Genomic DNA, 57,671 nt, shown 5'->3' on the forward strand with positions numbered 1-57,671 from the left:
TTTTGGCTATTATGTTATTTTTTTAGGGGTTAGTATCGTTGTGCTTCAGTATTTGAAGATATTTTAATACTTTATATGGATAAAAAAAGAACAGAATCTACTGCTCTTAGTGTGTAGACAAAGTACAAAAAACTTGATTTTCAGACTGATTGCAAGCGCTTGTCTTTCGAGGCGCGAAGCTTGGTGAGGAGCGGAGTTACCCTTGAAGGTAATGAGCACCGCAGACAGACGAAGCAACGAAGAAAGCGAGCGTTTGTCAACAGTCTGAGAGCAGAATCTACTGCTCTTTTATTCATTAAATAAATTTCATGATGTTTATTTAGAAGTTAAATCCTTGGTACAAACGCCAAGGACTATTGTTGTTTTATTAAAATCTGTTTAAATAAAGGATTTTTAATAATTAATAGATTTCAAGTTACCAAATTATCAACTAAAATTAAAGTATCACCTTACAGGAGAAAGACAGATGCAGATTTTTATTACTCTAAAGAGTTTATCTAGACGAAAAGGATTTATAGAAAAAAAACCATTTGAAATTGAAAAAAAACCATTAACCGTTGAAGATTTAATCCAAGAACTACTCTCAATAAACGTAAATTCATTTAATCAAAAAGAAATCGGAATTCCGTTTCTTCCTTATCTAACTCAGGACGAAATCAATATGAAATCAACGGTCGGTAAGATTGGGTTTAATGAGATCAATAATGATACGAGTGCTAATGTAAAGGAAGCAATATCTACTGCTTTACTAGCATTCCAAGACGGCTTATTTAAAGTATTTTTAAATGATAATGAAATAGAAAGTCTTCAAGAAAACATTGACTTACATGAAAATGACGAGTTTACATTTATAAAATTAACGATGCTGTCTGGCCGTATGTGGTAGAAAGGAATTCAACATGAATCAATATAAAGAATATTATCAAAGCTTAGAAGAAAAATTACATTTACTTGACGGAGATCATTTAAAAATTGCTAGATTAATGATTAATGGTGCAAAAAGTAGTTCTTATTACAATCACGATTATGTTAACCCAATCAGAAAATTGCTTTCCGCTAATCCAAACTTAACTAAAAACGAATACTTCGAACCTATTCGATTTATTATAAAATCTTTATTAGGTGAACAAGAATTAAACAAATTTGATTATATTCTAGCTCATGTAATTGATTTTCCACATTCAGAAAGTTATTATAGAAGACCTTTTCGAACGAAGGATATGGCAGTACATACAAAAAAAGTGATCGAAAAATCATTTGAATTAGTACGATGGAATCAGCACGATGTGAATTTAAAAACGCTTCTAACCACACCCTCTGAATTAAGTGAAGACTATGATTACCATTCCATATTAAGTGATTTGATTGCTTATGAACTTGACCATGAAAATGAAGAAATAAAAAATTCACTACAAGAAATTATTTACGGTGAAAATAATACGGCTTTACTAAGTAGATGGATGATTAAAGGGATGTTTAAATCTCATAAACAGGAAAGCTATGAAGATTTGGGTAAATTACTTTTAGCTGCGGGTCTACAAGAAGGCTTAAGACAAAATATAGTAGAAACAATGGATGAAGGTACTATCGATGGAATGAAGTTTCTTCTTCAAATAATTATTGAGAATAATTTAACACGTTTTAGTTCGATTGTAAGAGCACTAGCCGTTTGGACTGGTGTTGAATTTGAGTCGAATAATAAAAGAATCGTGAATCAAGTTATTACCTATATTTCTTTAGCATTAAATAACGAAGATATACGAAATGATTGGACTTCTCAAAATAATGTAGATCAGCTGTATATTTCTTTATGGGCTAAAGGTGTATATGAGGAAGCTGATTTAATCAATGAAATTAGTCTGATTTTAACAAACGGCTTACATTATCAAAAAGTAGTTGCACATTATTTAATTGGCCAATTAGAAAATAAACCACTTATTTATTCTCTATTAACGAATCATTTCGAACAAACAGATATAGAATTGCAAGCCTGGACGATTAAAAATTATCCATATCGTTGTTCAACGAGATATAACTTTTTAAGTGGAAATGAAAATAAATTTTTATATTATAAAGAACCGCTTTTACAAGATAAACATGTTCGTACTAAGCAGTTCAATTATTTTTGTAATCTCGTAGAACATGGTCCTAAAGCAAACAAAGTACTAAATTCCAGCGCATTTAAACAGATGGAAATAACCTATTCACCGGATACGATTATTCAAATTTTAATCTATTTAACAGCGTATGATTTAGATCATAATTGGATTGCTCAACTAATGGAGTACAAAAAATATATGAGCGCTGAAACTAGGTCTCAGTTCTTAGACTATTTTATCGTAAATATTGATGACCCAACTCAAAAGGAATATCTTTTTAATGCTTTATCAGATAGAAGTGTATTAATAAGAGAAGAAGCTATCGCTAAAATTAAAAAAATAACGTCTTTAAACGACTCTGATATCACACGAATTGAGGCATTACTTACGCTTAAAACACCATTAGTTAGACAAGAAGCAATCCATTTACTATTAAAGCTTAAGGACAACCAGTTAAAAGAATCGTTAAAACGTTTATTGAGTAGTAAGAAAGCTCAACAACGTCTTGGGGCATTAGATATTGTAAACCAAACGAAAGAACATAACGTACACAAATCCAACTTTGATCAATATAAGGAATTACTCCATTTAATTTCTAATCCAACGGAAAATGAGCGGTTGCAGATTGATAAATTAACAAAGCAAGAATGGAACGAAAAAAATGGATTTGGTTTATATGACCCAAGTAAAATTAGGCCAGTTCGAAAGCTTGAAATTGAAAAATCATACCAACAAAAAGAATGGTTTACACTTAATAAAGCTACAATTTTATCTTTTCTAAATGGTTTAACGGAGCTAATACATGAAAATAAAGATTATGAATTTGAAATCGAATATTGGGATGGACAGAAAGAATTCGTTTTATTAGGTAGTCATATAGAGATGATAAGACATTATAAATCAGATGACTTAAAAATGATAGATCAATTACCTTTACCTGATGTTTGGAAAAACTATTTGATTTCTAGTGGTCTTCGTACCAACCAAATAATTGAATTATGGTTTTATTTAAATGGACATGACTTAGTAAATTACTACGATCATACATTTAACCCTTGGGATTATAAGTATCGAAATTATGATTTAACTGATGAAGAAAATCTTACTCCATTAAATAGCCGTCAGAAAGACTTACTTACTTCTTTTTTTCCTATTTCGAGCTTAAAAAAAGTAGGCAAAACGATTGTTGAGCTGAATTACGAACAACAAATTAGAAGTATTATCGAAGCATATTTTAATGATCTGCCTAAAGAAGATAAATTCCATTATCTATTAAATCAACTAAAGTCGTTTTCAATACTCATTGCAAATGGATCAAATTGGCTTAAGATTTATGATTATTTGTCTGAGTCGCTAATTGAATGGTTAGAAGAATCAATTTATGACGATGAATCATTTATTGAGTACTATGAATATAAAAATTATCTTTACCATTACTGTAAAAAGCGTTTATTTAAACACTCACCAGAGGATTTAATACGTGCTTACACTTTAAATGTAATAGATGAAAATGAGCTTCTTAAAGAAATTCTGAGTGATCCAAAACGAACTAAATTCTTTAGGGAAATCTATGTTGAAAACAGTGAATTAGTAAAGAAATACCCTGAAATCACTAAAATAGCACAAAAAATACTAGACAGGGTTTTAGAGATTGAATTAAAGCGGGGAGATTTAGCAACGAGTGTATCGAATTTTGCTGGTGGGATTGATTATTTTGAAGGTACTTCTTACTTTGTTCAAATTCTTGAAAGGCTTGGCGATGAAGGATTTGTTCGAGGATATTTTTATGCAAGTGGTGAAGAAATTTCTAAGAAAGAATCGTTTAGTTCATTGTTAAAAGCATGTTATCCGAATGAACACGATCATGTTGAAATCCTATTTAAGTTATTAAATGCTAAAGAAATATCAGAAAAACGTTTACTTGAAGCTGCGATGTATGCGCCGCAATGGCTTGATCTCGTTTCTGACTATTTAAATTGCAACGGGTTAAAAAGTGCTGCATGGTATTTCCATGCACATATTAACGAAGATTTTGAGGATAAAAAGGCTGCGATCGTCGCACATTACTCTCCAATTGAGCCTATTCAATTTAATGATGGTGCATTTGACATTAATTGGTTTACTGAGGCGTATAAAGAGTTAGGATCAGAACGTTTTGAGATCCTTTACGATTGCGCCAAATATATTTCAGGTGGAGCAAATCACCGTAGATCACAATTATTTGCTGATGCTGTTCTTGGAAAATTAAATTTAGAAAATCTAAAGACTTCTGTAGTCGATAAACGAAATAAAGAGCACTTATTATGCTATAGTTTAGTTCCTTTAGATAATTCAACTACAAAAGATTTAGTTATACGCTATGAATTTATTCAACAATTTTTAAAGGAAAGCAAACAGTATGGAGCCCAAAGAAGAGCTAGTGAAACGAAAATAGTCGAAATTGCATTAGGAAATCTAGCTAGAAATGCTGGCTATTCAGATACCATTCGAATGACATGGGATTTAGAATCTAAAAAGGCGGAGGAATATATCACCTATTTTGAACCCAAAAAGATTGATGAACTAATGATTAGACTTGAATTAAATGAAAAAGGATCAGTTAATTTCATCATTGATAAAAACGACAAAGCTTTAAAATCCATTCCAGCTAAATATAAAAAGCATGAGTATATTTTGAAATTGACTGAAGTAAAGAAAGAAATTAAAGATCAATTAAGAAGAGCAAAAACTGAGTTAGAAAAATCGATGATTTCAGAAACGATATTTACAGTTAAAGAGTTAGAGAATTTGACTAAAAATATGATTGTAAAACAACTAATGAGTAAGCTTTTATTTGTGAATGAAAATAAAATTGGATTTTTTGAAGATAACAAGCTGATAAGTCCAAATGGTAACGAATATCAACTAAGCGATTCGGATTTCTTAAAAATTGCACATCCTACACATTTATATAAGAACGGTAAGTGGAGTGAATGTCAAAAATTTATTTTTGAAAATAAAATCGTTCAACCTTTTAAACAAGTTTTCCGAGAAGTATATTTACCAACTATTGATGAATTAGCAAATGGTAAAATTTCGAGAAGATATGAAGGGCATCAGGTACAACCAAGAAAAACCGTGTCGTTATTAAAAAGCCGTTTATGGACAGCAAGTTACGAAGAGGGATTACAGAAGGTTTTTTATAAGGAAAATATTATTGTTAAGATTTATGCTGCAGCGGATTGGTTTTCGCCATCAGATGTTGAAGCACCTACATTAGAGACCATAGAATTTATTAATCGTAAAACATATGAAAACATTTTAATTGAGGATATACCGACTATTATTTTCTCTGAGGTAATGAGAGATGTTGATTTGGTTGTAAGTATAGCTCATGTTGGAGGAGTAGATCCCGAGGCAAGTTTATCAACCATTGAAATGCGAAAAGCAATTATTCATGAGTCACTTAGATTAATGAAAATCTCAAATGTTGATTTCTCTCAAAATCATGCAAAAATAGATGGAAAACTTGGTGAATACAACGTACATCTTGGAAGTGGAAACACTTATAAGAATGCGAAAGGAGCTTTATATATTATCCCAGTTCATTCACAGCATAGAGGGAAAATCTTTTTACCATTTATTGATGAGGATCCAAAAACAGCCGAAATTTTATCAAAAATTGTTTTATTAGCTCAGGATCAAAAAATTAAAGATCCGAACATATTAATACAATTAAATTAAATCGTTTCTACATAAAAAAGCACAGGAAGTAATAAACCTGTGCTTTTATTGATATCCCTCAAAGTTTTTTAACCTTTTCTTCATCACCAGTCGTTGCATTTATAAAGATATCATATGTATCGTGATTATATGTACCTAAAAATTCATAAGTAAGAACTTCTTTATTAAAATCATTTAAGATAACAGCTAAACGTTCTTCTTCAACTTTAACATTTTTATTAAGCTTTGCTTTTGCTTGCTCAAGTGTAAGCTTAGGAGTAGGGATTTTACGTACATGGTTTGACGTAATATAGTTTTTAGCATTAAATCCGATGATTTGACCGTTATCTAATGCAACCTTTAATTGAATTGCTTCTGGATAGATGCGTACGTCATCAATTGATTTAACCATTTGAAGTACGCCAATCGTATCGTATTGTGAACTATCATATAATTCCATGTTCTTATAGTTTTTTGAATTTAAATAGCTTAAACCTTTTTTCACTGCATCGTCTAAACTGATTTGCTGTTTCGCTATTGGTCTATTTGTAATAAAGAAGATTGGCAAGCCAGCAGTTTCAGTTATTTCCATATACGTATCAGCTACTGGGTGATTGTGAGCCATCGAAACTGAGTAAAAAGGTTCAAATCGTTTATTATCACTTTGACTTCTAGTTACTTGGATTTTCGTTACATTTTTGAGCGGTACAGCGTCTTCAGCAATTTTTTTAGCTTCATTTTCATCAATTTTTTTACCAGTTAACTTCTTTAAGCCTTTAGATTCTTCTTGACCATTTGAAAACGTTGGACCAAAATCATTGTTTGTAGTTGCTTTTACTTGTTCAATATGTTTAAAACCATCCACGATACTATTGTCTCGAGATGCTTTTTTTTCTTCAGACATTTGATCAACATCAATCCAACTTAAGTTTTTATTCATGATGTTTGTTTGTACATTACGTAGACCATCTTGAATTTTTTCAGATGTTGAATAAATTTTTCGTAAAGAATCATATTCCTTTGCAGTTAAAGGTTCTTTATTTAAATCTCGCACCGCTGTTTTATAGCTAAAGTTTGCAACGCCAGTTAAAAAGGCCTGCGTTTTATCAAAAGGCACAAATTTTAGTGGTAATTGTGCAATGTCAGATTTAGATTGAATCGAAATACGCCATACATCTGCCAAAGCAGGGGAGAGAGACGTTCTTGAATTCATAGCTAAAGTCGTACCGATTTTATCGTGTAATAAATCCATATCAAATGTTAATTCATTAAAAGCTCTCTGATAATTATTTTCGGCTCTTAAGTTCATTTCTTTCAGTTCGCGATTTTTCGAATATCCCCAGTAACCAGATCCGATTAGAGCGACTGCTAAAGCACCGGCAACAATCCAACTACCTTTCATAATTACACCTCACTACAATTATTTGCAAAAAATATGTTGGCCAATTGTTAAAATGATAGGGCGGCCACGAATCCATTGGTTTGTTGCTGTTTTAGGATTGTAGTAATAAATACATCCTGTGGTTGGATCCCATCCATTTATTGCATCAATCACAGCTTTTTTAGCCTGAGCATTAGGTGTTAAATTAATTTGACCGTCTGCTACTGCTGTAAAAGCACCAGGTTGATAAATCACCCCAGCTATTGAATTTGGAAAAGATGCATTTGTTAAACGATTTAAAATGACTGCAGCAACAGCAACTTGCCCAATATATGGCTCACCACGTGATTCTCCATATACAGCATTCGCCATTAATTTAATGTCGTTATCTGTATAACCGTTTGGTGCATTCGCAATTGGTTTGTTATTTGGTTTTGCATTCGAATTATTAGGTTTATTTGTATTAGGTTTAGCCGGTTTATTGTTGGAAGCATTATTATTTGCTGTATTATTGGCCGAACTACCTTTATAATTTTTAGTTGCTTTTGTCAGTTTTTCTTTTAATTTTGTTCCTGCGACACCATCAACCTTCATACCAAATTCCTTTTGAAAATTACGAAGAGCCCAATATGTATTCCAGCCAAAAACTCCATCAGCTTTATCGTCCAGAAACCCTATAAATATAAGTCGCTCTTGAAGCTCCTTAACATCATCGCCAGTTGAACCACGGCTGAGTACTTGACTACTAAAAGCATTAACTTCTTTTTTAGGGGGTAAGTAAATATTTAAAGTAATCAGTGAAATACATATTATGCATAAGATAATAAATCCAGTTTTAAAGTGAAAATTCTTTTGCAAAATAAATCCTCCTTAATCAAATACATATAGGATTACTATTTGTAAAAAATTTCTTTTTATTAGTAAAATGCGTAAAAACTGATATAAATTGCACAAACAAGAAACGGATAGATAGTGCAGAGGGGTCGAATAGTAAGGATAGGAGCAAAAAGGAGGAGGTATTATGAAAAGAAAATTTAGAGCCATTTTCATTTTCTCATTCTTATTTTGTATTTTTTGCAAAGTAAACCCAGCTACTGCACAACCAGTTTATGAGCCTCCATATGCTAAATGGGGGAAAATTGCAGTTGAAACAACAATCCAAAGATATCCGCAAGCGGATGTAATAGATTATTTACACATTGGTAGAGAACAAAAAACACCAACAGTCTCAATAGAAAAATTCAAATTATGGTTAAGATTAAAAGATGGAAGCAGGGAATTCGGGGTATATGTAAATGTAGAATTTGAACCAAGAACAGAAAGATACTTAGGAATTACATATACTGAAACGGATCGTTAAGTAACTAACTTTAAAAAACATCGCTTAAACGTGATGTTTTTTATTGGAACACATATTGTGAGGGATATCACATGAAGAAATTTTAAAGGAGAGTATATATTAAAGGAAATATATTTTTAAAAATAGAGCTTATTAAGGGTTACAAATATTATTTTTAATGATGGAACGGTAATTGAAATCAAATAAAAAGTTAACATAATTAGTGCATGAAATAAACGATAAAAAGTTTGAATTGTTGTAGAAACTAAAATCAAATAAACTAATATAATTTTTATTTTTTTTGAAAAATTTTTTATAAATTAATTTTACTCATATGTTAAATGATTTAATTACAATATAGAATTTGTTATTTATAAATTAGTTAGTATTTAAACTATTGAATTGATTTTTTGATCTGATTATTCAAATTGATGATTTTTTTCGTTTTATCTCAAAACACTAAGAATACTTGTTTATTGAGATGGAAAATAGTGATTTCACTTTAACTTCCTATAATATATATTATGTAAACTAGAATAAATCAATATTAAAAGGATGGCAATTTTATACCACCCTACTATTGAACAAGTTAAAAAGTTGTTCCTCGATATACGTATACTGATTCATATCCAGGATATTTTCCAGAGTTACTTAAATGTGAATTATCTAAAACGCGTACCCCAGCATCTGTAATTGCAATAGCTCCAATCTCTCCTACATTACAGTCCAGTGTTTGAACACGATTTATTTCATTTTTGATTTCTTGAATAATCAACTTTGCAAATCGTTTTCGATCCATGTGGTTTTGGTTAACTATAATATTAGCCAAATATATATATACGGTTTCACCTTTTTTATATGGCATAATATAGTCGCACAATTTGTTTTCGTCTAACTCATGAGCTAACAGCGCTTCAAATGTTGATTTTTCTAACGGAAAAAAAGCAATAAAACCTTGAATTTCTCCATTACATTCAAGCACACGGTAAATTTCCTGATTTCGTTCCCATGCGACTGTCGCAAATTCGTTAGTTACTAACCAGTCAGTTGTATACTCACTAGCATCAAGTTCGATGAGACTGTCAAAATCACTTTTAGTTGCAAATCGCATTTGCTCCATATACTTCATCCTCTCTAGTAAGTATAGACAATGATTGCGATCCGATGAAAAATTCAGAACTTGTCATTTGGTAAATTGTTACTTTAATTACTCCTGAACACATAAAAACTCTTTCGATAGTAAATCTAAGATTTACTATATTTTTCACTTATTTATATTTCAATACAATTAAAATAGTACACCATCTAAAGAATTGTTCGTACACTATTCCCGTATTATCTAAAATCATCCATCCTTCTCAAGAATCCATATCTCTTTATGCGATAAACATCCTTCATATATCTTTCCAATATCAAAAACAGCCTAGCTAAAAATAGGCTGTTTACTGTTTATAGATTGTTAAAAGCTTAAAAATTAATATACTTTGCTGGGTTAACAGCGTTTGATTTTGCCTCATTCCATTGACCATCATGCAATTCAAAATGAAGATGCTTACCAAAAGAATGTCCTGTATTTCCCATCATTCCAATTTTTTGTCCTTTTGAAACAGTTTGCCCTGCTGAGACTTGATAATTTTGCATATGAGCATAAACTGATGTAAATACTTTTCCTTTAATATTATGTGTAATAAAGACAACATTACCATAACTAGATGAATGGTAAGCTCGTATTACAACGCCATTTGCTACTGAGACAATCGGTGTACTTCCATTTTTAGCAATATCTACGCCAAAATGCGTTTCATGATCAAATGATCGATATCCAAAACCTGAAGATAAATAGCCTTCCGCTGGTCGAGTAAATTTACCACCTGAAATACTTGAAGCGACTTTTATTGCTTTTTCCTGTTCTTTTAATAGATCTTCCTGTTCTTCTAAACTTAAAATATCCTGTTCCTTTTCAGATACATCATCCTTAAGTTTGCTTAGAATAGCATTCATTTGAATTTCTTGATTAACAAGTGAACGTTCTAAATTTTGAAGATCTTTTTTATCATTTTCCAACTTATGTTGAGTTAACATAAAGTCTTTCTTTTTTAATTCAACTTTTTCAATATCGTTTTGTTGTTCCTTAACGATGTCTTGGTCAGCATTCATAAATTTACCAATAGCGTTTATTCGTTGAACTAAATCACCAATACCTTTTGCATCAAAAATAACGTCTAAATATGAGTTATTTCCACCTGATTTTTGTATTGTAACTAAACGATTATTTATAATTACTTGACGTTGATCTAAACGTTTTTGTAATTCCTCTATTTCAGCTTGTAATTTTTCTATTTCTTTTTTGCCATTTATTAATTCTGCCTCTTTTTGACTCTTCTTTATTTTTGCATTCTCAATTGATGTGTTAATTGTATCTAAAGAGTTTAATAACAATTTTTTTTGATCATTTAGTTGATCCATCTCATTTTTTGCTTTTTGTGCTTCTTCTTGAACTTTTACTCGTTTATCTTGAATACTCTTAATCTTTGTATTATTTATATTCTCTGCAAGTACACCATTTGGAAGTATAGTAAATGATAAACTTGCAGCTACTAATATTAATTTATTAATAATTCGTTTCATCGTTATCTCCCTAAGCTTGACATATACTTATATATGTTAACTTAGAAATGTAACAATTTAATGCAAATTAGACTACACTCTTTTTACAAGTTTTTTACAAGCTCTTTGCAACAGTATAAAAAATATTCAGTTAACCAATATAAAAAAGGGACTGATTTTTCTTGCTTATTAGGGTTTCGTAAATTTGGCATCATATAAAAAAATACTATAGGTCTAAGTCCCGCTTCAATTTCTAGAAAATTATCATTAATAAGTTCTCTTTTTGATTATTTAGTAAATGCCGCTGATAAATTTTTAACTTAATTAGTTCAATTTAATTGAGTTCAATACTAACAACATTCGTTATAAATAAAAAAGTCGACTTCCGTGTTCGGAAATAGACCTTTTAATGTAAGCTTTTATTCAACTATCACATGCGATTGATGAGTAAGAAATTCAGAAATTATACCCTCTTTCTTTTGAGCCAAACTTATTACATAACCTACAGTTTTTTAGATCGCCCTTTTCATTAAATTCTTCCATAATTTTAGGCATCTCTGCCAATTATCTTCCTGGCTAACTTGTTGATACAAGTATTGCTCATAATATATGGTTAATTCGGTCATTTCGCATGAAGTAAAAAGAGAATCAATATATTTTGCGTAATTTCTAAGTGTTTCGTTTTCGTTACGCTTTAATCCATAACGAGCTAATTGACGTAATAAAGTAAGGTAAGCTGATTCTAGTCTATCGTCTTTTTTACTAAAACTGTAAAGTAACATGAAAAAGTAAGGAAGCCATTTTCTACGATTTAGATAAATGATACCTATAACAGCAAGAATCAGTCCTAGAGAAAGAAAAATCTCTTTCGAACCACTTATAATTGACTGTTTAATCTTATACCAGAGATTAGAAAAGTAATTTGTTTTTTCAGTTTTCTTTGTTTCTTTACCATTTACTTTATTTACTTCTTTAAGTTCAGGCATCGCTTTATTTTTAATTACATTTGTAGGTAAATCTTGCTGTTGAGTGGTAGATAAATTTTCATTGCTGTTATTGATATTTAGTTCATTTGAAAAGCCTTTAGTAGGTTCAAATGCCACCCAGCCTTGATTTGGTAAAAATACCTCAACCCATGAGTGAGCATCGTTAGCATTCACTTCGTAAATTTGTTTTGATGAGTCTTCTTTACTGTTTCTAACAAATTTACCGTCTGAGAATCCTTTAACCCAACGTGTTGGTATCCCTAGCGTTCTAAGCATTACTGCCATCGATGTGGAAAAATTATTACAATAACCACTTTTCGTGTCAAATAAAAATTGGTCCACATAATCAACATTTTTACCTGGAAAAGCAACATCCTTTTGAGTATAAATGTATTCATTCCTTTCAAAGTAATTCTCTATTGCTTTCGCTTTGTCATACCAATTTGTTTTTCCTATTGTTATATGCTGAGCCAACTCACCTATTCGCTTAGGTAAATTTGCTGGTAATTGAGTATATTTTTGGTAAAAGTCAGCATCGATCAAATTTGAATCAAGTTTTACTGTTTTGATTAAATCTTTTGCTTTATATCTAGGTATTTCATATTCTACTTCAAAACTGGTTGGAATTTCTGGAATGCTATCTTTATTGAAATAGCTAATTCTGTCAATAGTTGTGTCAACTTTAAAAACATTTCGATCTGGTTCAAAAGGTAGAATTTTTACTACTTTATTAATTCCTTCAGGATACATAATATAGTTATACTGATAGTTATCATAAATTGTGATCCTTGCTGTTTCAATATTGGTCTCAATCGCATCTGGATAAGTATTTAACATTACAAAATCTTCTTTTTTTATAGGACGCTGCGCCGATGCTGAAGCAACCCAACCTCGACCTGTATAGGTGTCTTTAGTCTCCATTTTCCAATATATACTTTGGTTTGATTCATATTGAAAAATCGGGTCATCATTACCTTTTACAGGCCCGCCTAGTCTTGCATCATCGGTATCGTACCCAACTGTATTTGTTCCTCCACCGGAACCAACATTGTCATCCTGGTTTGATACATGTAAAGACCAATTTGAGGAAATCCAGATTGGTGAAGGCTTAGGGGCAAAAAATCCAATTAGGACAAAAAGAGTAATCATACTAACGAGTGGAACCATCCATTTTTTTACATATTCTGAATAATAATTAACTCTTCCTTTATCCATTAGATTTTCAAAAGTTAATAAACCCATGGTTGTAAAGGCAAGTATTACTGTTCGAACAATGACAGGTTTGGCAACGTAGTCGGTAAGCGAATCTAAAAGAGTAATATATAAAACTGTCAAAAGGAATAAGAAAATGATCCAATTGCGGTTTAAAAAGAAATTGATGAAATAGACGATTATAGAAAGTGTAAGTAAGAATAATAATGTCTTGAATTCGTTAGTCAATTCATTAAAATGTCCATTTGTAAGCCAAATAATGTTCTGAACTATATATTTAATGAAAATTAATATCCATCGAAAATGAAAGAAACCTAAATCGTAATGGAACCGATTAATGAAGATTAAAACTAAGAATATGTTTATAATCCATTGAAGGATTCTTTTTAATTTAAAAAAAGATAATGTAAAAACTATAATCATGTATAACGTGAAGACTTTCATATGATACGTATTTGTTAAATGATCAATGGGCCTTATCCATTCCAATAACAATAAACAGCCATAAGAATACAACAAAAATAAGGTGAAATTACTTTTTTTCATCGTATATCTCCCCCTGTAAAGGCTGCATTAAAATTACCTTCACGTACAATGATTGTTCTCACCCCGTGTCCATTGGCGATTGAAATGAGTGATATTTCAGTTTCTGTTACGATCATAGACTCTGCCTTAATGACAAATATTGTAAATGAGCCTTTTCTATTTTTAATAAAACTAGCTTTTTCGACCAATTTTTTCGATAAATGAGTGGTTATTAAGATATAAGATACACTTTGTTGAATGAAACGAAGTTCTTTTTCTAAAACCATCTCAATTGGTGAAGTATTATTTGCCTCTATTTTCGCAAGGTGGTAAAAAAGATTTTGAAAATGTCCTTCTCCCCCTCTAATTGGAAAGCAATCTAGTTTTTTGTTATTTGTTAAAAGGCCAACCTGAATACCTTTTTTCAGGACAGTATGTAGAAAAGATGCAGTAAACGACACAATTGATTCAAAAAGTTCATTTTGAGCACAATCCATTATGACAAACAGATCATTAGATTGTAATTCTTCAAACTCTTTTGTCATCAACTCATTTCGTTTAGCGGAAGCTTTCCAATTAATCCAGGAAAACCTATCTCCAGACTGGTATTCTCTTATACCCACAGCCATTGATATATCCCGCTGAATATGATGACTATACATTGTCGAGCCTTGATTATTTTGATGCTCAAGTGGACGATAATAAAGATCCGAATACTGAGGATATACTACGAATCTATTAATAATAGTGAATTTTATTTTCGATTCGAAAATACCAAGAGGATCACCAACCTTTATTGTTAAGGAATTAAAAATGTACTCCCCTCGTGGTAATTTGTGAATCATATAATCAAAGGAACATTCTTTTTTAAAGCCAGTTAAAATCAGCTCCTTTGTAAATTTTTGTTCATCAGTAGTTTGTAAATTATTTGAGTAATTTTCTTCTATTAAAAAATAAAATACAGGAAAAAAATTTGACTTTTTCACGGTTAAAATAACTTTTATCGGATCACCGAGCTGGAAACCGTTTTTAGGAAGTTCTCTAGTCACTTTCAGATTTTCCAAAGGATAAAAAGATAATGCAACACAGTATAAGATAAATGGTATAAAACTATAGAATAAAAACCAACTTACAAATCCTCCTTGAAACAAAGCATTCAAAAACAGTACTGGTAATAGAAAATATAACAATAGATACTTCCTGACTTTTTTGAGGACACGTAATTGTATTTTCATTATAATTTCACTTTCCTTTTTACAGGTACAGAAATCTTTTTAACAATATTTTTAATAATTTTTTCTGCAGTATTTCCTTCAAATTTTGATTCTGAATTTAAAATAATTCGGTGGGACAATACAAATGGAGCTAGATATTGTATATCATCCGGTAAAACGTAATCACGCCCAGACATGAATGCATATGCTTGTCCCGCTTTCATAAGTGCGATTGAACCTCTTGGACTTGCACCCAAATAAACATTTCCGTCTAGTCTCGTACTATTAACAATACTCACAATATAATGCTTAATCGATTCATCGATAAAAACATTCTTCATTTCCTTTTGAAGCGATAGTAAACCATCAATGTCAATGACAGGTTTTAACTCTTCAATGGGAGGGATATTTTGCAACCTATTTAATATTTCTAGTTCTTCATCTATTGTCGGATATCCCATTGTCATCTTTAACAAAAATCGATCTAGCTGTGCTTCAGGAAGTGGATATGTACCTTCATATTCAATTGGATTTTGTGTCGCCATAACGAAAAAGGGCTTGGCTAGTTCATAGGTTATCCCATCAATTGTTATACTTGCTTCCTCCAAACCTTCTAATAGTGCAGACTGTGTTTTTGGAGATGTTCGGTTAATTTCATCAGCAAGGATAATATTTCCCATCAAAGGTCCTGGATGGAACTTAAACTCCATCTCTTTTGGATTATAAATTGAAACCCCTGTTACATCTGAAGGTAACAAGTCAGGGGTAAATTGAATTCTTCGGAAATTTGCATTAACGGATTTAGCAAGTGCTTTTACCATCATTGTTTTCCCAACACCCGGAACATCTTCCAATAAAACATGCCCTCCTGCAAGAAGGGCTACCAAACTAAGTTCGACTTCATTTCTTTTTCCAATCATTACATTTTCGATATTTGTAATGATATTTTTGATTTCAGGATGCACTTTTTCGATGACCACGTTTTTAATCCTCCTTAAAGTGTAGTAGTTTGTTAAAAAATAGCTTTTCATTTCATTGTTCGATTCCAATTAGGGATAATGTTCAAGGAGAATTAAAAAATAAATAGTTACTTTAAATTCTTCTTGGTTAATTGACTTATTCAATAAACCAATTGGAATAAATACAAATCGTTTGAATTGTAGGTGGTTAGAAACAAAATAATTACTAAACTTCGGTTTTACAATAAAAGGTTTTAAAAGTACAATTTTCATACTCCAATTAATGATCATGCTGACTATGGGGATCGTTATCTAAAGTATAGTATAATTTCAATAAAATTTCGATAATTTAAAATATTGACATGGGAAATAATTCCTATTTAATTGTTTTTCAAAAAGAATTTTAAAAGCAAGTATGTACTTGCTAAATATATCTTCCAACAACTTCGCACCATAATCTTATTTTGGGAAACACAATTTGCAGCGAATATATATTAGTTCCGTTCAATTTTAATAGTCCTCATTTGCAAAAAAATTTATTATCTTCAACTATCGCCACATGATATTTTAATAAGAAAAAACGTCCCTACTAATAGTAGGAACGTGTTGTTTAGAACGATCAACTAAAATTTTTTCAGAAGATGTTTTTTCCTTTTCTGCTGAGATTATTAAAAACATAGATCTTCGAGTTTTATCTTTCATTTCAGGTACACTCTAACATTTCATCAGTAGGAATAGGCACTTTGACTGCTCATACTTAAGTAACATATTTGAGTCGTTTTTGAAAAAATGGAACAGTACTTCAAGTTAACAAATTTGTGTCGCACTTTTCTTGCCCAATTCTTCCTCTTTTTTAATAAATCTTTCTGATACACTAAAATGCGTGATGAAAGTTATGAGAATTGTATCAAATTCACATTATTTCTTTTACTTTTACTTTTCTCTTAGTACCTGTGTACCTTCTATGTATAAAATTAGCAATTAATCGAGCTATTAAATTAAATAATAGGACCATAACGATCAACACTGCAGCTGACTTTGCAGCTATTTCTTTAGCATCTGGGACAATTCCTTCTGAATTCAGTTTCCAAATATGAACTGCCAATGTTTCTGCAGGACGAAAAAAATTAAATGGATTTATTTGGCTATTAATTGGAGCAGCTGAATTTAATACTGGTGTCGTTAGACCTGCTGTATAGATCAGTGCTGCTGCTTCACCAAATATTCTGCCAGCTGATAAAATAATCCCTGTTATAAGCTGTGGAATTGCTGTAGGAATACTAATTTTGACAATTGTTTGCCACTTTGTTGCCCCTAATCCAAGACTACCTTCTTTAATATTTTTAGGTACATCTAGTAGTGTTGTTTCTGATACGCGGGTAAGACTTGGTAAGTTTAAAATTGTAATTGCAAGAGCACCACCAAATAAAGAATAGCCCCAACCAGTCATCGTAACAAACACAAGTAATCCGAATAATCCAACTACAATGGAAGGCAATGAAGCTAAAGTTTCAATACAAAGTCTTACAAAATTAAGAAATTTCCCTGGCCTTGCATATTCAGCTAAATAAATTCCAGAGCCTAATCCTAGTGGTATAGAAATTGCTAATGTTAATACTAAAATATAAAATGAGTTAAATAATTGAGGACCAATTCCTCCCCCAGCTTGAGTGTTACTTGGCAATCCAAATAAAAAATTTGGATCCCAAAACCCCCAACCTTTTGAAATAATTTCCCATAATAGATAAATAAGTAATAAAACAACTAATAATGAGACGATATAGAAAATGGTTGTCCAGAGTTTATCAATACTTCGAGCATTCATAGTGCTTGTCCCCCCTTTCTTTTACCTATTAAACGAATAAGCAAAATAAATAAAAATGAAATGAATAGTAAAATCATTGCTAGCGACCATAATGCATTATTCCATGGTGTACCATTCATTGTATTTGCCATATCCATTGTTAAAATACCAGTCAATGTTACTGTCGGATCAAAAATACTTTTTGGGAATTGAAGTGTATTACCAATTACCATCTGAACTGCTAATGCTTCGCCAAAAGCTCTAGCTAAACCAAGTACTACACCGGTCAATACATTAATTGTAGCAGCAGGAACAATCGCTTTACTAATTGCCTGCCACCTCGTAGAACCTAATCCATAAGAAGCCTCTAAATAATCTTTTGGAACTGCTCTAATAGCATCAGATGCTATGCTTGCTATTGTCGGAAGAATCATGATACTTAATACAACAATTCCTGCAATTAAACTAAACCCAACTCCGCCAATATGATTACGAATTATTGGAACTAGAATTGATACACCTAGAAAACCATAAACAACTGAAGGAATGCCTACAAGTATTTCTAATACAGGTTTTAATATTTTATCTCCGAAGATCGGTGAAATATAATTCATAAATATTGCTAAGGCAATTGCGATTGGTGCAGCAATAATGACTGCCCCAATTGAAACGACGATTGACCCAGTAATAAATTTCAATGCTCCATAACTCGGGTTTTGTGCATCATTTGGTCTCCAATCAGGAGAAAATAACATTTCAAATAATGAAATATGACTTTTAGTAAATGATTGAATTCCTTTACCCACAATAAAAAAGATAATCATAATCGTAGTAAGTACCATTAAAATACCGCAGAATGTTACTAATGTTCTTCCTAAGTATTCATTTGCAAAGTAATTTTTTTTTCTTATTTTCATACATTACTCCTAATTAAAATTAAATTCCTAATAAAGGGTGTCTAATCAAACTTTAATTTGAATTAGAACACCCTTTTAGTTAGAGCATTATTTTAAATCGCCCATTTTGGACATCGGTATATAACCCATTTCTTCTACTTTCGCTGAAAATTCATTACCTTTAATAAAATCTATATAACTTTTAACTGGATCCTTTAAATCACCCTTTGTAATCATGTACTCATATGAGTAAAATGGATATTTTCCAGATGTTATATTATCAATTGAAGAATCATTTCCATCTATTTGAACTAGGGTTAGAGCATTCTTTTTATCTCCGACTAAATATGAATTTGCTAAATAAGAAATCGAACCAGGAGTACTATTAATCGCTTGCTCAACAGCTCCATTCGAATCTTGAACTGTGCCGACTGAATCGTTTATTTTAACATCACTCATCACCGTTTTTTCAAATGCTGCTCTTGTTCCAGAGGCAGCCGGACGATTTATAACGTTTATTTTCTCATCTTTGCCACCAACATCTTTCCAATTAGTAACTGTCCCTGAGAAAATATCTTGAATTTGTTTTGTCGTTAATGAAGTAACAGTAACTCCTTTATTTACGACAATCGAATAACCAATACCTGCGACTTTAGTTTCAACTAAATCCTTTGCAAGCGCAGGGTCACTAAGTTTTTCAGCAGCTGGTACATCAGAATTCCCAATTTGAACCGCTCCTGAACTTACTTGGTTTACTCCAGTTCCGCTACCTCCACCTTGAATAGTAATCGAAACACTAGGATTGTTACCCATGAACTCTGTAGCAGCTTCATCAGCTAAAGGCTGTAACGCTGTCGATCCAGCCGCTGTAATTGTACCGCTTAATTTTCCTCCGCCTTGCTTCTTTACTTCTTTATTTTTTTGAGTATTACATCCTACCAGCATGACTGCTACTATAACAAATGCAAAAATCAATTTAATATTACGTTTCATAAGATACCTCCAATGTTAAATTTGTTAACCTTCAAACTATTGCACTTTAAATTTACCTAAATAGTTTGTCTCGATAAAAATCTACTATGCAATCTAGATTCACTCTCTAAATTAATTTTGCCTATTCAAGATTTTAGAAATTAATTTAAGTAGTGCTTATGTAACTTTTCATAAATTTTAAAGTCTCATTTTTATTGGTTTAAGAAATAATGTTTACCTTTTACAAGATAATAAATATTCTCAGCTATATTTGTTGCATAATCTGCAATTCTTTCAAGATATCTGCAAATAAATGCCATTTGCATTAAATTTGTAACGTGATCAGGAGAATCTGCTATACAGTTCATTAAATATTGAACTGTTGCTCCATATAAATCATCTACTTGGTCATCGATTTCCCCTATTTCTTTAGCTGCATACAAGTCCTCGGTACGGTATGCATCTACAGCCCTAGTTAACATATCAATTCCAAGTTCATGCATTTTTTCAATATTTTCTAGTGGAAGATTTTCTTGTCGACTACGTATTCTAACTGTCGACTTTGCTATGTTTACAGCATAATCGGCAACTCTTTCAAGATCATGGGAAATTTTTATAGCTGTTAAATTCCTTCTTAAATCTACCGCTACAGGTTGCTGTCTAGTAATAATCACTACGATTAATTCATTTATTTCTTCCTCTAGTTTATTTATACGATGATCTTCATCTATAACTTCTAATGCTTTTTCAATATTTTCGGTTCTAAATGCATCCATACTTTTAATTACAGCCTTTTTCGTTTTCTCAGCTAATTCGATGATTAATTCTTGTAAGGTTCTTAAATCTTCTTCAAATTTATTTCTCATCAATGATCACCTTTTAATCCTTCCATTAACCGAAACGTCCAGTGATATAATCCTCAGTACGTTTATCTTTTGGTGTAGAAAATAATTTATTCGTATCAGAGTATTCAACTACTTCACCACTTAAGAAAAACGCAGTTCGATCTGATACACGAGCAGCCTGTTGCATATTGTGAGTAACGATAATAATACTGAATTCTTGTTTAAGCTCATGAATAAGCTCTTCTACTTTTAACGTAGAGATAGGATCTAATGCAGACGTGGGCTCATCCATTAAAATAACGTCTGGTTCAATTGCTAAACATCGTGCTATACATAAACGTTGTTGTTGACCTCCTGAAAGACCAAAAGCATTTTCATGGATACGATCCTTCACCTCTTCCCAAATCGCGGCGCCCTTTAAACTTTTTTCAACTATTTGATTTAGCTCTTTTTTATCTTTAATACCTTGGATTTTTGGGCCATAAGCTACATTTTCCCAAATCGATTTTGGAAACACATTTGGTTTTTGAAACACCATACCAACATGGGTTCGCAATTCTTCAACCGGATAATTTTTATCAAAAATATTTTGATCACGATATAATATACTTCCCTCAGTTCTAACAGTTGGTACTAATTCAACCATTCTATTTAAAGTTTTTAAATAGGTGGATTTACCACATCCACTTGGTCCGATGATTGCTGTTACTTCATTTTCATAAATACTTAAATTGATCTCTTTTAACGCCTTATCTTGACCATACCAAAGAGATAATTTCTGTGTATCATAAACAATTGATTTTTTAAATTCAGACTCATCTTGGACTTTTTCTTTTATATTTTGTTTTTCTTTCATCATTGTATTAGTCATTTATTTCGTTCTCCTTCCATTTTGAAGTTTAATCACTATTCTTAATCCAACACATAATTTTCAAATCGCCTCCAGTCCACTAAATGCGCCTTATTTTTAAAAACAACTTCCTCTTTGCTTCATGATTAACAAGCGGCAAATCTACAAACCTACAAATATAAGTTAGATTCCCCTATTAACGAAGTTTCATACTAGTTAGAATTGTAAAGAAAGACACTAATAGTTTTTACAGGAAACACAAAAAGGCAGCGTCAGATTAGAGCAAGCTGCCAATTTCAATATTAAAAAACCATCTTATATTTCCAGGAGCCCCAAATGCCTTTATTTCAATAGGCGTTTTAGATTAGTTTGGAAAGGGTAAAAAAGAGCGTCTACTCCCCCTTCACCCTATTGTAATTTCACTTTATAACTAAATATCGTGTATATTAAGCGACACGGTTCCTAGCCAATTTATTCTTTTATTAGAAAAGGGTAATGTTCCATTTCCCATTGACTCTTTTTACATTTAGAATTATTTAGTCCTAAAAAATACACCTCCAAATGTTAAACGGTGTCTAGCATTGGGGATGCACTTAAAATCCAGGGATTTTCTTTTATAAAGCTGGGTATTTTAGTTTCCTTTTTATTAGCACTATTATTATTAAACAAATTGGAATAATAATCTGAAGAGGTATTTGTAGTAAAAAGGGTACAACATCACTTGCTTGATTACGTAATGCAACATAATTCGTTGTCATCCACATTGAACAAACTAACATTATAACGGAAGTAGGATAAACTAATTGCTTACTTTCCTTAATGCCAAATAAATCTGCTGCTCCAGACACCGCACAATAGAAATAGATAGTAATCTTCACGAAATAATTACATACCGAAAACACTATAATAAAGGTATCCAATCTTTGAACAAAATCAGCAATACTAATATAACTTACAGCTGTAAGAAGTGGATAGATGGTTCTTTCTATTTCAGAAACACCCATTATGGAAGTATTTAACATTGAAAACAAAGTCAATATAAGCCCAGAAAATAGATATGATGTTATTCCTACTTTTACTACTTTCTTTTGTTTATTTAAATATGGCAAAATCATCGTAAATGTAAATATCTCACCAAAAGGAGTTGCAATTAATATCGGAGTTGCCTTTAACACTGGTTTCCATCCACTTTCTAATACAGGTCTTAAATTATTAATATTGATTAAGCCAGAAATAATTTCTAATCCAATAATGATAAAAATAAGAAACATTATAAATAAAAAAATAAATTCATTTCCACGTGCAAATACTTCAATTCCTTTATGACTTGCATATATGACTACAATCATCATTAATATTCCAATTGAAATATGTGATGAAGCATTGTAAAGAGTAATAATCATTAATTCCTCAAAATTACGCAAAACTCGTGCACCTATATAAATAAAATATATTATATAGATTAGTGCTAACAGTTTTCCAACATATTTACCTAAAATATATTGTATATATTGTGTAAATGGTACATCAGGAAAAAATGAATATAACTTTATATATACAAGAAATAATAGACACCCCACAATAAGTCCTAATAATAAACTCATCCATGAATCTTGCTTGGCTAAAGAATAGATTTCAATTGGTGGCGATGTACCATTAATAAACATAAAAATCATACATAATAACTGAAAACCATTTACTTTTAATTTACGATTCATTATAGTACCTTCATTTAATACTTCCTCTATTTTCTTTTTAAAAACATGTTTATTTTTACCATTTAGAATCTAAATTATGAAGTTTTACAAAAATAACCTGTATCGATAATGGATACAGGAACATTAATATACAAAAAAATCGACCAATTTGCCTCAAAATTCCTTTATCCAATCTTTTTTACAACTAAGAGAGACCGTTTGAACATTTACATTCGCTGAACATCAACACATAGTAGCTGAGCTTTTATCCTACCAAAAGTATCTCAAATATTAAAATTACAATTTCAAAAAGATTTTAATCCCCGTATCTCTATAAGCAACTTATTTTTTTAGTTAGATCATTTTATATAACATTTTGAAAAAAGTAATCAGTTTCAAATACCACTTACAGAAAGTTTTTTATTAAGTAATCTTTAAATTGATTATATTCATTCTGGTAAACTGGCCTTCCAATGGTTCCACTCGAAGACACCCTTGATCTGCCAACAATATTTGCCACTTCTTCAGTAGAAAACGTCCCATCCTTTAATTCTTGAAAATAACTCTAAGCCATGATTGCCCGGCATAAAAATATCAAAAAAGATAAGCTGTATATCTTCCTTTCCGTGCAAACGGATGGCCTCACCGACTGAATTGGCAATTGTAGCCAAACGGAACCCATCAATCTTAGAAAGGTATTGTTTATTTATTTCCGCCACCATAGGGTCGTTTTCAACAATCATTTCATTGCAGGAAAAAGGTATTCGTTAATACTCCTAAAAAAAGCGGAACAACCATCAGACCACCTAGAATTTTATAGAGTGTTCTATTTTATTGGTTATATTCATGCTAATGTACAGGCCGTTAATATTACTTAAAGTCACAATAAAAAAAGACAAGCATTTTCCCGTACTCATTTAATATGAAACGATTCAAAATCTTTGAAGCTAATTATATCTTCAACCACAACGATTATATGAAATGACAAATGAAAAAAACTCCTCAACAAGGCAAGGAGTTTTTTCTTCATTTATTTCGTTCCAGAAAATCTTTAACGCCTTCGAAATGATTCTTCATTTTTCCATCGATTTTATCAAGGATATAATGACCATCTTTTGCAAGAGGACTACTTGGTGTTTGATGTGCATCAATCGAGGCAATGTAGTGTGCCGAACTGATCTTCATTGATAATAAGTTGTGAATGTGATGCCCGACATCATAATTCACCCAATCGATTACATGATAGTAAACATTTTCTATGATCATGCGGACTGGGTATAGGAAAAGTTGATTCGTTGGAATCAGTAATCCTACTACACCTACTCCGAACCCAAAAAGTACCACTTTCATTCCTATTTCTTTGGTCGAAAGAGCGAACATGAATTTTGAATCAACAAACGATTGTCCATTATTCGTTTTCTCTTGAATGGGTTTGTGATGACCCTCGATCACTAATTTTTGTACATATGGATAATATGTTGCAAATCGTTTCATCATCTGGCATCCTCTCTTCCATATAACACAATTCATTCACTACGTGTCCCTCTATTAAACGATATGAAACAACTGGTAAAGTATTCTAACAAATGGATGTACAACGCAGTATCAATAAGAACGATTAGAATATTAAGGATTATTCCGCTGCAGTAGCTTCTCGACTGTTAAGTTATGATGGGAAAAATACAGAAAATCAATCTTTTCCATGATTCCTGGATAAACCTTAGTCTCCTCTCACCTACTCATTTCTTTACATGATTCTAAATAAATATATCGAAAAATTCTAATACTAATCTTAAGAGGTGATTTTAATGAGTAAATGGAATGAGCAAGCCGCAGCGAATAATAATTTGCCATCTAGCACAATACGAACTTCTGAGCTTATGTTAGGTAAGAATGCCGACCATGAATTTGCTGAAGACCTATCTGATGGCGGAGAAAGAAATAAAAATATTGAGACGCTAAATAAAAATCCTAAGCTGAAATAATTGTAAGTATGCCTCAATTAACAGAAAGAAGAGCTAATCGAATATCTGACGATTAGCTCTTTACAATTTACATTGACAAATGATCGCATTAATTAGTTCTTAACATTTTTAGGATTGAATAATGGTCTAATATTCAAATCAATTTAAAGTTTATTTTGTAATGAATTATAAGTACACTTTTAAAAGTTAATAATCTAGTTCCTCACTTTCCCTATAAGAAGACATAATAAATAATGAATTTTCTTTACAAATTAAATGCATATGATATACTCTTTTTTGGTTTAACTAGATTAGTTTTAAAAAGGAGTAACTTCATGAGTATTCAAAACGTGTATCTTTCTATTAAACAAGGAGAAACAGCCATAAATCAGAACAGAATTCCTATTTCCTTTAATGAAACATTGCTAGGGCGTACGTGGGGTGATGATTTCCCAGACGTTCCTTTTACAAGTCAATATATTTCAAGAAAACATGCTTTAATTACTTTAGATAAAGAAGAAAATTACACAATCATTGATCTCATGAGTAAACATGGAACACAAGTAAATCATATTTCTATAGAAAAAAATAAGCCATTTTTCCTTCGTGATGGCGATTGTATAAGTCTTGCAAGTGGTGCCGCTGTACTTATTTTTCATAATCTATCAGAGCAGAACCTTGGAGACACACTTGATATGCCATTAGTTTTAGATAAACACCTAAACGATTTCAATGGTTTAACTGTGAATGAAGTTAAGAGAGAGATTTTAATTGATGGCGTAAGAATCCATCTAACTAGTAAAGATACAGAATTATTTTTGTTGTTATATCAAAGAGCCAATAGCGCAGTTAGCTATAACGAAATTAAAATAAATGTTTGGCCTGAACGAATGACTAATGATATAGAACAGCCTGATGTAGGAAGAGAAGAAATTAATACCCTCTTATATAGATTACGTAAGAAATTAGGTAAATACGGTCAAAGAATTGTTTCTGTCCCTAGATATGGTTATATGTTTGAACTAGAGGATATGTAATAGGATTAAAGATATAAAAACGAATGCAAAAGCGTGTAAAATTTTAAAAATTCTACACGCTTTTTAGCAAATAATAGTATTTCCTTTATAATTAAAATAATGATATAGATTATAATAAATTAGCTCTTACTTTTTTCTCTAAAATTGTTAATTCAATATAAATTCCAATAAAAAAACACACTGATCCCACACAAAGAATTATTGCGCATACATATACAGGTAGAATTAACAGAATGTACCCTAATACAACTAATAATAAATAAAACATTACAATTCACCCTTTTTCACATTGATCAAAATTAAATCAAAATCATCTTTTAAAAAATTATGTACTCCTGTAAAGGTATTACTTCTTGCTTTCTTACTCAATATCACATTGATAACAAAACACTAACATTTTAAAATTAATAATATTTGTAGACTCACAGATCGATAGCAGGAAGATTGATGCAAATGGAAACAGTCAGAGTGAACAAAGAATTACTCCATCATCTGACTGCTAAAAACACTTGTAATGTTATTATCCATACAGCTAGACTTTACTCTAAGGAAACAAATGAAGAAATATCTGTTTGTTTAAAAAGGAAGCTGAAGTCATAAATTGGATTGACAGTTTTGAAATGGTTTGCTATTGAAGACTTACTTCATTCATATCGAATAAACCAAATGAAGTAGTATCTATAGGAGAAAGACTAAATGATATTGAAATGCTTCGTCATATTGGTATAGGTGTGGCTATGGGGAACGCTAGCGAAGAAGTTAAAGCAGCACCTGATTTTGTTTCAGGACATTCTGAAAGTGATGGATTAGCTGATTTTATAGAACGTTATCCTCTAATCAAAAGAAACATTTGCGATTTAGTGTTTTTTTAATAATATGAAAATGTAATTCTATCAATTACAGTCAATAGGAGTAAATTCTATATCAGAACAAAGGCTCAGAAAAAAATCTGTGCCTTTTTGCCTTTAATGTAGAATATCATCTAAACTTCAAACTGTCCTCAAAAGTGAAATTAATTAACCATAAAACTGTGTAATTTGTATCCCACTCTTGATTTATTACTTATTTCAAGCCTTTCCTTGTTGTTCATTCAAACGGTTTTACCTCGGTAACTTGATTTAGTCGTTATACCGAGTCTTCGTCTTGTCTAGATAAGTATATGAAGGAAACTGACTAAGTCAGCACCCAATGCGACTGTCCGTCCCACAAAAAGCTGACTTTAAGCAGCTTTAGCAGTAAATGATCTTCAACTAAAGCATTCGCTTATTGCATATGATTCATTAATTTTATGGTTATATACTTCTTTGGATAATCGTGTTGGAATACTTATAATTTTACCAGCTTCATACACCCGAAACGAAGAAAATAATTAAAGTGACGAATTACTATTAAATGTCATATTTATAAAATTCTGTTTCCATTTAAAATGTTCGGATAATTCACGTAATTGCTTTTACTTTTCTTTTAGAACCTGTGTATCTTCTATGAATAATATTAGCAATTAATCGAGCTAATAGATTAAATAATAGGACCATTACGATCAAAACTGCAGCCGACTTTGCAGCAATTTCTTTAGCGTCTGGGACAATACCTTCAGAATTCAGTTTCCAAATATGAACTGCTAATGTTTCTGCAGGCCGAAAAATATTAAATGGATTCATTTGACTATTAATTGGAGCTACCGAATTTAAAACTGGAGTTGTTAATCCTGCCGTATAGATTAACGCTGCTGCTTCTCCAAATATTCTGCCTGCTGATAGAATAATCCCAGTGATAAGTTGTGGAATTGCTGTTGGAATACTAATTTTAACAATTGTTTGCCATTTTATAGCCCCTAAACCAAAACTACCTTCTTTAATATTTTTCGGAACATCTAGAAGTGCAGTTTCTGATACACGGGTAAGACTTGGTAGATTTAATATTGTAATTGCAAGTGATCCCCCAATTAAAGAATAGCCCCAACCAGTCATTGTAACAAATACAAGTAAACCGAATAATCCAATTACAATAGAAGGTAAAGAAGCTAAAGTTTCTATACAAAGTCTTACAAAACTTAGAAATTTCCCTGGCTTTGCATATTCTGCCAAATAAATTCCTGATCCTAATCCTAGAGGTATAGAAATCACCAATGTTAATACTAAAATATAAAATGAATTAAATAATTGTGGGCCAATGCCACCCCCGGATTGCGTATTACTTGGTCTTCCAAATAAAAAATTTGGGTCCCAAAATCCCCATCCTTTTGAAATGATTTCCCATAGTAGATAAATAAGTAGTAAAACAATAATTAATGAAACAATATAGAGAATGATTGTCCATAATTTATCAATACTTCGAGCATTCATTATACTTGTTCCCCCTATCTTTTAACTGCTCCACCTTTTTTGTAATAAAAGAAATTATATGATCGAGTCAACTAAACCGGAAGTTGCTTATATCGATCGCAACGAACAGCATATCGCGAACTGGTTCCATATTGGGTCCGCGTAAATAAGCCCGGCGTTTCGTAGGATAACGAAAGCCTTCAACCTCGATGTAGTCGTCGATATATTGCGCCGCCGGAAAGCTACCTGCGACATCAACGTGATAGTCGTGTCTTCGCAGCTGTAAATCGGCGTCAAAATAGAAGTCCTGCTCCTTACTGTGACTAGCAATGTTATTGGGAAACCTTACACGCAATCCTCGCCAAGTCTCATTCCCTTCTTTCCAGGATGGGATTTCGGTGACCTCAAACCCCGGCATCATCATGAAAAAAGGTGTAGTCAGGTATGTCCACATTGCGTATCCATTGAAATAGGCTCGATGAAGTGGATTCCATGGTGTGTTCATCGTATGATTCGCAAACAAGGTTCTTGGATCGTCCTGCTCGCGAATGACTTCCCCGGACAAGGTTTCAATCGCAATACGATCGGGGCTGAAGGAAGTCCGCCAATCCGGTTGACCGAAGGGAGTGAGAGATGCGACTTCAGAGTGAAGCGCGACTGTCATCTCACGAGGATTAGAGTCTTGAACGAGCCCTTTCATTGCCCATAACCCACCACCGGTGACGATCGTGGCAGTTAATGAATTATATTTTTTCCAACGGTTTAACCCGCCATGCGCTTCTATTACTTGTACCAACAATTCGTTCATAAGCTCCTCTTTTCTTTTTTCACAATTAAATTTTACGCAATGCATATAGTCCGTCCTAAAATTAACTTCAATCAATTAAAACTGACTTTATCAATCCATATACATGTCGGTTTGTATTGAAGATACCTTATATGTTTTGATGTACATTCATTTCTTAAAAAGTACACTCTAATATTTAATTGAATTATGGTTTATATTTTCAGAAAAAATTTGAATAGCTGAGCTACTACCAATTCTTGTTGCCCCTGCTTCAACCATAGCTTTAATATCCTCAATGCTTCGAACACCGCCGGAAGCTTTTACACCAACTGATTTTCCAACTGTTTCTCTCATTAGAGCAACATCTTTAAGAGTTGCTCCATGTAAAGAGAAGCCAGTCGATGTCTTTACATAGTCAGCTCCTGCTTTTACTGATAATTCACATGCTACTTGTATTTCTTGTTCTGTTAATAGACACGCCTCTATAATAACTTTAACTAAGGCTTTACCATTCGCAGCTTCTACTACAGCGTTAATATCTTTTTCGACTAGATCATAATTTTCACCTTTCAAAGCACCTATATTTATGACCATATCTACTTCTGTAGCACCATTTTCAATAGCATTATTAGTTTCAAATACTTTGGTTTCGATTGTATTAGCACCTAATGGAAATCCGATAACAGTACATACATTAACATCAGATTGTCTCACGAGTTTTGAGGCTAATTTTACCCAAGTAGGATTTACAACTACCGAAGCAAATCCGAATTCCATCGCTTCATTACATAACTTTATAATGGCTACATCATCAGTCTCTGGCGATAATAATGTGTGATCAATAATATTTGTATATTCCATGTTTTACTCCACCTTATAAATTATTTTGAGTTTAACTCTGTGCTGATTCCATTGAATCTGCCAAATTTTGAAACTATATATCGACTTCATTTTTTTAGTATGTTAGAAAGTGAAAGATAATTGTGAATCAATACACTCAATAATATATCTTATACCGTTATGAATTCGTGGATTGTTTCCACCTATTCATTATAAAAAATCTGTAAAAATTTAAACCATCCATTGTAGTACTTTTTACCCCATCCACTTAAAAAATGAATAAAAAAGGTATCATGATTAGACATTATTCCTAGTTCATATAGATTTTAGTGCTTTAGAAAATCTTTTTATCCCTTCATCTATTGACTTTTCGTCTTCTCTTGCAAAAGTAAAACGAACAAACCCTTTTTTAGACCCCATTGTTGAACCCGGTGCAAAGATTACCCCTCTTTTAATTGATTCTTCTAGTAATTGTACTTCATTAACTTCTTTTTTTAATTTGCACCAAATATGGATACCACCTTGTGGCTGAGTAAATTCTACCTGATCCATTAAATAAAATTGAAGACTTTTGACGATTTGATTTCTTCTTTTTTCTAGTTGCTTCACTAAATTTTTAATATGCAAATGAAAATTTTCAGCTTCTAAAAAGTCATTTGCAATCCATTGTGTAAATCCAGAATGACCAAAATCTATTTGTTGTTTAGCATCCGATAATCTCTCAATTACAGGCTTTGGACCAATAATCCAACCAATTCTTAATCCAGAAGCAACAATCTTTGACAATGAACTTATATATAATACATTTCCATTTTCATCTAGTGATTTTAATGTAGAGATTGTTTCCCCATTAAAAGACGTTAAACTATACGGATCATCTTCAATGACAGGAATTCCAAGTTCTGAAGAAATATCTAAAATGCTCCTACGCCGTTCAAGACTAAGATTGGTACCGGTTGGATTTTGATAAGTTGGATTTAAGAAAAGCATTCTAATTCTATGTTTTTTATGTAATTCGATTATATCGGCTGGGTTTACTCCATTATGATCTACCGGTAATAAATAGGTTTTAACTCCTGCTGATTTAAAAATTGGTAGATTGTATGCATATGAAGGGTCTTCAATAGCTACTGAATCTCCAGGATTTAGCAAACATTGAACAACTAAATATAATGCTTGTTGTGCACCTGATGTAATTAAAATTGAAGAAGAATCCGTATTAATTTTTCGATATTGTTTAACATGCTTTGCGATCGTTTCTCTTAATATTTTGTAACCTTGTGGATGATCATATCCAAGACTGCCAATAAATGATCTAGTTGAAGTAATTTCTCTTAATGTTTTCATTGGAAAAAGATCTTCTGACAACTCTCCACTTGCTAAATTAATTAGCTTTTCTTCTGCTGTCTTTTGACGAATTTTTTGTGTTACAGGCAAGTTTGGTAGAAAAGAACCAGCTTCAACATATCTATTCCAACTGGGTATTCGCTTCTTAGTAATCCCCCAAATATCTTTGCTGATCGTTGTTCCGCTTCCTCTATTTCTTTCAATAAGTCCATTTGATTCCAATTCATCATAAGCGGCAACTACTGTGCTTCGATTAATGTTAAATTCTTTTGCTAAATGCCTTTCGGAAGGAAGTGGTTTATCTAATGGAAAAGTACCGTTAACTATTCCTTCTTCGATATACTCGGCAAGTTGTTTATAGATAGCTTTTTTCGCTTCACGATCGGGTTTCCATTCCATTGACAATACTCCTCGCAATTAAATATTCTTTCTCACAAAATTTTAAATCAAATATTTTTATTTCAACCTATTATGAAATCTATTTTAACGACTTAATTTTAATAAAATAATTCATCTATTATAGATTAATTTTTTTAGCTATTACTCATCCAATTATCATATAGTTTTACCATCCACTTTACAAAAAAACAAATTTCCCATCAAAAAATGTTACTTGAAAAATCTACAGAAAACCAGAAATATCAACTGATGATACGTGAATTTGAAATCAAAAATCACTTCAAATACTGGTAAATTAACTTTTTTTTTATTGTGAACATTTATTGACAGTAATTCTGATTTCGTTGACTTTCAATATTTATGGTTCTATATTTTAACCAATTGTGAATCAAATTTACTCAATAACGTTATGAAAATAAAAATTGAAAAGGATTTTGTTCATGAAGAATAAATGGACCTTACAAACTTTTTTTATTTCTATTCTCATTTTGTTATCTGGTTGCGAACCAGTAAAGGTGTTAGATCCTAAAGGACCTCAAGCTCAAATTCAAGCTAAAGATATTATGTTATCCATTTGGATTATGTCTTTTATTGTCTTGGTCGTCTTCCTTATTTTAGGTTATATGCTATTTAAATATCGTTCATCTAAGCAAAGTAACGATTATGAACCTCCTAAAATTAAAGGTAGTGTAATGGTTGAAATGATTTGTGTCGGGATTCCAGTATTGATTATCATTTTTCTTTCAATCGTTTCGGTACAAAGCAACAATAAGGTCGAGTCTGCCCCGACTGGATATGCAAATAAGAAACCATTAATCATTTACGCAACTTCATCTAATTGGAAATGGCATTTCAGTTATCCAGAAGAAAATATTGAGACGGTAAACTATTTATATATTCCTACAAATAGACCACTAGAATTTAAACTATATTCTGACGGACCAATTACAAGTTTTTGGATTCCACAATTGGGAGGACAAAAATATGCCATGTCAGACATGGTCACTACATTATACTTAGCTGCTGATGTTCCAGGTGAATATATGGGACGTAATGCAAATTTCAGTGGTAAAGGGTTTGCAGAAAATACTTTTAATGTCGAAGCGGTCCCTGTAAACAAATTTAATCAATGGGTAAAAGATGTTAAGAAAACCGCTTCACCTCTAACGAAAGAAAAGTTCACACAGTTGTTAAAACCAGGTCACCTTGGAGAATTAACGTTTACTGGAACTCATTTGGAGTACTTACCTCCAAATGAAGGAGGTCATAAACATCATTCTAGTGAAAATGATATGGACTCTGAAATGGAAATGAATTCAAAACACTCTGGTCATTAATCTTTCGGTATTTTTCAAATATAAATGTAGTTAAAGGAGTTCATGTATTATGGAATTTTTCGATCGATTTGCGATTCCAAACCCAAACCCCGCTATTTATGCATCGATGATCGCTATTGGGGTAACTGTAATTGCTATTGTAGTTGGTTTAACCTATTTCAAAAAATGGGGTTATTTATGGAGAGAATGGTTAACAACCGTTGATCATAAACGAATTGGGATTATGTATCTATTATCTGCACTGCTAATGCTTTTTCGTGGTGGTGTAGATGCCATTTTGATGCGGGCTCAAACGGCCGTTCCCGAAAATACGCTATTAGATGCACAGCATTATAACGAAATATTTACGACACATGGGCTTGTCATGATTATTTTTATGGCAATGCCATTTATCTATGCTCTAATGAACTTTGTTGTACCACTTCAAATTGGTGCACGTGATGTAGCATTCCCGCGTTTAAATGCACTAAGCTTTTGGTTGTTTTTTATGGGGGCGATGTTATTAAATATCTCATTTGTAATAGGTGGCTCTCCAGATGCAGGATGGACATCATATTTCCCACTAGCTGGAAATGAACTGAGTAAATCAGTTGGCACAAACTATTATATGATTGCACTCCAAATTGGTGGACTTGGTACATTACTTTCTGGAATTAATTTTGTCACAACGATTTTAAAAATGAGGGCACCGGGTATTACACTTTTTAAAATGCCGATTTTCACTTGGTCTGCTCTAACGACAAATGTGATTGTAATATTTGCATTTCCTGTTTTAACAGTGGCTCTTTTGATGGGTACGATGGACAGACTATTTGGTACAAATTTCTTTACAACGACAAATGGTGGGATGGATATGCTTTGGGCAAATCTTTTTTGGATATGGGGACATCCAGAAGTATACATCCTAGTTTTACCTGCTTTTGGTGTCTATAGTGAGATCATCTCCACATTTGCACGTCGAAATTTATACGGATACAAATCAATGGTCTATTCTATGTTAATTATATCGTTTCTATCTTTCTTAGTTTGGACTCATCATTTCTTTACAATGGGTCAAGGTGCATTAACGAATAGTATATTCTCGATTACAACAATGGCAATTGCCATTCCAACTGGAATAAAAATTTTTAATTGGCTGTTTACGCTTTGGAGAGGTAAAATCGTTTTTACTGTACCGATGTTATATTCTGTAGGTTTCATTCCGATCTTCACGATTGGTGGAGTTACTGGTGTAATGCTAGGTATGTCTGCCGCTGATTATCAATACCATAATACGATGTTTTTAGTAGCCCATTTCCATTACACGATCATTCCCGGTGTTGTTTTTGCCATGATTGCTGGACTTACCTACTGGTGGCCTAAAATGTTTGGTTTTATGTTAAATGAACGAATTGGAAAATGGGCATTCTGGTTTATCGCAATTAGCTTTAACGTAACATTTTTCCCAATGTTCTTTACAGGATTAAATGGTCAAGCTCGTCGTATGTATACTTATTCAGAGTCTACAGGATTTGGTCCATTGAATTTATTGTCGTTTATTGGAGCAATCGTATTGGCTATAGGGTTTATCTTATTAGTGTATAACATTTATTATAGTATTCGTCATTCATCTAGAAATATTAGCTCAGACCCATGGGATGCTCGTACTTTAGAATGGGCAACTCATAGTCCTGTTCCTTCTTATAATTTCGCTATTACCCCTGAAGTAAATTCGATAGAAGCATTTTGGGATGCGAAGAAATTAGGAATACCGATCTATAAAGGGCATTATGATAAAATTCATATGCCAAATAATAGTGGCGCACCTTTTATCATGGGCTGTATTTTATTTGTTTTTGGATTCTCATTTGTCTTTTCAATGTGGATTCCTGTAATTATTTCTGTAATAGGAATATTTGTTTGTATGGGGCTTCGTTCTTTTGAAATTGATAAGGGTCACTATATTCCTGTAGAAAAAATTATGGAAAACGAAAATGAATATAGAGGTGCCTAAACGATGAAATTAATAAAATCACTTCCATTAGAATATAGTACGGAGCAAAATCAAATAAATATATTAGGTTTTTGGATCTTTTTAGGTGCAGAAATCATGCTTTTCGGAACTCTTTTTGCCTCTTATTTTACATTAGTCAATCGTACTGGACATGGTCCTACTAGGGCAGAAATTTTTGAAATTACACCGGTATTAATTGAAACGTTTGTTTTATTAGCGAGTAGCTTTGTTATAGGATTAGCTATTCATGCTATGCGTATTGGTCGAAAAACTGCAGTAATGTCATTTCTTGCGATTACACTAATTCTTGGTTTAGTATTTGTAAGTTTTGAGATATCAGAATTCTTACATTATATGCATATGGGTGCAGGATTACAAACAAGCGCATTTACTGCAATTCTATTAACAACTTTAGGTACACATGGGGCTCATGTTACACTTGGATTTTTTTGGGGATTATTTATCTTGTTACAAATTCGAAAAAGAGGAATCACTCCAGAAATTGCTAATAAAACATTTATCTTTTCACTCTATTGGCATTTCTTAGACGTTGTATGGATCTTCATTTTTAGCTTTGTTTATCTGAAAGGATTGATGTAACATGAAAGAATTATTTCCGCTTAAGCAAGTTAAAGGCTTTGCCTTTTCAATGATTCTAACTGGCATTGCACTTGTAGTATACTTTTTTAACCTGTCATTTGCAGTTGGAATGACAATATTGCTTGTAACAGCATTTTTACAAGCGAGTCTTCAAATAGTAGTGTTTATGCATGCAGGTGAAACAAGAGAAAAAGGGGCTATTTATACAAATATCTTTTATGCATTATCAATCGCACTAGTTACCGTATTCGGTACCTTACTCTGTATGGTTTGGGGATATGCCTAAAACAGTATAAATGATTAATTATCTGGAGCGTAAAAATAAAATTGGAGGTAATATTATGTCAATGACAGCTGTTTATGTTATAGGTGGGATCATAATTTTTGTTGTATTCGGTGCTTTTGTTTTGACAGTAAATAAAGGTTATGGGGTAAAACATAAAGTTGATAAAATTGATGAAATTAAAAATGTTTATGATGATAAAAAAAATAAATAATTGAATAAATTGCTTTTAAAAAGGAAAAGGTTTGATTGACTAAGATTATTTCAAACCTTTTTCTTTTGTTTATTAAAGTTTCATCTAAACACTAAATAATTATGTATACCACATCTTTAATCTCCTATTCTTCTCCTATGTGCAATTAAATGTCAATAAAACATCGTTCTCAATGTCGATTTAATCTACAAACTTCTCCTTATACGAGGTATCTATAGAATCGACCCATTCGCAAAAAGAGCGTTTAGATACACCCAATTAAAAAAGTAGTGTTAACCAATGCTTGTCTGGCCAACACTACTAGTAATACAAAGGATAGTTTCCTATATTTTATATGTTCTTAGACATTTTATTTTGAAACCGGATAGACGTTTAAATATTCCTCTAACGTTATGTTTCTTTTTTTCATTTGTTTAGCCGGTGCAACCCCAACATATCGAATATGCCAAGGTTCGTATTTGTATCCTGTGATTTGCTCCTTACCTTTTGGATACCGAATAATGAAACCATAATTTGATGAATTTTTTTCAAGCCATTTGGCTTCTTTGGTATTCGCGAAACAGCTCGAAGCCGCACATTTTCCAGTGCTACTACTTACATCAATTGATAAGCCTGTTTGATGTTCACTAGAACCTGGTAATGCACTATACTTTCTTGCGTTCGCATATCCATCTACTTTAACGTATCGATTAAAAATAACTTTCTGAGTTGCATAGGAGCGATATCCTGAGACACCACTTAAATGTATATGATCTCTTTTAGCTCCTTCAAATAATTTCTTTAATGCTATTGCTGCTTCTTTTCTCATTTTTCGCTTTTCAATCTTTTCTTTAAAAATGAATGAAACATTTGCATAAACTAAATCCTTTGGAACGTAGTTTTGAGATAAAAAATATTTTTTGTTTACTAAAACTGTAATTACATCAGGGTGTGAAACGGTTCTAATTGCATTATTTTGTTTCGTTCTATATATAACATTTTTAGGTACATCTGATGTTTTGTTTATCTGATTATTAGCATTTTCTTTATTTGATTGGTGATACTCTTTTTTAGGACTAGAATCATTGTGATGATGGTGTTGGTTACTACAACCGTTTAAAGATAATAGTAAGATAATAAAAATAGAATTAACTAAATATTTCATAAAAGTAAGTTCCCCCACATGCTGCTTTGCTAATATTTTCGATTCTTGCTCTTTTTTTATCTCCTTAAACTATTTTTCTCAATATATAAACCTTTAAATCCTTTTTTGATGTTTTGAATTTTCATAAATAGTCTAATAAGAGATCCCCCTTTGAAACTTATAAAAGAATTATAAGATTTGGATGTTTCGAATTTAGACACAACTTGTTTCTAAGTTGTAAATAATAAAAATTTGAGTATTTTTTTATCGGAAGTATCTATTAATAAATTTTCAAGTTAGAACGAATAAGTTTTTCTTAAAATCATTGGAAGTAAATTAAAATCAAGTATTTTTGCTAATTCCTTAATAAATCGAATTTAGAATCCCACTATTTAGAACGAACATTCTCAAAAAATCAAATAAAGAAAGCTTATGAAATACTGAAAATGTCATGTCGATAATGTTTTGCCTATTATTCGAGTTGTATTTCAAATGAAAATATTATCAATTACCCTTAATATTAGTTATTTTATAACATTTTTATGCCCTTAATTAGGTATTGAAGGACTGGAAGTGACTCGTTTAAATCTAACTGAATACAATAATACATAAACGACAATCAATGAAGAAAACAGATTTAACACGATAAGAGAAATGTTTAAATTGTAAATTTTTGTAAGTGCTCCAACAACAACTGTAGGCACAATGAATCCAATATACGCACACATCCAGAAAACCGAAATCACACGTGGTTTTGCTTCAGGTTCAGGCAGTTGCCTTGCCAAAAATAGTGCATTTTGGAAAGTCCATCCACCACCAAGTGCTTGTATGAATATACTGATCCATAATAAGTGTAAACTTGCTGTAAAACCAGATGTAACAATCAACCAAGAACCAATACTTAATAGCAAGATCCCCCACCTAATTCGTGTAACCGGTTGGGAAGGTCTAGGAATAAACTGTGCGAATGCACCACCACCTAATAGAATAAAAAAGATCAAACCAGAAATAAATAAATTAGATGTTTGAATGACATTTTTCACGAAAGTAGGAATTAGAGCAAGTGCTGTTCCTTGAATCGTAAATACTGTAAAAATAGAAAGTCCTGACATCGACCAAAAATGGGAACGTATTTTTTTTGGAACTCCAAGTGATATCTTATGTTTTGCAAGCTTTTGTTCTTTCGAAACTACATCTTTTGGGATAGATTCTAGTATGACAATCGAGATAACTAATAATCCAATCTTTGATGACAAACCAATTAACTATCCTAGAACCAAAAATCGTTAGCTTTTGTTTGAAATACTTTTAATATCAATTTAAAGTTTTAAAAAAAATGCCAACTCGTAGAGACTGGCATTTTTTCATTCTTTTATTGTACTACAGTAACAGTTTGTGAGGTTGTCGTAACTTTAAAACCTTGTTTATTTACAACGTCTGCTGAAACAAAATACGTACCATTTGGAACATCTAATTCAGGCGTCCAGTTCAAATGAATTTCAGTTTCATTTTCAACAACCATAGAATCAATTACTTTTCCATTAATATCTTTAATATTGATTGTCCAATCTACATTGTTACTAGCAAATGCGTTGATTCCTGCAGGTGTACTTGCAGAAATATTTTCATTTGGCCATACACTAAAGTAGCTAACTAGCATTTCCTCATTAATATATGAAGGGTCTCCCCACACTGAATATCCATGATTATAAGCATAATCAGAGCCCAATACGACAACACTTTTTGGTTCTTCATTTACAAGGACTGATGTCTGTCCAATCTGTAAAGGCTTATATTTACCGTTATACCAAATAATTCCAACTTTAAATCCACTACCATTTTCATTGTCTACTGCTTTGAAAGAGATTTCATATTGTCCATCTTTCGGTTGTACTTTAATATCCGAAACGACTGGAGCAACAGAATCTACTTGAATAGGCAATTTTACAACTTGTGGTTTAGCATTCTTATAATCTAGTGTTGTTTTTATTACATAGTTATAATTACCATCTTTGACTACTTGGTCATTTTGGTCTTTTACATCCCACAAATAACCACCATTTAAATAGTTTCTATAAGACATAATATTTTTACGGAATTTCCATGGCTTTCCAGTATATTCACTAAAGTCACCAAGATATTGAATCATTTCACCTTTTTCATTCTCAATATACATTTCAGTCTTTTGTAAGTTTCTTAGTGTCGTAAAAGTTGAGAAAACATTTTTAAAGGTTGCATTCGGAGAAATAACCATTCGACGTTTGTTAAATGTTCCTGTTTTCGGATCATAACCAAGTGGGAATGTACCTTCTGAACCTGGTTCATCATTCCAAAGAGCTGTATAACCCAAGAAAGCATCTTTATCCCATGCCACAGGGTCAATATTATGTGGTTGATCCCATTTTCCGTAGTAGCCCATATATGGTACAGAAATTGGAACAGCTAAATCTGCATTTTGACCTGTGGGAATTAGTCGTACATATCCCTCAACAAAGATCCCTTTCTTTAATTTAGAAGGTAATTCAATTTGAATATCGAGATTCTTGTTTTGTCCTGTCTTAATCTTTAATATCTTTCCTTGTGAGTTAGATACTTTTTCTCCATTCACAGAAGCTATAGCCCCTTGTATTCGCTCACTTTTTAATGTTAAATACTCTTTAGAATCCAATGTACCATCATTGTCTAAGTCAAATTCTTTCGTTTCTTTGCCGTCTGTAAGGACATCTACATAAACTTTGTATTCGAATTCTTCTTTTTCTTTATCTTTATTGTTTTGAAGTGCATCTAAATTCAATTTAAATTGGACATTATTACTATTAATCTCTTTTAATGCAACTGATCCTGCTTGTTCTAGAGGAGTTTTTTCTCTTGTCACGAGTACAGGTGTTTTAATTGCATTTTGTATTTGCATCAAACCAGATCCCTGAATTCGTGGTGAGTAAGGAATTTCAGAATTTGTCCGTGGGTCTTGTATAATTTTTGACGTGTTCATTAATGCAATTTTAGCTTTTAAAGCTGTTTCCTTTGAATGGATTAAACCTTTTTCATATAAAGATTGTAATAATAGTGCAGATCCACCTGCTACATGTGGGGTTGCCATTGATGTTCCACTCATAATCTCATACTCATTGCCTGGAACAGTTGAATATATATTACCGCCTGGTGCTGATAACTCAGGTTTAAAGTCTAATGTATGTGGAGTTCCGTAAGATGAGAAATATGACATTGTATCTTTACTTGGATTATCAATATAAATTCCTTTTGATAATTTCATTTTAACGATATAACCACTTGTTAACTTAGAAATTAACGTATTACCGATTGCTTTGCCTGTTGTTGCCGCTGGTGTAAAATAAGGACTAAAATAGACAAATGGATAGTCAACATCTTTATTCGATGGTACTAAAATAACCGCTTTAGCACCCTTTCTACTTGCTTCGTATTGAATATGACTGTATGATCCATATATTTGGTCTGGTTTTGCAATAACAATTTTATCTGTAACATCTTTATTATTAAAATCTTCAGTTCTACCTTCACCTACATAAATCATCTCGTAACTTTCAAATGGAGATAAAACTTTAGAAAACTTAAAGTTAAACTGGGTTTGATCTTGATATGGGAGCTGAATTCCATTTTCTTCTTCAAGGGTGTTCATATGTATTTTCGAATTTTCATATGAAGCTACAGAAATTGCATATGGACTAACACCTGGTTCACTAACTGTACCAATATCTGGATTTTCTTCATAAGGTTGTAAAGAAGATTGTATTAGATCATTTTTAGTACTGTAAGCAGCGTTCCCACCAGCAACTACTACAAGTGTGCCATGTTCTGTTGCTACGTGAATTGCCTTCTGAATCGGATCGTCGTCCTCACCAACAAATCCAGCATCAGTTCCTAAACTCATGTTAATAACATCTGCTCCCATAGTTACTGCGTGTTCAATACCAGCGATAATGTCATCCTCATAAGCTCCTTCGCCATTATCAGAAAACACTTTTTCAGCTAAAAGTTGCACACCCGGCGCAATTCCTTGTACGCCATCATTTGATTCGTCACCATTTGCTCCTACTGTACCTGCTACATGTGTACCGTGAGGGCTTCCATATTGACCATGAGGTATTACATCAGTATCATCATCTGCCCAATCATAACCAGTAGGTACTTTGTCACTGTACCATTTCTCATTTACTTTAGTTTCAGCGAACTTATTTTGGATATTTGATTCTGTCCATTTTTCCTTTTTTTTACCGTTTTCAGTAAGTGTCATATCTTTATGAGTATAATCAATTCCGGAATCTATAACTCCAACTAGTAACCCTTCACCTTTATAACCATATTGCTGCCATACATTTTGAGCTTGTACCAATTCTTTGCTTGCACCCATTGACGGTTCAAAAGTCCTTGCAATATGTACATTTGCAACCCCAGGTGTGTTTTGTATTTCTTTAACATTACGAAATTCTGTTTCAACACTAAACCCATTAAAGCCTTCAAAGAAACGATTTTTTACCTTGGAAACAGATCTTTGCTTTGAAATTTTTGCTATAACGTCATCTTGCTTTTGCTTTTGTTGCTTCTTTTTTTCATTTAGAGAAATATCAGTAGTTTCTGGTTGATCTACCTCAACTATTACTCGTACTTGTTCATTTGGATTATAAGCTTTAACAATACCATTTTTACTTAAATCTTTATAACCTAGATCTTTTACTTGATCTTCATTTAAATGCTTCTCTTCATCTAAGAAAATTTTCTGGCCTTTTTTTACAATGTCTTCAATACTTGGAGCTGGAACAGTGTTACTTTTTGTTTCTTTTGCAAAACCCGTTGACGTTAACAATATTGCTGCTAAAGTTGCTGTAGTAATTACTTTGTAAGGAAAACCTTTTTTCTTCCTCATTATCAACTTTCCTCCTACTTAACTCATCTTGATATTTGACCTAAAACAAGTGCGTCTTTAGTAATATTTATTCAACGTTTAAAAACAACAGTTCTAAGATAGAATTGTACATGAGTAGCCCCTGCTTTCACGGCAGTGAACATTCACAGCAACTGTTACAACTTTCTCTTCTAGTAAAGTCCATTTTTCCTTCTGCTGTAACATCAGCTTTGGAGCTAGTCTTATCCAGTGTTTCACCCTTGAAATTGTAGTGATATTTGAGAATGGGAGAGCGAGAACTTAGTATTTGGTGCTGTTTGTTTCTATCTTTCAGATAATCTAATGTTTTCTTAAGCATCACCTCTATCATAATTTGCATTTTAGGATAGTGGAATTAAAACATTAATAAAAACGTTAAAATTTAGACTATTCAAAATGTTAAGGTTATTATATGGTGATATTTTTTTTGAGTAAATGACATTCTCGTTATCATAGTGATTCATTTCAGTTATCAATAAAGAAAAATGAGGCAAGATTTTAGAAGGAAAATCAATATAAATCTGTGTTTTTAAGGATTTTTGATAACAAAACAATTTAATTTGTACAATGTTATAGTAACTTGAAAAGTTAGCTATTTAATAAAAAATAGATAATTTGTCACATTTTGAAAACTATCCTTATAATACTCTTTCAATAAAGATAGATAGAATATTATAAAAACTAAAACGGCTATTTCTTATAAGTTATGTGATTATTTCAACTATAAAATTTGATTTGAATTCTTACTGCTTCTATTTAGATCTAATATTAAAACCACCTTTCTCAGGTGGTTGATTGCTAAAAAGGAGTAAAATAATCATCAGCTCCTTTACTTTATTCGACTAATTCATGGATTAGTCGAATAAATATTAATAAGTGTTTTTAGACTGTTCCATTAATAAAGAAACTGCTTCGGTTAAAGTCTCTAAAAAAAGTCTAAGACCTAGGTTTATGTTTCAGCCTGTTATTCATTCAGTCCGCTTCAGCCGCACGCTCAAACCATGTATTGACCTCTTCAAGACGCTTACTATAAGCTTCGCGTATCGTGTATGCAGCTTGAGAACCAACCGGTAAGCGAAGTGGTGAATTGCCGCTATTAATAACGGAAATGATCAGTTGCACTGCTTTTGCCGGGTCGCCGACCTTGAGGTTCGACATTCCTTTCTCGTATGCTTCATATAGCGGAGCATATTCTTGTTTCTTATCGGTATGCTGCATCCCTTCTCCAAAAAACTCTGTTGCGTACACGGAAGGCTCTACAATAGTCGTCTTGATTCCAAAGGGTGCGAACTCTTGTGCGAACGCTTCAGAGAAGCCTTCAACTGCAAACTTGGATGCAGAGTACAGGCTATACGGAGGCATTGACCAAGTTCCGAAAAAGGATGAAAAATTTACGTAATGTCCCGATCCTTGACGTTTAAAGATAGGTAGTGTCGCTTGGATGACATTTAGTACACCAAACACATTGACGTCAAACTGCGTGCGGATTTGTTCATCCGTATACTCCTCCAGCATACCGAAGAGTCCGTGTCCGGCATTATTAACGACAATATCGATTTTCCCGAAAACGTCAACGGCTTCTTGAACAGCGGATTGTATTTGCTCCTTGTTTGTCACGTCCAAAGCAGCCAGGTGAACACGATCCGGTGCCAGTTCTTTAAAATCCTGTATAGCTTCAAGTTTGCGCGCTGTAGCGACCACTTTTTCTCCTGCTTGAAGCAACTGCTGCACAAATTGTCTTCCGAATCCTGTCGAAGTTCCTGTAATAAACCATACTTTACTCATTGTTATTTCTCCCTTTTTAATTATTCAGATTTGATCATTCGCTTTGGTGACAAAAATTGACAGCGAACGATTGATAATATATTTTAATTTGATGTTTTTTTTAATCCCTAAAAATTCTCCATGGTGCGAGCAACTTTTCTATTGTTCGCGACATCATTGAGGAGATTCTCCTATCTATAAATCCATATTTGCAGTTAATTTAAGCGTATTTATTCTAGTACGAAGTCTTGCACGTGATTACTTATTCTTAAAACAATTGTGGGTATATCGCTTTTACACCGCCAGATAAATTTTGCTGTACCATTCGGCTCAAATTGTCTGCTACAATTTCATAACTTTCGGCTTCTATACCGTCGATCGCAATCTTAGCAATGTCCGCAGGGTTAGCTTTCGAAGCCTTAATTTTAGCTGTCATTTCCGTGTCCATATATGCAACATGTAAGCCAGAAACAAGAATATTTTTAGGTGCCAAAACTAAGCGAAACGTATTCGTCAAACTCCATTCCGCTGATTTTGCTGCTTGATATGCTCCTCCTCCGTTCATGCTCAACCATGAGAGAACTGATAGAATATTAAGGATTGTCCCTCCCCCATTTTTTTCAAGTATCGGGGCAAATGTGCGAATCATTGAGAGGTTGCCAAAAAAATGTGTGTCCATCTCTAAACGAATTTTTTCCATTTCACCGTCAAGCAGCGCGGCTTCTGTATTGGATCCAGCATTATTGATTAATAAAGTTACATCTTTCGCAATTTCCGCTGCTGCAGCAATTGATTTTTCATCTGTAATATTAAGCTGTAATGGAATAACTCCAGGAAGATCAATCATTTCCAGGTTTCTAACCCCTGCATAAACCTTGGCTCCTCTAGCAAGTAGTTCTTGTGCTAAATGACGACCGAGTCCACGATTAGCTCCTGTAATTAGCGCTGTTTGTTTTGAAATTTCCATATTCGTATTCACCTCATATTTTATTTTTTACTTAATAATTCATTGTTTTATCCATTTGAGAATAATCATTCTTAAATACTCAAAAAATGAGTTAGTGTTAAGGTAATTCTCCATAATAATTGTTAATTCATTGCAATTAAATATTTAAGCTCCATGATTTTGAACTATAGGCTTAGAAATGTCACGTTTAAATTTAATTGAATACAACAAAATATAAATAACAATAATCGTTGCAAACAAATTTAGAAATTCAAGTGCTACGTTTAAATTGAAAAATTTGGACAGTACTCCAACTCCTATAACCGGAACGATAAATCCGATATAAGCAACAAAATAAAAAGCTGAAATTACACGAGGTCTAGCTTCAGGTTCTGGCAATTTTCCTGCAAAAAATAACGCATTCTGAAAAGTCCATCCGCCACCAAGAGCTTGTATGAATACACCTATCCATAACAATGGTAAACTTGATGTTAAACCTGAGATAACAATGAGCCACGTAGCAATAACTAGAAAAAATATTCCTAATTGCATACGAGTAATAGGTTGAGTCGGTCTAGGTATGAACTGGGCTGCAGCTGAACCGCTTAAAAGTACGAAAATTATCAAACCTGAAATAAAGTGATTAGACGTTTGGATTACATTTTTGACAAATGTAGGAATTAGAGATAATGCAATTCCTTGTAACGTGAAAACTGTGAAAATAGGTAGTGCTGACATAGCCCAAAAATGTGAGCGGATTTGTTTCGGCACCCCTAATGATATTTTGTTATTTGCACGCATTTGCTCAGGTGTTACATTATCTTTTGATATCGTTTCAAGTAAGACGATCGAAATAATTAATAGAAAGAGAAGTATCCCTAATGGTAATCTAAAAGGTTGAACAGGGATATACTGTAACATGAAAGCAGCAATTAATGGTCCTACCCCAAAACCAACGAGTACTGTAACTCCTGATAGTTTGAGTGCTGTACTCGTTTTTTTGGGAGAAGTTTGTCTCAATAATAAAGCAACTGCAGTACCTGTAAAGGCACCGTATGCAATTCCTTCTAAAATTCTTCCAGCAAATAGCATCCACACTTCAGTGTTGCCAAGTAAGAATAAGGTAGAAGCAATGGAAATCAAGATACTAATACGGACTACTCTTTTTAACCCCCATCCGTTACCTTTTGCTCCTACAATAAGTAAAGTTGGCAAAAGAAAAACAGCATAGATTGCAAATAAAATTGTAATTTGCAAACTACTTAATTGATAATATTCGCTATACACAGGAAACAATGGAGTAACAAAAGTTGCTCCACAAGACATCAATAATATAATTAATAACATTTTTTTCATTTACTTTATCCTCTCTATTTTTTACTGTTCGTTCTCAAAAGATCATAATGTTTTATTTCTTATACTTTAAATTCTTATAATAAATTTCCCTACTTTAAATATCTTTTTTACAATTTGAAAATGTACTTATTCCTCTCTATTTTTTACTGTTCATTCTCAAAAGGTCATAATGTTTTATTTCTTATACTTTAAATTCTTATAATAAATTTCCCTACTTTAAATTTCTTTTGTACAATTTAAAAATGTTCATTCACAGCTAATCTAAAGACAATTATTACTTTCTCACCACCTCATATATCTATTTATAACATATCGAGAACGGTCGGTAAATATTTTTTTACCATTCGTTCTCAAATATTCATTTCAATTCAAAAAGAAACTAACAGGTATAAGTTAACTCCTTTTATTCTCAATAAAATTATTAATCTAATATAGAAAGTGTCATATCAACAATATTTTTCAACTTATTTTTATCGTTAGTTGTTTTTGTTAATACTCGTAAACCTACAAAAGAATTATGAATAAACTGTGATAATTTATCTAAATCATGGTGGTTCGGAATTTCACCTGTATTTTGACCACGCAATAATAATTCATGAATAATTTCTTCTGTCTTAGCAAAATTTTGTTCAATTTTTTCTGCCACTTCTTGATCATGTAAAGCCAACTCAATGGCAGTATTTACTGTCAAACATCCAAATGATTTTTCATTATCTTGGGAAATTACCGATTCTAAAATACTTCTAAGAGCATCTTTTACAGATAATGATTGCTTAACTTGTAAATTCATTTTTTTCTTCATATTTTTATCGTAAAGTTCTAATGCTTTCATAAACAAAGAATGTTTGTCACCAAATGTATCATATAAACTTCTTCTATGAATCCCCATATGAGAAACAAGATCTTGCAATGAGGTTTTTTCATAACCTTGATACCTAAATAGCTCCATCGCTTTTTGTAGTACTTCTTTTTCATCATATTCTTTATGTCTTGCCACGTTCGTACCTCCTTTTGTAAGATTATATCATATTTATAAAAAAACATTGAGTATACATTAATACACTATTTTTAAATACTAACTCTAAGTTTACCAATTAACCATCATTTTAAATAATTACAAGGACAAATTCCAATACTAAATCTAGCGAGGTGATATTAATGGGTAAATGGAATGAACAAGCTGCAGCGAATAATAATTTGCCATCTAGCACAATCCGTTCATCTGAGCTTTTGTTAGGTAAGAAAGCAGACCATGAATTTTCAGAAGACCTTTCTGATGGCGGAGAAAGAAATCAAAACATTGAGATACTAAATAAAAATTCTAAGCTGAAATAATTATATTATGCCCTAATTAACAGAAAAAAAAGAGCTAATCGTATACTCACAGATTAGCTCTTTATATTATTCTTTTGACAAATTATCGCTTTAATTAGTTTTTAACATTATTAGGATTATAAATTGAATAATGGTCTAAAATTAAATTTTTATTCTTTAAAGGAAAAACAAATTTAAGCTTTTTAGCTCCAATTGAATAAGTTATTATTTTTTCGTTATTTGAGGTATTAACTTCTGAACTAGGTGAACCAAAATAAGTTTTTATATTATTAATCGTTAAAGATTTTAATTGAGGATCAAAAGAGCGTAATTCAAATATTAAATGGCTTTTTTGATACCCAACTACTACATTTCTCTTTGTGTATGTGTTATATGTTCCTTTAGCAGCGGCCACATATACACTACTGTCTTCTTTTCCCCATTTTTCTTTTACCTGGTCAATATTCGAATTCATTACATTAAATTCTGCATTGATTATTTTTCCTTCATTCGCTTTTGTTGAGATATTTTTTAAAAGTGAGTACTGTGTATTACTAGTTTCATTGCTAAAAGTAATTGCTTTCTTAATTTGCTTATTTAAATTTGTAACATTTACAGGTTGAACTTTATTATTGTTAAGTTTATATTTCTGTTTTAATGATAAAATCTTATAGACACTTTTATTTATTGTGTCTTCTGATATTTTGTGATTTTTAACTGCTGTATATATGCTATTATAAATAATTTTTACATTTTCATTTCCATGTCCTATTAAAATAATATTACTTCCAGCATTAATAGAGGTTACTGCTGCGTTATTTAAGTTATAGTGTTTAGCGATGGCTCCCATTGACATATCATCAGTTATGACAACTCCATTATACCCATATTGTTTTCGTAAAAGATCAGTTATTACAGCTTTTGACATAGAAGCAGGATACTTAGAGTCTACTTTCTTTACTAATATATGAGCTACCATCATCATATCCGCATGATTTTTGATGGCATGATCGAATGGAACTAACTCAAATTTTTTTAAACTTGATAAGTCTTTATTCACTATAGGAAGTTCTAAATGCGAATCTACTGAAGTATCTCCATGTCCAGGGAAATGTTTAATAACAGGAATTGTGTTTCCTCTATGAATTCCATCCATCATTCCCTCACCAATTTTTGAAACGATAGTTGAATTTGTACCAAAAGAACGATCTCCAATTACTGTATTTTTAGGATTACTTTGTATATCGAATACTGGAGAAAAATCAGTATTAAACCCAAAGGATGATAGCTCTTTTGAAATCATATTACCTATATTATATGCGTATTGCATATTATTTTTATTTCCAATTGTTCTGGCAGAGGGTGTATTTAAAACCGCTGATGGCATTCGATTTACTCTACCGCCTTCTTGATCGACAGAGATAAACAAAGGTACCTTGTTATTTTTGTTGTAAGTTTTTATGTCATTTGTTAAATTTACTAGTTGACTTGGACTTTTTATATTTGTTCCAAAGAGTATTACGCCACCCAATTTATAATTTTTTAAAAGCGTATCTGCATTACTTGCTGTTGTTCCATCAAAACCAGCGATAATCATTTGACCAATTTTTTCTTTAAGAGTTAGTTTATTTAATTCAACAAGGATTGGGTCAGTTTTTGAAACACTTACATTTTTTTGAGCCTTGGCTTCTATACAACCAGTTAATAATATGAAACTACTAATCGCAATCATTGATAATTTTTTAATTTTGTTTTTCATAATTTCACCTCAAAATTCAATATGATGAAAATGTCAATATTGTTTCGAAAAAATCTTAGCAAATAAATGTTTCAAAATTATAAACATTTTGTATCAAATATATAATTTAATACAAAACTTTGATCCAGTAATGGTTTAGTAAAAGTTGGACCAAATCCTCTCAATTATAGTGGCTATTTGAGAATATTCGTTCTTAATTAGAAAAACTCAACTAACCCTCTAAAAAAAAGGATAATCTCTATTTTTCTATATTCTAGAAATAGCTAGAATTATTCCCCCCTCAAGAATATATTTATAACATTTTGAGAAAGAACGCAATTAAGAATTTTCTCATTCGTTCTTAATTAATACAGAATAAATAATAAGCATTTTTTAATCTATCTATAATTCGGGTTAATAATAGTACAGTATATATTTTTTTATATATTATCTACAAATAGTTTTCGAGTTTAGTTCACCACTATTAAAACAGTTTTTTTTTGACATTTTCAATTAATAAATCAATAAATTCTCTTGCTGCTTTCCCAATATGTTTTTGCTTATGAAAAACAATGATTTCTTTAAAAATAGAGGGAATTTTAATTCTAATTCTTTTATTCAAAATAAAAATACCCCGTAATGTTAGATTGAAACTAACTTACGGGGGAGACCTTAAAAAAATAACTATTTTGTATCTGATATAATTATCTAATTAGACAAAGTAATCCTTATGGTTTTACAATAACAGGTATAATTATTTTAAATCCATCATATTCCGCAATGATTACAGCGGCTCCTTCAGACTTCGTTAGGATCTTATGATCAGCGGTCACTTCCGCTACTTCCGGATTGGAACTAAACCATTTTACATCAGCTGTTACGTCTTTTATCGTTCCATCGCTTGACATAGCATTAATGACTAAATCACTTGTTGAGCCTACTGAATTTACGATATAACCCGGCGAAGAGACTATCCCAACAGTATGTGTAGGATACTTTGCTACAACTTCAACATCAATTGTCTTTGACATTCCAAAAACAGTAGCAGTTATTGTCGTTTTTCCAACAGAGTGAGCGATGACATGTCCATCATCAGAAATCGTTGCGACCGATTCGTCCGCCACCGTCAATTTTGCTTTGCTAGTAAGATTATAAGTATCCAAATTTCCATCTCTGCCAGGACGACCAAAGAATCCATTAATTGAGATGTCAGTGGACTTATTAGGTTCTAACATTACATTGTTACCTGTCCATACACCGTTTTCAGTCCAATATAAATACTTAGGCTTAGTGTTTCTTACCCAAATAGCATCTTTCAAACCATAATAATTGAAATAGATGTATGCTTCACCAGGGCCGACCCATTTAATGACTCCATTCTGGTCAACAGTTGCTACACTTTCGTCGGAAGATTCCCATTTCCCTTCTGTATCAACCTGTACGATATTATGATCTGTATATTCAGCAAACGCGTTCGCATCAATAGTTCCTTCTTCAGGGTGTAATATCATCCCATTGCTAAAAGTAGTTATCGCTTCTACTATATTTCCTGCTTCAGGCTGTATTACCATTCCCGAGCTTAAAATTCCTACTAAATTTACTGGTCCAACTTGATCTTGTACTTTTACTGGAATTTTAATAGAAGAGAAACCTGCAATTGTTGCACTAACCGTCGTTTTTCCAGTTTTCATTCCAATAAATTTCCCGTCTTTAACACTTACAACTGTAGGCTCCTCTGTTGTCCATTGGATTGACTTCGTTATTTCTCTTTGAGTTCCATCATTGTATTGAGCGAAAACATGTACTGGATAAAGCTTATCTTTTTGAACAACAACATCCATTGAGGATACAAGTAATGACTCAATTTTTAATTCCTCTGTAGATGCATCATTTCCAGAATGAATTGAAACATTCAAGATTTCGGTGCTTGTTCCGTGATGGATAAGGACTTGAGTTGTACCTGTTGAAACCGCTGTAAGAACACCATTCTTAACTGTAACAATGTTCGGATCTAATGATGTGAATCTTGAGTCTGAAGTGACGTCAGCTGTTGAACCATCCTGATATTTTGCTTTTACAGAAAACGAATGTGTGTGGTCAGTTAACTGGAATGAGATGTTCGTTTCACTAGGAATCAGACCAACAATTTTATTCACGAAATCATTAGAAGGTTTTTCTGAAACGTTAATAGGAATCTGCTTGGAGTAACCAGAGCTATCTACGCTAACTATTGCTGTACCAGTACCTACAGCAGTAAGTATGCCATCCTTATTTACTTTAATAACATCAAGATTAGATGATTTATAAACCGCAGTTGAAGTCGAATTTACCACAGATTTGTCTGTATAGCTCGCTTTTACCTCCAATTGCTGCTGTTGATGTACCACCATATTTTTCATATTTGGTGTAACGGAAATCGATTCAGGGGTTGGAGCCTTAGCCTTCCTCTGACCGTCTTTATCCGTGACTGCCACCGGGATATCTACAGAGTTACGACCACCATTATAGAATGCATGCAAAACAGTAGAGCCACTCTTTGCACCAATAACCTTTGGTGTACCATCATTTGTTCGCTGAACTGAAGCTACGCTAAATTTGTCGGCATACATTTCAACGGAAGCTGTGACATCCTCCGTGCTCCCATTACTGTAAATCGCGTTTATAGTAATAGGCGCTTCTTCACCTGCACCTATGGAGAGATTTGATGGAGAAGCTGTCAAACCAATAACTCTTGGAGTAGTAAGCTTATTGGTGACAGTAACCTCCATTTTAACTGGAGGAAGGACATCTGATCGATAGGAAGCTGTCACAATTGTTTTACCTGGCTTACCTCCATGGATAAATCCATCATTCGTTACCGTTGCAATGCTGCTGTCTTCGACAGTCCACTTCACATCATATGGATTTACATTTTCACGTAAAAATATATTACCTTCTGATACTCCGTTAGTGAATACTTCGGTTAAGTTAACCGGCCAAAATTCACCTGGCAAAATTTCAGCAGCAGGTGTATCGGTTACAAGCTTCTCCGGCTTAACAACCCTAACAAGTACAGCATTCACCAATTTATCGTATTTAAAATAGATATAGGCTTCTCCTAGTCCAACTGGGGTAATGTGACCATCTTTACTAACGGTAGCAACATTACGATCTGTCGTTGTCCAACTTCCTAAATTAGTAACATTTGTAGAACCCACCATGGGATCCCTTGTAAAGGCTCCTACTTGAACCGGCTGATCAGAGGTTTCTAACCTCAACATGCTAGACGTAAGTTCAAGCTCCGTTACTTTTTCTGGAACATCTTGTATAGACGCAAAAAAGTTTATCTGTGGAAAAGTTGAGTAGGTTACTTTCAATGAAACATCACCTGATGATATCCCTTTTAATACGCCATTTTCAACCTTTGCAATCGACGGATCTTGTGATTCCCATTTAGCTGATTTAGTCACGTCTTCCATCGAACCATCGCTATAAAGCGCTTTCAAAGCAATAGGACGCTCTTGCCCTTCATCTATGTATGTTATTCTAGATGCAGCTAAAACGAGCGATACAATTTTTTTCCCTACTGTTGTATTCCCTTCTGCAAAAGCCAAACTGCTGAATAGAGACATGAATAAAGTTAGGACAAGTGTTAATGATGTAATACGTTTTGTCATTTTTGTTCTCATTTGTTAACCTCCAAATTTTGCTGCTGTTTGTTTTCTACTTTTCATACAATCTAATGTTTTCTTATGCATCACCTCTAAAATAAATTGCATTTTAGGATAGTGGAATTAAACCATTAATAAAATCGGTAAAATTAAGACTATTCAAAATGTTAAGGTTATTATATGGTGATATTTTTTTGGGGTAAATGACATTCTCGTTATCATAATGATTCATTTCAGTTATCAATAAAGAAGCATGATGCAAGATTATAGGAGAATAATCAATAAAAGTCTGTGTTTTTAAGTTTCTTTGATGACAAAACAATTTAATTTGTACAATGGTATAGTAACTTGAATAGTTAGCTACTTAATAAAAAATAGATAAATAGTCACGTTTTGAAAACCTATCCTTATCGTATCTCTTTCAATTTAGATGGGTGGAATTTTATAAAAACTGCTATATTGCAGGAAAAAAAGTGTAAAGGCAACGTACCTATTATGGAACGTTGCCTTCTTTATATTATTTTGTCTTTAAAACTAGTTCTGAAACACATTCCTAATGACTAAAGAGTTTGAGGAAACACATGAGTTGTTGATGAGTTGTTGATGTTGTGTTGATGAGTTGTTGATGATGTGTTGATGAGCTATTGTAAAAGTAAATGCACACTAAATCACTTCAAATGCAAAAAGATCCAATTCGGTTTTACAGGAATCTTTTGAATATTGATTATTATCATTTTGAAGAATTATTGTAAACTCACTATTCTATCTCTGTTGTTCTTTTCCTAGGGTTATTACATCGGCTTTCCCTTTTTCAATGAGTTCTCTTGATTTAACAGAATACTCTAAGTTAGTTTGTATAAATTTTTAATAATTAATATTATAGAGTGTTATTTTAAGAATAGTTAGAGTATGAAATATCAATACTATCTATATGAAAAAGGTACTTATAATTATTAGATGAGGTGATTATGAATGGTCGTATTATTTATGTCGAAAGCTACTACCTCTGGTGGTCGTGAAGGATATGTTAAATCAGATGATGGTTTAATAGATTTAAATTTAACAACGCCCTCTGCAAATACTAACAAAGTTGGATCTAATCCTGAACAATTATTTGCAGCTGGATATTCAGCATGTTTTGATGGTGCATTAAACTTTATCGCTAAGAAAAATAAGCAGAAAATTGAATCATCAATTACAGCTGAAGTTAGTTTAATAAAAGATGATACAGAAAACCCTTTTTCTATAGCAGTTACGTTAAATGCTGAAAATTAAAGGTGTTCCTCAAGATGTTGCAGTAGAGCTTGTGAAAGAAGCGCATGGTTTTTGTCCTTATTCAAAAGCTTTAAAAGGTAATGTTGATGTAAATTTGAAAGTTAAAGTTATTGAGTAGTTTTCAATAGTAACTAAATCTTTTACAAAAACTTGTTACATACAACAATATGAAATTGACTAAAAAATTTAAAGACATTGCCATCGTAAAAATTCCTTATAATTTTTTACAGGTAAATAAAAGAGCTAATCAACACCTATCGATTAGCTCTTTTCCATTTATTAATTTGCTTTTTTAACCCATTCTGCCACTGTAACTGTACGTTTTGCCTGATGTTTTACGGCTGCTTGAACAGCAGAAAAGCCTTCAACCATTTTACCACTCTGATCAACAGTTACACTTGTTCCATATGGGTTTCCACCCGCTCCAAAGACAGCTGAATCAGTATAGCCTGGTGGCACAACAATAGCTCCCCAATGATGCATTGTTGTATATAACGATAATATGGTTGCCTCTTGACCACCGTGAGGGTTTTGAGCAGAAGTCATTGCACTTACAACTTTATTCATTAATTTTCCGTTAAACCATAATCCGCCTGTTGTATCTAAGAACTGCTTCATTTGAGATGGCATGTTTCCGAATCTAGTTGGGACACTGAAAATTATTGCGTCTGCCCATTCTAAATCGTTTAGGGAAACAGTTGGAACACATACTGCGACTTCTTCAGTAAAGTGCTTCCAAGCAGGATTAGAATCAATTGCTGATTGAGAAGCTAATTCTTGAACTTTTAAGATTTTGACCTCTGCACCAGCTTCTTTTGCCCCGTCAGAAGCCCATTGTGATAACTGATAATTTGTTCCTGTCGAACTATAACAGATAATTGCAAGATTTACATTTGACATCGTTTTTCTCCTTTTAAAAAAACAATATATTTTTATGCAAAAATTTCCTAATGATTATTTTGTCCGTGTAATTATTACAAATACATTTAAATTAAACATGTTTTTACAAAAAAATAATCAAAGTATCTGTTTTTTTATATACGTTTGTACATTGTCTTCCTTATTTATTCATTCAATCTCGTAAGCTATAATTCTATTATTTAAAATTGTAATAATGATTTCTGATTTTCTGTACCCACATTTTCAATATTAAAAAGTTTTTTGAATAAATCGATATCCATATTAGAGTCCTTAGAATTAGCCAAATCTTTCAAAACCCTAATAGGATCTTTTAAGAATTGATTTATTATACTACTCAAATGTTTATTTATTACTTTCAAGTCATGCTCCGATAAATTTGGAAGTTTATTTTTAATGCTTTCCTGAGTTTCCAGTTGAATCGACGATGCCTTTTTTTTCAGTGCTGTAATTATAGGAACAATATCTAATAAATTGACCCATTTCTTGTACTCATCAAGTTCTCCTTCAATCATATTCATAATTTTTTGGGAGGCTTTTTTTCGTTCCATTATATTAGAATTTACAATATCTTGGAGATCATCAATGTTATATAAAAAAGTGTTTGCGAATTCACATATATTAGGGTCGATATTTCGCGGTACTGAGATGTCAATAAAATATAAAGGCTTTACTTTTCGAAACTTGCTTACCTTCATAACCATCTCTCGTGTAATCAAATATTCCTTTGCCGAAGTTGTGCTAATTATTAAGTCAGATTCCATCATTGAATTCAGCAGTTCATGAATCGGCTTAATTTCAACTGAATAACGATTTGCTAGTAATCTAGCATTTTCATATGAACGATTAATAACTGTAACTCTATTTGCACCATTTCCTTGTAGATTTTTACAGGCTAACTCTGCCATTTGTCCTGCTCCAAGAATTAATATCGATGTATTATTTAGAGTCTTAAAAATCTTCTTTGCTAATTCAATCGCAGCATAACTAACCGATACTGCTTTAGAACCAATTTCAGTTTCAGTATGGGCTCTTTTTCCAAGTGTAACTGCTTTTTTAAATGAATTATTAAATACTGTACCAGTTGTATTTTCTCTTTGAGCTAACAAAAAACTAGTACGAACTTGTCCTAAAATCTGTGTTTCACCTAAGATTAATGAGTCTAAACCACATGTAACTTTAAATAGATGTTCAATCGCTAAATCTTGTTCATAAAAGAACAAATAAGAAAAGAATTCATTTTTTTCAATGTTAAACCATTCTGCTATAAATTCTGTCAGCTCATTTTTCCCTTTATTAGATTCATTAACTACCGCGTATATTTCAGTACGGTTACAAGTTGATAATATGACATTTTCAATGATACTTGATTTTTGTTGTAATGCTTTCATTGCAATAGCGTATTCAGAAGGATTAAACGTAAGTTTTTCCCTAATTTCAACAGGAGCAGTTCTATGGTTTAAGCCAACAACTAAAATATGCATTTTTATCACCTTTTTTATGCCTTCTATAATTGCTTTTGGTTATCAATTGAATAATAAAATAATTAAAGAAGAGGGACCATATCTTCACTACCATGATCCGCTCTTCCTTCTATATTATTGATTTGCTTTTTTTACCCATTCAGCTACCGTAACTGTACGTTTTGCCTGATGTTTAACTGCAGCTTCTACATCCTCAATCATTTTTCCATCTTGACCGACAGTAACACTAGTTCCATATGGATTACCACCAGCTCCAAAAGTGACAGGATCTGTATATCCTGGAGCAGCGACAATTGCACCCCAATGATACATTGATGTATAAAGTGATAATATTGTAGCTTCTTGACCTCCATGTGGGTTTTGAGCTGAAGTCATGGCACTAACAACTTTATTAACAAGTTTTCCGTTGAACCATAGCCCACCAGTTGTATCTAAAAACTGTTTCATTTGAGCTGGCATATTACCAAATCTAGTAGGTACACTAAAAATTATGGCATCAGCCCATTCTAAGTCATCTAACTTTACTTCATGTACATCTTTAGTAGCCTCAACATGAGCTTTCCACGCTGGATTGCCTTCTATTACTGATTGTGGGGCAAGTTCTGGGACTTTTAATACTCTTACTTCAGCCCCGGCTTCTTTCGCTCCTTCTTCAGCCCATTTTGAAAGCTGATAATTAGTTCCACCCATACTGTAATAGATCACTGCTAATTTTACGTTTGTCATATTGTCATTCTCCTTATCAGATGAACTTCCAAATAATTTGGATAAAAAACCCATTATATACACCACCTATTATGTCTATCTTTTATTCTCTTCATTCATTTATTTAAAGCAATATTCTGATACCAATTTGCCGCAGCCTCGACTTCTTGCATGGTTAATTGGTGTCCTTTATTCTCCCAATGAAGTTCTACAACCGCATTAGCTTTTTCCAATAAAGATTTTAATTCAGCAGATTCCATAGGA

The 57,671-nt window shown here is 32.3% G+C and carries 46 protein-coding genes and 2 pseudogenes (2 of these 48 only partly in view); 14 read left to right on the top strand and 34 right to left on the bottom strand.

Annotated features, from left to right (window positions below):
• From V5E38_RS09065 to V5E38_RS09075, 3 genes are all read left to right on the top strand, one after another.
• Positions 1–67: the final stretch of an undecaprenyl-diphosphate phosphatase gene (locus V5E38_RS09065; protein ID WP_098233615.1), read on the top strand. Its footprint begins 713 nt before the window's first position; 67 of the gene's 780 nt are visible here — the last part of the coding sequence; the start codon falls outside the window, past its left edge; the stop codon is at positions 65–67.
• A gap of 399 nt (positions 68–466) precedes the next feature.
• Complete coding sequence (locus V5E38_RS09070) at positions 467–886, top strand: hypothetical protein (protein ID WP_499213010.1); 420 nt, start codon at positions 467–469, stop codon at positions 884–886.
• 13 nt (positions 887–899) lie between these two features.
• Positions 900–5,822 (top strand): DUF4132 domain-containing protein, encoded by a 4,923-nt coding sequence (locus V5E38_RS09075; protein WP_499213011.1) that lies wholly within the window; start codon positions 900–902, stop codon positions 5,820–5,822.
• A gap of 58 nt (positions 5,823–5,880) precedes the next feature.
• Here V5E38_RS09075 and ypeB read toward each other — a convergent pair whose 3' ends face one another.
• Both ypeB and sleB read right to left on the bottom strand, forming a co-directional pair.
• Complete coding sequence (gene ypeB / locus V5E38_RS09080; RefSeq protein WP_499213551.1) at positions 5,881–7,206, bottom strand: germination protein YpeB; 1,326 nt, start codon at positions 7,204–7,206, stop codon at positions 5,881–5,883.
• A 15-nt stretch (positions 7,207–7,221) separates the two neighbouring features.
• Positions 7,222–8,040: a spore cortex-lytic enzyme gene (gene sleB, locus V5E38_RS09085; protein WP_499213012.1), complete on the bottom strand. Its 819-nt coding sequence runs from the start codon at positions 8,038–8,040 to the stop codon at positions 7,222–7,224.
• Positions 8,041–8,203: 163 nt separating this feature from the next.
• On the opposite strand from sleB, the gene V5E38_RS09090 reads away from it, so the two are divergent.
• A complete protein-coding gene (locus V5E38_RS09090) occupies positions 8,204–8,542 on the top strand; it encodes a DUF3889 domain-containing protein (protein ID WP_499213013.1) in 339 nt (112 codons plus the stop codon).
• Positions 8,543–9,110: 568 nt separating this feature from the next.
• Here the strand turns inward: V5E38_RS09090 and V5E38_RS09095 are convergent.
• The 14 genes and pseudogenes from V5E38_RS09095 to V5E38_RS09160 all read right to left on the bottom strand — a co-directional run bounded on the left by V5E38_RS09095 (position 9,111) and on the right by V5E38_RS09160 (position 24,585).
• The gene (locus V5E38_RS09095) at positions 9,111–9,641 is read right to left on the bottom strand and encodes a hypothetical protein (protein ID WP_499213014.1); all 531 of its coding nucleotides are present in this window, start codon (positions 9,639–9,641) and stop codon (positions 9,111–9,113) included.
• Positions 9,642–9,988: 347 nt separating this feature from the next.
• Entirely contained in the window at positions 9,989–11,149 is a 1,161-nt protein-coding gene (locus tag V5E38_RS09100) for a murein hydrolase activator EnvC family protein (RefSeq protein WP_499213015.1), read from the bottom strand.
• A gap of 491 nt (positions 11,150–11,640) precedes the next feature.
• Positions 11,641–13,872 (bottom strand): transglutaminase TgpA family protein, encoded by a 2,232-nt coding sequence (locus V5E38_RS09105; RefSeq protein WP_499213016.1) that lies wholly within the window; start codon positions 13,870–13,872, stop codon positions 11,641–11,643.
• Positions 13,869–15,086: a DUF58 domain-containing protein gene (locus V5E38_RS09110; RefSeq protein WP_499213017.1), complete on the bottom strand. Its 1,218-nt coding sequence runs from the start codon at positions 15,084–15,086 to the stop codon at positions 13,869–13,871. The genes V5E38_RS09105 and V5E38_RS09110 overlap by 4 nt, the downstream gene beginning before the upstream one ends.
• Positions 15,086–16,045: an AAA family ATPase gene (locus V5E38_RS09115; protein WP_499213018.1), complete on the bottom strand. Its 960-nt coding sequence runs from the start codon at positions 16,043–16,045 to the stop codon at positions 15,086–15,088. Before V5E38_RS09115 ends, V5E38_RS09110 begins: the two co-directional genes overlap by 1 nt.
• A gap of 892 nt (positions 16,046–16,937) precedes the next feature.
• Complete coding sequence (gene pstA, locus V5E38_RS09120; protein WP_499213019.1) at positions 16,938–17,849, bottom strand: PstA family ABC transporter permease; 912 nt, start codon at positions 17,847–17,849, stop codon at positions 16,938–16,940.
• A complete protein-coding gene (gene pstC / locus V5E38_RS09125; RefSeq protein ID WP_499213020.1) occupies positions 17,846–18,745 on the bottom strand; it encodes a PstC family ABC transporter permease in 900 nt (299 codons plus the stop codon). Before pstC ends, pstA (V5E38_RS09120) begins: the two co-directional genes overlap by 4 nt.
• An 87-nt stretch (positions 18,746–18,832) precedes the next feature.
• A complete protein-coding gene (locus tag V5E38_RS09130) occupies positions 18,833–19,717 on the bottom strand; it encodes a type 2 periplasmic-binding domain-containing protein (protein ID WP_499213021.1) in 885 nt (294 codons plus the stop codon).
• A gap of 191 nt (positions 19,718–19,908) precedes the next feature.
• The gene (gene phoU, locus V5E38_RS09135) at positions 19,909–20,562 is read right to left on the bottom strand and encodes a phosphate signaling complex PhoU family protein (protein WP_499213022.1); all 654 of its coding nucleotides are present in this window, start codon (positions 20,560–20,562) and stop codon (positions 19,909–19,911) included.
• Between the two features lie 25 nt (positions 20,563–20,587).
• Entirely contained in the window at positions 20,588–21,397 is an 810-nt protein-coding gene (gene pstB / locus V5E38_RS09140) for a phosphate ABC transporter ATP-binding protein (RefSeq protein WP_499213552.1), read from the bottom strand.
• 608 nt (positions 21,398–22,005) lie between these two features.
• Positions 22,006–23,109: a GerAB/ArcD/ProY family transporter gene (locus V5E38_RS09145; protein WP_499213023.1), complete on the bottom strand. Its 1,104-nt coding sequence runs from the start codon at positions 23,107–23,109 to the stop codon at positions 22,006–22,008.
• A 503-nt stretch (positions 23,110–23,612) separates the two neighbouring features.
• A complete protein-coding gene (locus tag V5E38_RS09150) occupies positions 23,613–23,831 on the bottom strand; it encodes a response regulator (RefSeq protein WP_499213024.1) in 219 nt (72 codons plus the stop codon).
• A gap of 1 nt (position 23,832) precedes the next feature.
• Positions 23,833–23,907 (bottom strand): annotated as a pseudogene (locus V5E38_RS09155) (hypothetical protein); the annotation flags it as partial.
• A gap of 207 nt (positions 23,908–24,114) precedes the next feature.
• Positions 24,115–24,585, bottom strand: a complete 471-nt coding sequence (locus V5E38_RS09160; protein ID WP_499213025.1) for a hypothetical protein — start codon at positions 24,583–24,585, stop codon at positions 24,115–24,117.
• Between the two features lie 311 nt (positions 24,586–24,896).
• On the opposite strand from V5E38_RS09160, the gene V5E38_RS09165 reads away from it, so the two are divergent.
• The 3 genes from V5E38_RS09165 to V5E38_RS09175 all read left to right on the top strand — a co-directional run bounded on the left by V5E38_RS09165 (position 24,897) and on the right by V5E38_RS09175 (position 26,961).
• Positions 24,897–25,073, top strand: coding sequence for a hypothetical protein (locus V5E38_RS09165; protein WP_499213026.1), 177 nt, complete (start codon positions 24,897–24,899; stop codon positions 25,071–25,073).
• A gap of 314 nt (positions 25,074–25,387) precedes the next feature.
• Positions 25,388–26,089, top strand: coding sequence for an FHA domain-containing protein (locus V5E38_RS09170; RefSeq protein ID WP_499213027.1), 702 nt, complete (start codon positions 25,388–25,390; stop codon positions 26,087–26,089).
• A gap of 701 nt (positions 26,090–26,790) precedes the next feature.
• On the top strand, positions 26,791–26,961 hold the full coding sequence (locus V5E38_RS09175; RefSeq protein ID WP_499213553.1) for an HAD family hydrolase: 171 nt from the start codon (positions 26,791–26,793) through the stop codon (positions 26,959–26,961).
• Between the two features lie 567 nt (positions 26,962–27,528).
• On the opposite strand, the gene pstA (V5E38_RS09180) is transcribed toward V5E38_RS09175, so the two are convergent.
• The 4 genes from pstA (V5E38_RS09180) to pdxR form a co-directional block, all read right to left on the bottom strand.
• Positions 27,529–28,434, bottom strand: coding sequence for a PstA family ABC transporter permease (gene pstA / locus V5E38_RS09180; RefSeq protein WP_499213028.1), 906 nt, complete (start codon positions 28,432–28,434; stop codon positions 27,529–27,531).
• Between the two features lie 67 nt (positions 28,435–28,501).
• The gene (locus V5E38_RS09185) at positions 28,502–29,221 is read right to left on the bottom strand and encodes a hypothetical protein (protein WP_499213029.1); all 720 of its coding nucleotides are present in this window, start codon (positions 29,219–29,221) and stop codon (positions 28,502–28,504) included.
• 168 nt (positions 29,222–29,389) lie between these two features.
• Positions 29,390–30,061, bottom strand: coding sequence for a deoxyribose-phosphate aldolase (gene deoC / locus V5E38_RS09190; protein WP_335492475.1), 672 nt, complete (start codon positions 30,059–30,061; stop codon positions 29,390–29,392).
• A gap of 294 nt (positions 30,062–30,355) precedes the next feature.
• On the bottom strand, positions 30,356–31,786 hold the full coding sequence (gene pdxR / locus V5E38_RS09195) for an aminotransferase-like domain-containing protein (protein ID WP_499213030.1): 1,431 nt from the start codon (positions 31,784–31,786) through the stop codon (positions 30,356–30,358).
• A gap of 440 nt (positions 31,787–32,226) precedes the next feature.
• Between pdxR and qoxA the strand changes: the two genes are divergently transcribed.
• Genes qoxA through ytzI form a run of 5 tightly spaced genes read left to right on the top strand, consistent with a single transcriptional unit; the run spans position 32,227 to position 36,213 of the window.
• Positions 32,227–33,123: a cytochrome aa3 quinol oxidase subunit II gene (qoxA, locus tag V5E38_RS09200; protein WP_499213031.1), complete on the top strand. Its 897-nt coding sequence runs from the start codon at positions 32,227–32,229 to the stop codon at positions 33,121–33,123.
• 49 nt (positions 33,124–33,172) lie between these two features.
• Positions 33,173–35,116, top strand: coding sequence for a heme-copper oxidase family protein (qoxB, locus tag V5E38_RS09205; protein WP_499213032.1), 1,944 nt, complete (start codon positions 33,173–33,175; stop codon positions 35,114–35,116).
• Positions 35,117–35,119: 3 nt separating this feature from the next.
• Positions 35,120–35,716: a cytochrome (ubi)quinol oxidase subunit III gene (qoxC, locus tag V5E38_RS09210; RefSeq protein ID WP_499213033.1), complete on the top strand. Its 597-nt coding sequence runs from the start codon at positions 35,120–35,122 to the stop codon at positions 35,714–35,716.
• 1 nt (position 35,717) lies between these two features.
• Positions 35,718–36,002, top strand: a complete 285-nt coding sequence (gene qoxD / locus V5E38_RS09215; RefSeq protein ID WP_499213034.1) for a cytochrome C oxidase subunit IV family protein — start codon at positions 35,718–35,720, stop codon at positions 36,000–36,002.
• Between the two features lie 55 nt (positions 36,003–36,057).
• Positions 36,058–36,213 (top strand): YtzI protein, encoded by a 156-nt coding sequence (ytzI, locus tag V5E38_RS09220; RefSeq protein WP_335492483.1) that lies wholly within the window; start codon positions 36,058–36,060, stop codon positions 36,211–36,213.
• A gap of 349 nt (positions 36,214–36,562) precedes the next feature.
• Here ytzI and V5E38_RS09225 read toward each other — a convergent pair whose 3' ends face one another.
• From V5E38_RS09225 to V5E38_RS09255, 7 genes are all read right to left on the bottom strand, one after another.
• Positions 36,563–37,357 (bottom strand): M15 family metallopeptidase, encoded by a 795-nt coding sequence (locus V5E38_RS09225; protein WP_499213035.1) that lies wholly within the window; start codon positions 37,355–37,357, stop codon positions 36,563–36,565.
• Positions 37,358–37,884: 527 nt separating this feature from the next.
• A complete protein-coding gene (locus V5E38_RS09230; protein ID WP_499213036.1) occupies positions 37,885–38,592 on the bottom strand; it encodes an MFS transporter in 708 nt (235 codons plus the stop codon).
• A gap of 116 nt (positions 38,593–38,708) precedes the next feature.
• Positions 38,709–42,239, bottom strand: coding sequence for a S8/S53 family peptidase (locus V5E38_RS09235; protein ID WP_499213037.1), 3,531 nt, complete (start codon positions 42,237–42,239; stop codon positions 38,709–38,711).
• 990 nt (positions 42,240–43,229) lie between these two features.
• Positions 43,230–44,042 (bottom strand): SDR family oxidoreductase, encoded by an 813-nt coding sequence (locus tag V5E38_RS09240; protein WP_499213038.1) that lies wholly within the window; start codon positions 44,040–44,042, stop codon positions 43,230–43,232.
• 247 nt (positions 44,043–44,289) lie between these two features.
• Positions 44,290–45,000 carry an SDR family oxidoreductase gene (locus V5E38_RS09245; RefSeq protein ID WP_499213039.1) on the bottom strand — a complete coding sequence of 237 codons (711 nt, stop codon included), beginning with the start codon at positions 44,998–45,000 and terminating at the stop codon, positions 44,290–44,292.
• A 132-nt stretch (positions 45,001–45,132) separates the two neighbouring features.
• Positions 45,133–46,323 carry an MFS transporter gene (locus V5E38_RS09250; RefSeq protein ID WP_499213040.1) on the bottom strand — a complete coding sequence of 397 codons (1,191 nt, stop codon included), beginning with the start codon at positions 46,321–46,323 and terminating at the stop codon, positions 45,133–45,135.
• Between the two features lie 421 nt (positions 46,324–46,744).
• Positions 46,745–47,320, bottom strand: coding sequence for a TetR/AcrR family transcriptional regulator (locus V5E38_RS09255; protein ID WP_499213041.1), 576 nt, complete (start codon positions 47,318–47,320; stop codon positions 46,745–46,747).
• 161 nt (positions 47,321–47,481) lie between these two features.
• Between V5E38_RS09255 and V5E38_RS09260 the strand changes: the two genes are divergently transcribed.
• Positions 47,482–47,658 carry a hypothetical protein gene (locus tag V5E38_RS09260; RefSeq protein WP_176522581.1) on the top strand — a complete coding sequence of 59 codons (177 nt, stop codon included), beginning with the start codon at positions 47,482–47,484 and terminating at the stop codon, positions 47,656–47,658.
• Positions 47,659–47,752: 94 nt separating this feature from the next.
• Here V5E38_RS09260 and nagZ read toward each other — a convergent pair whose 3' ends face one another.
• The 3 genes from nagZ to V5E38_RS09275 all read right to left on the bottom strand — a co-directional run bounded on the left by nagZ (position 47,753) and on the right by V5E38_RS09275 (position 53,043).
• Entirely contained in the window at positions 47,753–49,396 is a 1,644-nt protein-coding gene (nagZ, locus tag V5E38_RS09265; protein WP_499213042.1) for a beta-N-acetylhexosaminidase, read from the bottom strand.
• Positions 49,397–49,859: 463 nt separating this feature from the next.
• Positions 49,860–49,997 carry a hypothetical protein gene (locus V5E38_RS09270; protein WP_499213043.1) on the bottom strand — a complete coding sequence of 46 codons (138 nt, stop codon included), beginning with the start codon at positions 49,995–49,997 and terminating at the stop codon, positions 49,860–49,862.
• A gap of 106 nt (positions 49,998–50,103) precedes the next feature.
• Positions 50,104–53,043, bottom strand: a complete 2,940-nt coding sequence (locus V5E38_RS09275) for an Ig-like domain-containing protein (RefSeq protein WP_499213044.1) — start codon at positions 53,041–53,043, stop codon at positions 50,104–50,106.
• 954 nt (positions 53,044–53,997) lie between these two features.
• Here V5E38_RS09275 and V5E38_RS09280 point away from each other — a divergent pair.
• A pseudogene (locus tag V5E38_RS09280) lies at positions 53,998–54,418 on the top strand (organic hydroperoxide resistance protein).
• A gap of 161 nt (positions 54,419–54,579) precedes the next feature.
• Here V5E38_RS09280 and wrbA (V5E38_RS09285) read toward each other — a convergent pair.
• The 4 genes from wrbA (V5E38_RS09285) to V5E38_RS09300 all read right to left on the bottom strand — a co-directional run.
• Positions 54,580–55,200 carry an NADPH-dependent FMN reductase family protein gene (wrbA, locus tag V5E38_RS09285; RefSeq protein ID WP_499213045.1) on the bottom strand — a complete coding sequence of 207 codons (621 nt, stop codon included), beginning with the start codon at positions 55,198–55,200 and terminating at the stop codon, positions 54,580–54,582.
• Positions 55,201–55,400: 200 nt separating this feature from the next.
• Complete coding sequence (gene hemA / locus V5E38_RS09290; protein ID WP_499213046.1) at positions 55,401–56,702, bottom strand: glutamyl-tRNA reductase; 1,302 nt, start codon at positions 56,700–56,702, stop codon at positions 55,401–55,403.
• A 114-nt stretch (positions 56,703–56,816) separates the two neighbouring features.
• Positions 56,817–57,482, bottom strand: coding sequence for an NADPH-dependent FMN reductase family protein (wrbA, locus tag V5E38_RS09295; RefSeq protein WP_499213047.1), 666 nt, complete (start codon positions 57,480–57,482; stop codon positions 56,817–56,819).
• Between the two features lie 41 nt (positions 57,483–57,523).
• Positions 57,524–57,671: the end of an alpha/beta hydrolase gene (locus V5E38_RS09300; protein ID WP_499213554.1), read on the bottom strand. Its footprint extends 470 nt past the window's final position; 148 of the gene's 618 nt are visible here — the last part of the coding sequence; its start codon lies beyond the right edge, outside the window; it ends in the stop codon at positions 57,524–57,526.

The organism is Rossellomorea sp. GAMAL-10_SWC (assembly GCF_049568075.1).
Taxonomy (GTDB): domain Bacteria; phylum Bacillota; class Bacilli; order Bacillales; family Bacillaceae_G; genus Gottfriedia.

Bases quoted from the DNA above. Each gene is read 5' to 3' on its own strand.
- V5E38_RS09165 (WP_499213026.1), top strand. From the start codon at position 24,897: ATGAGTAAATGGAATGAGCAAGCCGCAGCGAATAATAATTTGCCATCT.
- pstA (WP_499213019.1), bottom strand. From the start codon at position 17,849: ATGAATGCTCGAAGTATTGATAAACTCTGGACAACCATTTTCTATATC.
- V5E38_RS09240 (WP_499213038.1), bottom strand. From the start codon at position 44,042: ATGAGTAAAGTATGGTTTATTACAGGAACTTCGACAGGATTCGGAAGA.
- V5E38_RS09275 (WP_499213044.1), bottom strand. From the start codon at position 53,043: ATGAGAACAAAAATGACAAAACGTATTACATCATTAACACTTGTCCTA.
- V5E38_RS09160 (WP_499213025.1), bottom strand. From the start codon at position 24,585: ATGATGAAACGATTTGCAACATATTATCCATATGTACAAAAATTAGTG.
- V5E38_RS09090 (WP_499213013.1), top strand. From the start codon at position 8,204: ATGAAAAGAAAATTTAGAGCCATTTTCATTTTCTCATTCTTATTTTGT.
- V5E38_RS09260 (WP_176522581.1), top strand. From the start codon at position 47,482: ATGGGTAAATGGAATGAACAAGCTGCAGCGAATAATAATTTGCCATCT.
- V5E38_RS09095 (WP_499213014.1), bottom strand. From the start codon at position 9,641: ATGGAGCAAATGCGATTTGCAACTAAAAGTGATTTTGACAGTCTCATC.
- V5E38_RS09225 (WP_499213035.1), bottom strand. From the start codon at position 37,357: ATGAAATATTTAGTTAATTCTATTTTTATTATCTTACTATTATCTTTA.
- deoC (WP_335492475.1), bottom strand. From the start codon at position 30,061: ATGGAATATACAAATATTATTGATCACACATTATTATCGCCAGAGACT.
- V5E38_RS09075 (WP_499213011.1), top strand. From the start codon at position 900: ATGAATCAATATAAAGAATATTATCAAAGCTTAGAAGAAAAATTACAT.
- wrbA (WP_499213047.1), bottom strand. From the start codon at position 57,482: ATGGGTTTTTTATCCAAATTATTTGGAAGTTCATCTGATAAGGAGAAT.
- V5E38_RS09235 (WP_499213037.1), bottom strand. From the start codon at position 42,239: ATGAGGAAGAAAAAAGGTTTTCCTTACAAAGTAATTACTACAGCAACT.
- V5E38_RS09250 (WP_499213040.1), bottom strand. From the start codon at position 46,323: ATGAAAAAAATGTTATTAATTATATTATTGATGTCTTGTGGAGCAACT.
- qoxC (WP_499213033.1), top strand. From the start codon at position 35,120: ATGAAATTAATAAAATCACTTCCATTAGAATATAGTACGGAGCAAAAT.
- V5E38_RS09110 (WP_499213017.1), bottom strand. From the start codon at position 15,086: ATGAAAATACAATTACGTGTCCTCAAAAAAGTCAGGAAGTATCTATTG.
- V5E38_RS09150 (WP_499213024.1), bottom strand. From the start codon at position 23,831: ATGATTGTTGAAAACGACCCTATGGTGGCGGAAATAAATAAACAATAC.
- V5E38_RS09070 (WP_499213010.1), top strand. From the start codon at position 467: ATGCAGATTTTTATTACTCTAAAGAGTTTATCTAGACGAAAAGGATTT.
- V5E38_RS09100 (WP_499213015.1), bottom strand. From the start codon at position 11,149: ATGAAACGAATTATTAATAAATTAATATTAGTAGCTGCAAGTTTATCA.
- qoxA (WP_499213031.1), top strand. From the start codon at position 32,227: ATGAAGAATAAATGGACCTTACAAACTTTTTTTATTTCTATTCTCATT.
- qoxD (WP_499213034.1), top strand. From the start codon at position 35,718: ATGAAAGAATTATTTCCGCTTAAGCAAGTTAAAGGCTTTGCCTTTTCA.
- qoxB (WP_499213032.1), top strand. From the start codon at position 33,173: ATGGAATTTTTCGATCGATTTGCGATTCCAAACCCAAACCCCGCTATT.
- pstC (WP_499213020.1), bottom strand. From the start codon at position 18,745: ATGAAAATAAGAAAAAAAAATTACTTTGCAAATGAATACTTAGGAAGA.
- hemA (WP_499213046.1), bottom strand. From the start codon at position 56,702: ATGCATATTTTAGTTGTTGGCTTAAACCATAGAACTGCTCCTGTTGAA.
- pstB (WP_499213552.1), bottom strand. From the start codon at position 21,397: ATGAAAGAAAAACAAAATATAAAAGAAAAAGTCCAAGATGAGTCTGAA.
- V5E38_RS09145 (WP_499213023.1), bottom strand. From the start codon at position 23,109: ATGAATCGTAAATTAAAAGTAAATGGTTTTCAGTTATTATGTATGATT.
- nagZ (WP_499213042.1), bottom strand. From the start codon at position 49,396: ATGAAAAACAAAATTAAAAAATTATCAATGATTGCGATTAGTAGTTTC.
- pdxR (WP_499213030.1), bottom strand. From the start codon at position 31,786: ATGGAATGGAAACCCGATCGTGAAGCGAAAAAAGCTATCTATAAACAA.
- ytzI (WP_335492483.1), top strand. From the start codon at position 36,058: ATGTCAATGACAGCTGTTTATGTTATAGGTGGGATCATAATTTTTGTT.
- phoU (WP_499213022.1), bottom strand. From the start codon at position 20,562: ATGAGAAATAAATTTGAAGAAGATTTAAGAACCTTACAAGAATTAATC.
- wrbA (WP_499213045.1), bottom strand. From the start codon at position 55,200: ATGTCAAATGTAAATCTTGCAATTATCTGTTATAGTTCGACAGGAACA.
- V5E38_RS09105 (WP_499213016.1), bottom strand. From the start codon at position 13,872: ATGAAAAAAAGTAATTTCACCTTATTTTTGTTGTATTCTTATGGCTGT.
- V5E38_RS09170 (WP_499213027.1), top strand. From the start codon at position 25,388: ATGAGTATTCAAAACGTGTATCTTTCTATTAAACAAGGAGAAACAGCC.
- pstA (WP_499213028.1), bottom strand. From the start codon at position 28,434: ATGAATGCTCGAAGTATTGATAAATTATGGACAATCATTCTCTATATT.
- V5E38_RS09130 (WP_499213021.1), bottom strand. From the start codon at position 19,717: ATGAAACGTAATATTAAATTGATTTTTGCATTTGTTATAGTAGCAGTC.
- V5E38_RS09185 (WP_499213029.1), bottom strand. From the start codon at position 29,221: ATGAACGAATTGTTGGTACAAGTAATAGAAGCGCATGGCGGGTTAAAC.